Consider the following 56,486-nt stretch of genomic DNA (forward strand, 5'->3'; position numbering starts at 1 on the left):
TCAGGAAGTCAGAAGGGAGCGTGTCTGTACCAAGGAAGATGAATAAGGCTACGTGGGACAAAGATTATAGAGCAAAAGTTCTCTTTACATCAGCTTAACAAAGTACGTTCGCGCCCTTAGTTCTCAATTGAGTATACTCAAAGCGTAGGCGGTTTCAGCTCGGCTGTTACTAATGGTTACCGTTAAACAAGAATTGACGCAAAGAAAACCGAATTAAAAAAGCCAGCATCAATGTGCTGGCTTATTGCTATATCTGCGGCTTACGCAACTGGGATAGCCTTTGGTGTTGGAGTTATCGAATCACGGTAACTAAACCATAGGTAACTGGTCACCACTAGGAAGAACAGATAAGACAAAGCAAATATGAGCGGCGAGGAAATAAGGTTCGCGGCAACACCCACACTGACGCCCACTACAGTAATCGTCAATTTAGACAACATGCCACAAATCAATAGAAACAAAGCGAGCTGAGGGAAGCGCGTCGTTCGAAACGCAAACCAGTAACAACTGCCTACAGCAAGCGTTGCGATGGTTAACCCTAGTAAGAAAGAATGAAGATGATCAGCTGATGCCACACCAGCAGACAGTGATGCCATTAAGATTAAAACTATTTTCATAATCACACCTCGTTTCTAAGACGTTAAAATCATCTTTTCATAAATGAAAACTCATTTTGCGACCATTTTCTCAGTTAAACATAAAAATTCAAACAACATTTTTTAGGCTTTTTATCGCTATTTTTGAATCAATATGACTTGTAAAACAACGGTTAAAAGCTTGCTTTCTATAACTATGCAGTTTTATGGGTAATTTATCGAACTACGTCTAAAAACCGCCCTTTAAGTAACAAAATTGTAGCATATAAATTATTTTTCGCCCGATTGTGAAAATGCGACACCATCGATGAAACGTAGTGATCGGGACTAATTGTGTGACTGCAACCACTCTTCAACGATTCACTTGTCGAATCCGAACAACGTGTTTGTTAGGGTTGCGCGCAAATCACATCAGCAACAAAAACTCATGCCTTCGCAATACAGAATTAATCAAATTGTAAACATCGGTGACACGTTGCATCGCTGCGGATGCCCACCATACAAACTTGAAAAATACACTCAGTTTTACGCCAAGAACCAAGGCATTGATGTCATGGTGCAAGCGACTCCGACCACAGTGAATTATCAGTTTCCTGCTGATAACGACGCAGTGGTGATGAAGCGTCATCCGCCCGCGTCTATCAACCTAAGCTTGTTGGCTAATACCATCATCAAGATCAATCGCTCCAACGATGATCCTATTCCTGAGCCAACCCACTACCCTAAATGGGTTTCTGCACTTGCTAACATGGCAATACCGCCCGCGTACTTGATGCTGGTAGGTAGTACGATGGAAGCCGTCTATTTCGCGGTATTTCTTGGCCTCATGGTTTGGGGCACGCAACAAGTTTTGAAAGGCCGTCGCTCTATTGCGGTAGAGTTTATTGCTGCACTGTTAACTGGCATTTTAGTCGCGTGGTTTGCCAGCACTGGCCAACCCATACCAGTTTGGGCGCTCTGTATTGCCTCTATTATTCTGTTTGTCCCCGGGCTATCGATAGCCAACTCATTGGAGTGTCTCGCCTTTAACGATTTAGTCTCAGGGACGAGTTTATTAGGCCAAAGCGGTTTAACGCTGATCAAGCTGTTTGTCGGCATTGTGATGGGGCTCAATATTGGTGAGTCGATATGGGGGCAAGCGCAATCAGCCAATTATCTCAATGAGGTGCCCTTATGGCTGCACATTGGCGGGCTGTTCCTTATCTCTATTTCGATCGGCATCATTTTCAACGCGCGCGCGAAAGACATCCTACTCGGACTACCTGTAGCAGTATTAGGTATGTGGGGGCCATTTTATCTTGGTTTTGAGAGTGGCTGGGTAGTGGGCACTTGGGTAACCACGGTATTGATTACTTTATATGGTACTTGGCTAGCCAAGCGCCTTGGCTTAACTGGCTCTATTTACATCTTACAAGGCATCATCATTTTGGTACCAGGTAGTCGTGTATTGGTCAGTGCCAGTCAGTCCGTTTTTGAGCAATCCATTTTACCAATACCGAGCATTGGTTTATCGGCACTGTTTATGTTTGCTGCGATTGTTGCTGGGCAAATCACCGCTTACTCCATTTATTCGCCTAAAATTGAGCGATAAATAATTTATAAACGAGCTAGGCAACTGAGTTGATAGATAATATTAATCACCACCATAAATAATATAGTGCCCAACAAAAAAGAACCCTATTCAAAGGTGGCTTAATTAAGCGACTTTTGAATAGGGTTCTTTGCCCTTAAATTTCATTTTACGTTGATAACTGCCTTTGCCTTTTTTAGGTTTTACCACTCGTGTTTTAAACAATTTACTGGTGACAACCGCTTTCAAAGCGCAGTCTTGAATCTCCCCTCGCCCCAATTCAAGACTGCTTTGAAGCGAAAGGGACGAGCTTTCGCTCGCTTTTACTTTTCTTTTCATATTCTCAACCATTTAGAAATCTAAAAAATCTACTCTGTTGTTTTTACACACCAATATTCTGTCTTATTTGTCATTACTAACAGCATATAAATGTGACAATCGTTAGTTTACAAACATTAATCTTTAGTTGACCAATATTATCTCGCCGTAAAGTTCAAAATAATAGTAAATTTAGATTGATTTTTATTGACTTAACTTAACTTCGCTTTAGACTAATCGCTAGCTAGAAAACGGTTCTTGTCTAGATCGCCGTTTCGTTGGATTTCTCGTATCTCTACCGTAACGTCGTACGCAATAGCAATCTCCTTTTCCACGCTATCCGTGCCGTTATAGGCTTATTTACGATACATCAAGGAATTACACTATGTCTAACACTGTTACTGGTACAGTTAAATGGTTCAACGAAACTAAAGGTTTTGGTTTCATTCAACAAGAAAACGGCCCTGACGTTTTCGCACACTTCAGCGCTATCACTGGCGACGGTTTCCGTACTCTAACTGAAGGTCAAGCGGTAGAATTCAGCATTTCTCAAGGTCAAAAAGGCCCGCAAGCTGAAAACATCAAAGTTCTTTAATTAGACTTTAACGCATTCTATAGCCAGCTATTTAGCTGGCTATTTTTTTAGGTAATTATGGCTCTCAAACCCACTATATATAAGTTTCGTATTAGTTTGTCTAACACTAATAGCGACTACTACGACTCGTTACAGTGCACTATCGCACTGCACCCATCGGAAACGACTACACGTATGATGGCGCGTGTTTTGGCTTTCTGCCTCAATGCAAAGCCTGAACTCGAGTTCACTAAAGGTTTATCGAATATCGAAGAACCAGACCTGTGGCACAAAGCATTAGATGGCACCATCGAACACTGGATTGAAGTGGGTGAACCGTCACTTGATCGCGTTAAAAAGGCCACTCGCCTTGCTAAGCGCGTTGATATTTACGCTTTTAACAGCAAGAGCAATGTTTGGTGGTCACAGTCGCAGAACAAGATGTCGAGTTTCCCTGCTAACATCCACTGTTTTGAAAACGATAACCTTGAAGCGTTAGCTGCAAACATCGACCGCGGCATGGATCTTTCCGTTATGATTACTGGTAACAGCTTGTTCGTCGACGGCAACAACGGCTCTTACGAGATCACTTGGCAAACCCTGCAGAGCAATGACTAAGTTACAGCAGATTGTTGAACAAATTAGTGCTCACCAATGCAGTGCGATCAGCCACCATGAGTCATCTTGGCTTGCGTTCTATCAACAACACAATCCGTTGTTTGAAAAGGTATTAGCAACCAAACCGGAAACGGCCACGATTCAGCATTTGCTCGGTTTGACGACCAAAGTGCATATTGAAACCAGTGCGCGCGTTGAGTCTAACCAACAAGCCGCACAGGCGATGCGCCAAGCACTACAAGACAACGTTGCTGAGCACAGTCAGCGCTTTCATTACCAAGAGGGCGAACAGCTGCGATTTATCAGCCATTTATGGCTATATGTACAAGGTTACTTGGCAATGGACTTTAGTTTAGCCAATGACCACGCCGCACATACTGCGCAGTTACTCTCCAATATTGAAAGTGGCGATGCACAAACGTTTCGTACCGAGCTGATGGCGAGCTTTTATCAAGGAAAAGAGCAAGGGCAAGCTGACAATCACAGTGCTCAACCACAAGCCAATGGCTTACTTGGTTGGCTGTCACGGCTATTTAATCGATAAGCCTTTGAGTCAATGCGACTGATACTGAAATTGCTGCAATAAAAAACCGAGTAAGCTATCCGCCACTCGGTTTTTTGTATCCGCCAATTCTGGTTTTGCGCTATGCCTCGGTATAATCCGGTTTGGCGCGTAAAATGATCATTGCCCCTGCTTTTTCTTCTTCAGAACGAATCATTGGACTAACCTGAATCTCAAGCCATTCACTTTTGTCTCGGCTACTGAACTTTCTAATCAACGAAATACCACTGTATTCACTGCCGCATTCAATGGCTCGGTAAAGCCAGTTTGACGGGCAAGGTGTATCTTCTGATAAGTTATCAAATAGCAGCTCAAAGCTTTGCCCATACAGCACATTGGCGCTGACATTTAACCACTCGGTAGCGGCAGGGTTGCAGTAATCAATTTTGCCTTGATGATCGACAGTAAAGATAAAATCACTTATTGAGTAAAGCAGCAACTGGCTAAATTGGTGCTCTTGGTACAAGTTGTTATAGATGCTACTGAACTTCTCACTAAGATGACCTATCTCGCCATTATCCGCATGTTTAAACGGCTTTAGCTCTTCTGCGAGCATTGAGCCATCCACTTGGTTTAGCCAGTTAATCAGCTCTTTAATTGGGCGGGTAATGTGCTTACGAAGCAAAAATGTCATGACCAAAGGCAGCACCATCAACGCTACCAAAGAGGGTAACCACTCGTAAATTAGCTCCAGTACACCATCACTTTCGTAATGGGTTTTCACCGAAATATCGATGGGTAAGATGCCTTCTTTGTCATGGACAATTTGATAGTAACCAATCAGCTCATTCCCTTGCTGGGTCGCACTTACCGCTTTTAGCTGCCATTTATCTTGTCCGGTTAGGACAAAAACCGAGTTATCAGTCGCGGAAGAGGCCATAGTAAATTCGCGTCTCAAGATCTGAGAAATTTCGCTGGTCAAACTGGCGTTGAGCGCTTTTAACATCACCAATCGGCCATTGGCTTTCAAATCAGCACTATTGTCGGTAATAGGAGAACTCACATAGAGGTAAAGCTTTGAGTTAAAGTACAGTACGCCACTTTCAAAGCGCTCTAAACCATAATCAGGAACCGATGAAAACATCTCCCAAAGCTGGGCGTTCTCGTTGTTGGCTAGTTGGCTGACACCATACAATATTTCGTCATTGCCGCGTTGAATCATCGCACCATGAATACCAGTAACGATCAGCGAATCGAGATCCAAGTGCTGCTCTTTGTAAAGATCGGTTGGCGACTCTACAAACTGATAAGTGGTATCCCACTGGCTGTAATCTTTGGCAAGAGCTTGTAAATGGGAGACTTGAAACTTGACTAAGCTAATACCAAGCGCTGCTTGCTCTAGATTGTATTCTTTCTCGTTACGCAGACCTTCCGATCGAGCCACCATCAGCGAGAAAACTGACACCAAGCTCAACGTAATGATCATGGCGACAACAAATAACAGCAGTAGTCGTCTTTCTATTGAACCTTGCACGCATCACTTCCAACAACAGATATCGAATCTCGATTGTATAAGAAGCACCGCACGCCATCTGTTCTTTACAGAACACCAGATGTAAAAAAGGCTCTAGAAAAGAGCCTTGTGCTAATGAAAACCTTCAAGCGAACGATGGATTACAAGTAAGCGTGAGGGCCAAACACTTCGTAGTGAATACGCTCGCGCGCCACGCCTTTGTCTTCAAGCTGCTTCACAACAGATTCCATAAAGCCGATCGGCCCACACAGGTAAACCTCTGCTTGTTCCGTATCTAGCTCGACGGCACTTAAGTCCATCAAGCCATGTTGATCTTGATACCATACTTTATGCTGCCATTGGTGCGCTTCGATCCACTTCGCGGTTTCGTTAGCAAAGGTATGTTGTGGCTTAGATTCACATGCATATAAATAAGTAACGTCAGATTTGTTCAGCTCTGCCGCTTTCTGAGCCATTGCTTGAATTGGAGTGGCACCAACGCCAGCAGCAATCAACACCAATGGCTGCTCACTCGGAGAATAGAAAAAGTCACCCGCCGGTGGGTAAAGGTTCAAGGTTGAACCGACTTGTAACTCTTGATGTAAGTAATGGGAGACCAAGCCTAAATGCTGCTCGCCTTCACGTTTCACTGAAATACGGTAGCTTCGGCCATTTGGCACTTGAGATAGCGAATATTGACGAATCTCCACGTGTTCACCAAGCGACGGTTTAACTTCAACACCAAGATACTGACCTGGGTGATAATCTATCACCGCACCACCATCACTTGGCAGCAACTCAAAGCTGGTTACCTTTTCTGACTCTACTGTTTTCTCCGCAATGATGAACTCGCGACGCCCTTGCCAGCCGCCTTGTTGCTCAGCGCGCTCTTGATATAGCTGCCCTTCGCGTTGAATAAAAATATCCGCAAGGAACAAGTACGCAGCTGTCCATGCTTCTTCCACTTCTTGAGTGAACGCATCGGCTGCTAGTTCGCGCAGGGTTTCAATTAAATGATGGCCCACGATTTGGTAGTGCTCTGCCTTAATGTTGAAGCTAGTATGTTTATGAGCAATACGCTCTACCGCCTGTGACAAAGCTGCGAGGTTTTCGATATTTTTTGCGTACGCAGCAACCGCTTCAAACAGTGCGACACTTTGGCGGCCTGTTTGCTGATGAGTCATATTAAAAATATCTTTAAGTTCAGGATTGTGGCTGAACATGCGCTTATAGAAATGTTCCGTCAGCGCTGGGCCGGCATTCTCCAACAGTGGAATAGTACTTTTCACAACAGAAATGTGGTGGTCGTTGAGCATGAGAGTGTCTCTCCTAATTATTATATTGAGCTGTGCTCTTTTGAGCATCTTGGCTACAGCAGGAATAGTGCCAACATCAACAAACCAGTAACCAGCTACTTTTCAATACCTTACCAAGACAAAATAGGTCAATAAGACACGCTTTATTTCATGTCATAATGACACTAAAATAGTTAAATCACTCATTACCGATCATCGCTATGCAAGATATCTCCATTTCCACACTATTGGATATGACTGTTGGCCTCGCTAGTGGCCATAACGAGCACGAACGTTTCAACAAACTGGTTGATGCTATTCGTAAAGCCATTCAGTGTGATTGTGTTGCCCTGCTCAGCCTGCAAGGTGAAACGTTGGTGCCGCTGGCCGTGCAGGGCATGACGCGCGATACCTTAGGACGTCGTTTTAACATTGCCGACCACCCAAGGTTTGAGCAAATCTGCCAAGCAACATCAGCAGTAAAATTTGATGCCGATTGCCCACTGCCAGACCCATTTGATAGCTTGCTGCTTGACTATGACGGTGACCTACCAATGCACTCCTGTATGGGGTTACCGCTCATCTATGCAGACCAATTACTCGGAATATTGACCTTCGACAGTTTGTCGCCACAGATGTTTGATGCCATTCCTAATCGAAGTTTAGAAGCACTTTCCGCGATTGTCGCTTCGCACCTCAAGATCGCTTTGACTGTGTCTCAATTGGAACAGCAAGCCCAATACACACAGAAGAAACTGGAAGAGCTAAACCAACAATCATGGCAACGCGAAAGCAGCGAGATAATTGGCGAAAGCACAGCAATGCAGGAACTAAAATCAGACATTTCGGTGGTTTCCGCCTCAGATTTCACCATTTTGATTCATGGCGAAACTGGGGTTGGTAAAGAATTGGTCGCGCGCAGTATTCACCATCAATCTCACCGCAGTACCCAGCCTATGGTGTATGTGAACTGTGCGGCGATACCGGAAAACTTGGTAGAAAGTGAACTGTTCGGCCATGTAAAAGGCGCGTTTACAGGCGCAGATCGTTCAAGACTGGGTAAGTTCTCATTGGCCGATGGGGGTACGCTATTTTTAGATGAAATTGGCGAGTTGAGTTTATCTGCGCAAAGTAAACTACTACGCGCACTACAAAACAACGAGATTCAGCCTGTTGGGCAAGATAACGTACAAAGCATCAACGTGAGAGTGTTAGCTGCGACCAATCGCAATCTAAAACACGAAGTGGAAGCAGGCCGATTCCGTGCGGATCTTTACCACCGATTGAGCGTCTACCCTATTGAAGTACCGCCGCTGCGCGACCGCGGTGACGATGTCACATTACTCGCTGGCTACTTCTTGGAACAAGTCCGCAAGAAGCTTGGCATAGTGCAAATCAAGCTCGCGAGAGAAGCGCAAATTCAGCTGCCTCGCTTTGACTGGCCGGGTAACGTGCGCGAGTTGGAGCACGTGATCAATCGCGCGGCGTTAAAAGCTCGCGCCAATGCAGCGGGAAAATCGACCATTACCGTGCGCAGCCAAGACTTGAATCTTGGGCAAAGTGATACTCCACCAGCGATGCTCAAACCTGCCCTAGAACAGAGCGATGCGCTGCCGACGGTAACTAACTTACGTACCGCCACCGATGATTATCAACGTCAGATCATTATCGACTCGCTCAAACACGCCGATTTCAATTGGGCGGAAGCAGCGCGCAGTTTATCTGTCGATCGTGCGAACTTAGTTAGGCTAGCGAAGCGACTGGGCTTGAGTGTTACAAAACAGCATAAAATCGAGTTTTAATTGTTGTGCGGTGTTGCTTAGTTGTTACAATAAAAACAATCGCTTTAATTTGAGGTAGATAATGAAGTTTGTTCGTTGGTTTCTAGGCCGCATCATATTACTACTTAATTTCGTGTTTTCACCCCGCGGCATTAAGCGCTCTCCAGAGGCGCAGCAGCAAGTAGATAGCAAAGCGCAATCTCTCGCGCTTTATCAATTTGATGCTTGCCCTTTTTGTGTCAAAGTTCGCCGTGCGATGAAGCGCCAATCGGTCAATATCGAACTAAGAGACGCTAAAAACAACGCGACTCATCGCCAAGAGCTCGAACTTGGTGGAGGACGCATAAAAGTGCCGTGCTTAAGAATAGAATCTGAACAAGGCGTCGAATGGATGTATGAGTCATCCGATATCGTCGCTTACTTAGAAAAAGAGTTCGCCTAATGATTGCCCCTTACGTTCATCCGTAAGGGGCTTTTTGTTTGTTTCGCCATTAGACAAGGAAGTGCTATGACAGCGATACCACTCAACCTTCATAAGCTCAAAGCCATTGTGTTTGATTTAGACAACACCTTGGTAAGCTCCAACATGGATTTTCAGTGGTTACGCAACCAAATCGGCTGCCCATCAGAACAAGACGTGCTTGATTTCGCCGATAACCTCTCCTGCCTAAATCAACGGGCAGATGCGAAACAAAAGATATTGCAACATGAACTGGATGACGCCGAAAGCTCTCACCCAATGCCTGGTTGTGAGCACTTACTTAGCTTCATTGCCGATAACGCCTTATACACCGCGATCATTACGCGAAATTGCGCTCAAGCAGCCAAAGCCAAAGTCGATGCCAATGCCCTAGAAATCGAGCGCATCATCAGCCGAGAGCATTACGCGCCAAAACCCGCACCGGATGCATTACTGGCATTGGTGGATGAATGGCAAATCCTGCCTAATGAAATGCTATATGTCGGGGACTACCTATACGATTTACAAGCGGCGTACAACGCGCTAATGCCTTCGTGTTTGGTCACTCATGGCAGGCAAACTTCATTTTCAAACCATGCATCATTAGTAGTTGACCACCTCACTGATTTACGTCAACTACTTGAATTTCAAGCATCGAACAACTAAATAATGGTCATCGATAACTGTAGGAAGTAACCATAATGTCTAATAAAAAAAGGGTTCTCGTTCTATACGCTCACCCATCTCAGCATCGCTCTGAGGTCAACCAACCTCTGTTTGAAGCCGCGCAAACTATCGATGGCGTCACTACCGTCGATTTGTACCGAGAGTATCCAAGCTACAACATCAACATAGACCGTGAGCAACAACGCTTACTCGACCATGATGTGATCATTTTTCAATTCCCTCTTTATTGGTACTCGACGCCAGCCATGCTGAAAGAATGGCAAGATCTGGTGCTGGAATATGGCTTTGCTTACGGCAGCAAAGGCACCGCTTTGAAAGGCAAAGGGTTCTTATGCGCGTTAACCGCAGGTGGCCGAGCGGACGCATACCAAACCGAGGGCTATAACCATTTCACCATCCGCGAGCTATTACACCCGATTGAACAGATGGTGGCATTAACTGGCATGCGTTATATGGCGCCGCTGGCTCTATTTGGCGCGAGAACAGCCAAAGAGGATGGTCGTATCACACAACATGTTCAAAACTGGAAAAAGCTGCTGACGGCATTTGTTGATGACCAATTTGACTATAAACGCGCCTACGAAGTTGAAAAGCTTAATCCTTATCTCGACCAATTGATTAAAGGAGATAACGCATGACCAGTTACTTCTTACAAGCATTTATCTACTTAGTCGCGGCCGTTATCGCCGTTCCTATCGCTAAGCACCTTGGGCTAGGTTCAGTATTGGGCTACCTGATTGCCGGTGTGGTCATTGGCCCAATTATTGGCCTTGTCGGTGAAGAGACGACCACCATTCAGCACTTTGCTGAGTTTGGCGTGGTAATGATGCTGTTCTTGGTCGGTTTAGAGCTCGAGCCAAAAATGCTGTGGAACATGCGCAACCGTCTACTGGGTTTAGGCGGCTTGCAAGTTGGCTTGACGACCGCAGCAGTAATGGGGATTGCATTAGCGTTCAATCAAGTCTGGACCATCGCATTAGCCATTGGTTTGATTTTTGCGCTCTCCTCTACCGCTATCGTATTACAGACCTTCAACGAGAAAGGATTAAGCCGCACTGAGGGGGGACAAAACGCCTTCTCTGTTTTGCTGTTCCAAGATATTGCAGTCATTCCTATGCTGGCCTTTATCCCGTTATTGGCCTTGCCTGAACTCGTCGAAAAAGCGCAAAGCGCAGCTGCTAGCGCCGCACACCATCATGAAGAACTGAGCTTAGTGGCCGGCCTACCGGGCTGGGCTTATGCCTTAGTCATCATCGCATCGGTAGTTGGCCTAGTAGTTGGTGGTCACTTTTTAAGTCGCCCACTGTTTCGCTTTGTCGCCAGCTCTGGCTTAAGAGAAATTTTCACCGCAACTGCACTTATGTTGGTGGTCGGTATTGCGGCCCTAATGAGCCTGGTTGGCCTATCGCCAGCGCTCGGTACTTTCCTTGCGGGTGTGGTATTGGCCAACAGTGAATTCCGCCACGAGCTTGAGTCCAACATTGACCCATTCAAAGGGTTATTGCTCGGGCTATTTTTCATTACCGTTGGCGCGGGAATTAACTTCGGCATCCTATTTGGTGACTTCTTCTTAATTATCGGTCTCACGCTGGGTGTGATGATTTTGAAAGGTATCGTGTTGTACATCCTAGCGCTGATTTTCCGCATCAAAGGCAGCAATCGTTGGTTGTTTACCCTCAGCCTTGCCCAAGCTGGTGAATTTGGTTTTGTTCTGTTGAGCTTTACCACTCAGCAACATGTTATCCCACCAGAGATCGCACAAACCTTAGCACTGGTTGTAGCGCTGTCGATGTTCCTCACTCCGGGGCTATTTATCCTCTACGATAAGGTGATCTTGCCACGCTTCCAGCAAGCGTCTAATCAAGGCGAGGCGGATGAGATTGACGAGCAAGGTACGGTTATTATTGCGGGCATTGGTCGTTTTGGCCAAATCGTTAACCGCCTATTGGTTGCCAATGGCGTAAAAACAGTAGTGCTGGATCATCAGGCCGATCAAGTTAATATTGTTCGCCAAATCAATACTAAAGCTTACTTTGGTGATGCGACTCGTCCTGACCTCCTTCACACCGCAGGTATTGAAGAAGCGTCAATGATCGTGGTCGCGATGGATAACCGAGATACCACACTGGAGCTGGTCAAATACGTTAAACACACTTATCCGAAGGTTAAGATTCTCGCACGCGCCTTTGACCGCGGCGACGGTTACTTACTTCGCCAAGCAGGCGCAGACATTATTGAATCGGAAACCTATCACTCAGCACTAGAGCTTGGCTCCCATGCGCTGCGTGAACTAGGCCATCATCCATTCTTGGTTGAACAGCAGAAAACCAACTATAAAAAAGTGGAAGATAAGAAGTCTGATATGCTTTATCAAGCGTGGCTGGATGACTCAGAAGGCGAGCGTTTTGATAATAACTATCGCAAGCTATTCATGCACTTAGAAGAACAGATCAAGCTGGCGCTCACCACGGATAGAGCAGATAAACATAATAGTGATGAACGGGGTTGGACACCGCCACCAAAAGGGTACGCGGAGGATTTTGACGAGTAGACCTGCTCGAATATTACTCGCATTCACTCTGTGATCCGTTACACTATTAACAATTCCAATATGATTAGCCGAGGGTATCACTACCCTCGGCTTTGTTTTCTAAGCAAATAAGTTTCCATGACAAAAAATACTCCATCTTTAGCTAAGCAGTTGTTCAATATGACATGGCCAATGCTGTTTGGTGTGCTCTCTCTAATGAGTTTTCAGCTTGTAGATAGTGCCTTCATCGGTCAGCTTGGCGTTCTGCCGCTTGCGGTTCAGGGTTTCACTTTGCCGATTCAAATGGTGATCATTGGCCTGCAAGTTGGCTTAGGTATCGCGACAACAGCAGTAATAGCTAAAGCCATTGGCGCGAATCAAACTCGCTACGCACAGCAATTGGGCGGGCTTGTTATTGCTATGGGCTCGGTGGGTGTCGCACTATTTGGGGTATTGTTATACCTCATTCGCGAGCCTATTTTACTGCTGCTTAGTGCGCCTGAAAGCGTGCTACCGATTGTCGAAAGCTACTGGATTTATTGGCTAGTCAGCTCATGGACGGGAGCGCTACTCTACTTCTTATATAGCGTGTGTCGCGCTAATGGTAATACCATGTTGCCCGGAGCGATGATGATGATCACTAGCGTGCTTAACCTGATCCTTGATCCTATTTTCATCTTCACTTTCGATCTCGGTATTAATGGCGCAGCTATCGCAACCATTTTGGCATTTGGTATCGGTATTTTAATTGTCGCACCCAAAGTCACCGCAAAACAATGGATGAGCTTTGATTGGAGCGATCTCGACGTGGCAAAGAGTCTACGTTCTATCGGTAACATCATGGGGCCTGCGATGATCAGCCAATTGCTACCGCCGCTCTCTTCGATGCTAGCGACCAAACTGTTAGCGGGTTATGGCACAGCGGCCGTCGCAGCATGGGCACTTGGCTCTCGCTACGAGTTCTTTGCCATTGTCTCTGTACTTGCGCTCACTATGTCGATGCCACCGATGGTTGGCCGTATGCTCGGCGCGCAAAAGCTTGATGATATTCGTCACTTAGTCTCTATCGCCTGTAAATTTGTGCTTGGTTCGCAATTACTCATCGCGGCGATCACTTGGTTATCTAGCGACCTTCTTGCCACCGTGATGACCAGTGAACAGCAGGTAAAACAAATCCTAACTTGGCACTTGATGATTGTGCCGATGAGCTTAGGCCCACTCGGTATTTGTATGCTGATGGTGTCAATCAACAATGCGCTAGGCAAATCCTACACTGCGCTGACTATCTCAGCTTTGCGCTTGTTCGTGTTCTTTTTACCCTGTCTTTGGGTAGGTTCATGGCTAGGCGGCCTACAAGGGTTATTCTGGGGTGCATTAGCGGGTAATATTTTGGCTGGTTTGAGCGCATGGCTGATGTACCAACGCGCCTTTAAGCAGGTTGAACAAAGAATTGAAAACAATCAAACGAACTAACATAAGTTGCACATACCTTGCACAAAGTTTAAGCAATTGTTACTCTCAATATTCACTTTAAGGAATATTATTTATGTTTACCTACCAAATCAACGCTCTATGGCTCCTACTAGTTATGCCTCTTAGCCGGTAGGTAAACCTATGTCTGGCTACGAGATATGTAGCCAGACCATACATTTCACTCGTAGCCTTTAACCCTCAACAGGAAACGTGTGAATGGAAAAACCGTCTCAAACCACCACTTATCGCTACAGCTCAATATTTACCGATCACCAATTGGGAATTGTCTTTGCTTTGATTGGCTGTTTACTGTTCTCTCTAAAACCCATTTTGGTCAAACTCGCCTATCAACATGGTGCCGATGTCACTGCGATCATGACACTCCGAGCGGCCAGTTCACTCCCCGTTTACCTTATCACCCTAATTTGGCTCGCTAGACAAAGCAGCAACCGTGAGAAAATTAAGCAGTCAGGCATAAAAGCAGCCCTAATTGGTGTGCTTGGCTATTACGTGGCGAGCTTTCTCGATATTACTGCGCTTGAATACATTTCAGCCCAGTTAGAGCGTTTGCTTATCTTCTTGTTTCCCTCTTTTGTGGTGCTTATCAGTTGGATCGCTTTTGGCCAAAAGCCAAGTAAAACGGTCGTTGTTGCCACATTACTTGGCTATGGCGGAATCGCATTAATCATTAGTCACGATCTTAAAACCTTTGGCTCTGACGTCGGGGTAGGCGCGTTATTTGCGATCGGCTCCGCTTTGGTGTTCGCCATTTACTTAGTGGCAAGCAAGCCTCTCATAGGTCAACTTGGTAGCTCACTGTTTACCAGTATTGGAATGGGCAGCGCAGGTGTGGCGATTTTGATTCATCTGCTGATCAGTGACACTGACATATCGAATTGGTCAATCGAGCTTATTGGACTTGGCATTTTCCTAGGTGTTTTTTGCACTGTTTTGCCCTCTTATTTTGTTGCGGCGGCAATGGCGAGGCTTTCACCGACGGAGCTAAGCTTATCCAACAACATCGGCCCCGCAGTGACAGCCGTAGCTGCCGTTTTAGTGCTCGATGAAGTCTTCACGATTTGGCACGCATTGGGGATGATTTTGGTTATATTCTCAGTGGTTATGATTAATCGCACAAAAAACTAAGGTAGCTGACCAGAAAAGGCAGTATGATTTCGCGAACTATTATTGCGATATTCAACCTTAAATCGATTATATGACACCCAATCATCACCCAATTCAAGGGGCAAGCTGGATGCTCGGCGCTGGCTTGGCCTTTGCTATCGTTAACAGTTTGGCTCAAGTTGCCAGTATTAATTATGGCTTGTCATCAACCACCGTGGCATTAGTGCAATATGCCGTCGCTCTTGTGGTTATCTTGCCTTACCTCAAAACACTCGGCATTCGAAAATCACTCAAAACCCAACACCTTGGCTTGCACGTTTTCCGCGTGTTTTTATCGGTGATTGGTATTCAGCTTTGGTTGTGGGCTTTGGCTTACCCTGTGCCTATTTGGCAAGGCATCGCACTGCTAATGACCTCACCACTATTTGCCACAATTGGCTCAGGCTTATTTCTTAAAGAGAAAGTCGGTATCGCGCGTTGGGGAGCAACTCTAACAGGCTTTATTGGCGCCATGATCATCTTAGAGCCGTGGGCTGACGAATTTAACTGGGCCACTTTATTACCGGTTGGCGCCGCGTTCTTCTGGGCTTGTTACTCACTGATGGTGAAAAAGCTCTCCTCAGACGATTCGCCTTCAACCATGGTGGTTTACTTACTCATTCTGATCACGCCCTTTAATATTTTGCTCGCGCTACCAGACTGGCAAACACCAAGCGGCGCGTCGTTGTGGGGTATTTTACTGGCTGCTGGCGTGGCTACCGCTTTCGCTCAATGGGCAATCGTAAAAGCGTATTCGGTCGCGGATGCTTCATTTGTTCAGCCATTCGACCACGCGAAATTGCCTCTTAACGTTCTCGCAGGCTGGCTAGTATTCAGTTGGGTGCCGCCTGGTAGGCTATGGCTTGGAGCCATCATCATTATTGGCTCGGTCGCATTTATTACTCAATGGGAAAGTAAAAAAGCGCGCTCTGTGAAATAAAATGCGCATCCTTCCGTTCTTATTGTTTATACCAGCCTGACGAAAATGACGATTCAGATTGGTAATAACTTGGAAAATAAGTGATTCATTACTTAATCTGATAATAACGGAACGTTGCGGGGATAAGACTATGACAAAACCAATCAAAATTACGCTTTATCGTTGGGCAGGCAGTTGGGGACCTTTTAAGGTCAATATCCCTTGTGGTGAGTGCACACTGACTAAAGATATCCTACAAGATACCTTTGATAATGAGCTGGCCGATGTTCCTGTCGAGTTAGAAGTAAAAGATTGGTTATCCCATTGGTGGGAGCCTTTGAAGCTAGGTTCGTGGCATGCACCGATTCTCGTGGTTGAAGGCAAGGTAGTCAGCCAAGGGGAAGCGCTCAATCGTGGTGTTTTGGTTCAATCCGTTATCCAAGAGTGGACCAAGCGCGACACATTAAAAGGCAATATTGTCTACGGCAAAGCGACCTGCCCTTACTGCGTAAAAGCGAAAAAGATGCTCAACGATGCAGGGATCGATTTCGAGTACCACGACGTTGTGAAAGACAGCGCGGCGCTTTATCGTATGATCCCTGAGGTGAAGGCAATCATTGGGATGAAAACCCCTGTCACCGTGCCGCAAATTTGGCTTGATGGACAATACATCGGCGGCGCGGATAACTTGCAAGCATGGCTTGAAGAGAAAGGGGTCAACCAAGTACCTGATAACGTAGTTAACCTAGAAGCCAACAGCTGATACAAAAAAGCCCTAACCATTTGCTTAGGGCTTTTTTCAATCGCATCAATTACGAGCGCTTTGGCTGCTGGTAAGTTTTACCTGCCGCTTGATAGGTATCTTTACGCTTCACTTCAAACATCGCATCAAAGAACCAAGCAACGAATTTAATAACGTCGTCGCCTTCATTCATAACATGCTCAACAAACTCTTCTTGTTCGCCTTGCTCGTTAGTTAGCGTAGATACGTGATAAATGCGCTGCTCACCTTCAACTTCTGCCAAAGCAAACTGACCAGTAAGTGAATTTGCCGCTTCTGCGACTTCTTGATCTTCACTGCTTTTAAGAATCTCTAGCGCTTGTGGTAAAGCCGGTTGCTCACAAAGTTGCTTTACTAGCGTTTCAAACTGTTTGTGTTCCATGGACTGACCTTTTCTGGTTCACTCAAATTACTGGCGCGCATTGTACAACGAACTGCTTCAATTGAGGCAATAAATTACACACTCGGCTGTTGAGCATAGACGGCTGATCGGGTTGAAATTAAAACGCTCATCATGACGCTCGCGACTAACAGATAAAACAACCCTAACGAAAACTGAGTTTGAATCCAATTTTGCACTAAGTAGCCACCAAATATGCCCGATAGCCCCATCTGCACTGAACCAGACAACGCCGATACTGCACCTGCCTGTTTCTTATGTGGCTCTAACAGCATGCTGATCGAAATCGGAAAGGAAAGCCCTTGAGCAACGGTAAGCCAAGTAAATGCCCAAATCAGGTTAAACAAGCTCAATGGCAACAAAGTGAGCCAAGCGCCTGCCGCGCCGACGATCATTATCGCCGCGGCTAAAATATTCCTACGCGCCACATAACGGCTTAGTACGTTCATACTGACACTACCCACCATCAAACCCATTGATGGTACGATCATGAGCGTGCCGTATTCGGCCGCACTTAACCCTAACGTTTGCTGCAAGATAAATGGCAATACGGAAAGTGACACGAGCGCTGCCAAGTAACTCAGCCAGTTATAGCTCGCACTGGTAATGACTTGTTTGTTAACAATAAGCTCTAAATATTGCTGACCGACATTTTTCCAATTAAACCGTGACGGCGCGTAGGGCAATGTTTCAGGTAAAATTTTCAGGCCTAAGCAGAAAATGGCGACCAAATAGATCAGCACAAACACAAACACCGATTGCCAACCGAGTTGGAAAGTCAGCCAACCGCCTAATACCGGAGCAAAAATCGGCATAACTGACGCCGTCACTGAGATATACGAAAGGGCTTTGGTCAGATGTGCTCCATCATAACTATCACGTAACACACTACGGCCTAGCACCGACGCACTGCCAGAGCCTAACCCTTGCAACAAGCGTCCCGTAATCAACCCCACGAGTGAGGAACAAAATAGAACACAAATGAGCGTGCCGATTAAGTAGATACCTTGGCCAATAATAAAGACTGGCCGCCGACCGATGGCATCTGACAAAGGGCCGTAGAATAACTGAGACCCTCCAAACCCGACAAGGTAGAGTGTCACTAAGAGTTGAACGTCTGCTTGAGTTACGCTGAGTGATTGGCTGATCTGTGGCAAGGCGGGAAGATAAATGGCAACACCCACTTGACCAGTCGCTATGATCATCATCGCAAGCAATAACGGTGTTTTCCGAAAGGAAGTGTTTTGCTTGATTTTCATGCCATCCAGTTTAAATTGTACGCTAACAAATGATAATAGACTGGTGTGGAAACTGATTAATTCCTATCCGGAAGTAATTAAGGGGCAGAAATGGATTGGCAACAAAGCGTACAAAGTTACCTATTGGTGGTAGAAGAAGGCAGCTTCAACGGCGCCGCCCGCAGAATGAACACCACCAGCTCAGCCATTAGTAAGCGCATCCATTGGCTCGAAGAGCGAATTGGCGTTCAACTGTTAAAGCGCACCACTCGCTCCGTCACCCAAACAGAAGCTGGCGCCCTATTCTACCAACGTGCTCAAGTACACCTTGAAGGTTGGCAATCTATTGTTGATGAAACCCGCTCGGTGGATCAATCCCCGGCTGGCTGCCTAAAAATTGGGGCGACCTTAGCAGTCGGTTCAAAGTTTCTCGTCCAACATCTTGATGGATTTTTGCAGCTCTACCCTGACATCAGCATTAAGCTGATTACCACCACTCCGGGACAATTACCCGGCCTGAGCCTTGATCTATTTATCAGCCGTGAAATTGATCAGCTCAATTCTTTGAGCTTTAAAGCGACACGCTTGTTTGAACATAAAGCAGGCTTTTATGCATCCCCTAAATACCTAGAGCAATACGGCGAACCACAAACCACCGAGGAATTAACTCAGCACAATATGTTGAATTGGGGCGAATATCAGCAAAGAGAAATTAAGCTCTCTAAAGGTAAGCGTATTGTACTTTCGGGTAACTTTGCCACTACCAACCCTGAAGCTCTGTTTTATGCAGCGAAAAGCGGCATGGGTATTTTACTCACCAATGATGTGATGATTAAAGAAGATCTAAAACTTGGTCACCTCAAACGCATTTTGCCGGAGATTACTGCCGATGAGGCGACCGTTTATGCCTATTACCCTAAACTTGATTACCAAAATACCCGCACACAGCTATTTTTGGACTATCTTCGTAGCCGATTGACCGACTAATTTTGTTTAGGTAACAAGTTTACATTTGCAAACATATGCGACGTGTACCATATTTAACCATGCGAATTCTAAATTTTAAGTGACAAAGATCACTATCAATAGGGAGAACTCGTATGGCTAGGCTCAACACTCCGGTACAGATGATGGAATTCGATATTATCAACGATATCATCTCCCTTGATGGACCGGAATTACTTCACAAATTGACTTTAACACTGCATGAAAAGTTTGCTAGTCAATGTTCATGCATCGTTGAAATCGATACGATTAACAACACCGCACAAACCCTTTCATTTGCCTGTGGTAAAGAAATACAACAACAATTTAGCTACTCACTGGCAGACACACCTTGCGATGTGGTCAGAAAATCGAATCAAGCTTATTGTATCTATACTCACGATATTACTCAGCAGTTCCCGCGCGATACTTACCTACAAAACAACGATGTAGATGCCTATATTGGCGTGCCGTTGAAAAGTCGTAACGGTGATATTCTCGGTATTCTGCTCTCAACTTTTACTCACCCAATAGAAGAAAGTGCTGAGCTAATCTACCTGCATAAAATGTTGGCTAACCTTGCGATGCACTATCTTCGCTCTAAGTGGCTCTCCGCTCGTTCAGATAGCTTAGTCAACCAACTTAGCCACGAAGTGTCACACGATAATTTAACCGGTCTACACAACCGTGGTTATCTCTCAAATCAGCTTGAAAGGCTATCAGATACGCAATCAAAGCCCTTCACCCTTGCCTACATTGATATTGATGACTTCAAATCCATTAATGACTTATATGGAAACTACATTGGTGACCAAGTCATCAAATTCGTCGGTAAAACCGTTCAAGATGCGCTGCCTGACCACCAGCATGCCTATCGTATCGCCGGAGATGAGTTTGCCTTTATCACCTTCTCAAGCGACCCATTGACCATTTGCCAAAAAATCATTGCCAAACTCAACGAAGGTTATCAAGACTCGTCACACACCATCAAAATCAAAGTCAGCATTGGCCTAGCACGCAAAGCCGATCACCGACTTAGCGCAGACCAAATCATTTTGCATGCTTCACTAGCGCTAAAAGATTGTAAGCACAGTAATGAGAAGATAAAAAATTACGATACCCATTTGAGCAAACAATATCACCGACAAACCATGGTTATTGATGCACTGCGCAACGAGCTTGACCGAGGAAGTGCTATTGGTGGCGAAATATTCGTACTGCTGCAACCCATCGTCGATAGAGACAGCTACCAATGGGATCACTTTGAAATACTCGCCCGTTGGAAAAGCGAATCCTTGGGCACGATCTATCCCAATGAGTTTATTGAAGCGGCCGAGCAATCAGGGTTAATCGTTGAGTTGGGGGAAAGAATCGTTGAGCTTGCTTGCCAAGCAAAAAGGGAACTCGAAGCAGGGTTGGGCTATAAAGTGCACTTAAGCTTAAATTGCTCGGCTCATGAATTAGCAGACTCAGCTCGCTACATGAAGCACCTAACCTCAACCATCTCGGGTCATCGCTTTACACCGAATGAGTTTACCATCGAGCTTACTGAAACCGTGTTACTCTCGCAAACCAACGAAGCTCGCTACTTGCTAGATAAGCTACGTAATCAAGGATTTACTATTGCGCTGGATGATTTTGGTACTGGTTACTCAAGCCTAAAATACATTCACAACTATCCGATCGACTGCATTAAGATCGACGCGTCATTCATCGATAAACTGCTGTATAACGAAACATCGGAACTGTTGGTGTCGCTGATCATTCAACTGGCCAAGCAGCTAGGCGTGAAATTGGTAGCGGAAGGGGTAGAAAGCGAAGAAGTGCTACAAAAGCTTTATCAAATGGGTTGTACGCTGATTCAGGGCTACTATTTCTCACGCCCTGAAACGCCTTTGGCCATCATTAGCCATCACTCCAACATACAATCGACAATACGCAATGTAGGCAACGCTTAGTAAGGTGCCGTTAAAACGGCACCTCAATTTGCATCGACCAACTATCACTGGTTTCACTGTGCCATAGGTAATCTAAACGCATGCGAGGCTCGCCCGGTTTTTTATCACCGATACCGACACTAAATTGCACGCCATGACTCATCAAATACTCTTCGGTAGAAAGATCATTGCGCTCACGTTCGATCTCGTCTGGCATCCACACGCCAATACCAAAATAACTGTCTGAAACTTGCTGAGTCAGCATCGGGCTATTTTTAGATTTGAATACCCAATCAGACCAATACTTAGCCTTATCTGCTTTACGAGCTGGCGCTAGGTACTCTTTACCATTGATAACTTCATCCATCATCGAATCACCGGCATAGTACAGATAACACTCTGAGCTGTCGGAATCATACGAGTTCGATTGGAAATGGAATTCCGAGTTGTCCGATAAACAAGTCGCTTGGGCAGCAGCCGAAAACAGACCAAAAACAAGCCAAGTGCTATTTTTAGCCATAATCACCTCAGTAATCAGAGGCAGTGGTCAATCACCATACTGCACACTTGATGATAATTTAATTAATAATATTTATTGTCGGCCAGAATAGAGCAAACTTTAGGGGTGGTGAGATGATTAATTGGTAGATTTTGTTGTAAAGCGTGACGTATATCAGTGCTTCGTATGGCAACGGTTTCAGGGCATGCCATCACTGACCAACGGCGTACGATCTCATCAGATTTATAAAACTTACTAAAATTGAATAAGTTATCTGGTCCCATCACAAAAGTAAGCTCTGAATCAGGCCATTGTTGCTGCAATGCTTCCAACACGGAAAATGTCGTGACCGCTTGCTTGGTTTGTTGAAATAAAACTTCTTCTACTTGGCTGCGCGATACGTTATCCAAATCCATATCATCAATAAACGCATCGACAAGTTGAGTGCGCAGCGCATAATCCAACATTTGTTTTCCCCATGCATGGGAGATACTCGGTAACAGCAATACGTGATCAAAATGTTGTAGTGATTCAATAACGCTCTTATGGCCTAAGCTCGGTGGGTTAAACGCACTACCGAAAACGGCAATTTTAGACATGGGAAAACCTATTGAGAATGTCGCTATGTTTGAGATTAACGCCCCAAACTGTGTTGATTGAGGTATGATACTACGAATATCAATACAATTAATAACGCTTGCAGGAATAAAACTAATGGAACAGTTGATTCGCGATGAGATGCGCGTCCTACCATCGATTGACCCTCACTTTGAAATCACTCGTCGAGTTGATTTTATCAAACGTAAACTAACCGATTCAGGCTGCAAATCACTGGTACTTGGCATCAGTGGCGGCGTGGATTCGACCACTTGCGGTCGATTAGCTCAGTTAGCCGTTAACGAGTTAAACGAACAGCATGGTGGCGGTTACCAATTTATCGCAGTTCGCCTGCCTTACGGTGAACAACAAGACGAAGATGAAGCGCAATCTGCTTTGCAGTTCATCCAGCCGAGCCACTCTGTTTCCGTAAACATCAAACCAGGCGTTGATGGCATGCACGCGGCCTCTCATCTGGCATTAGAAGGCACAGACCTTCTGCCTACAGACAGTGCAAAAGTTGATTTTGTAAAAGGTAACGTAAAAGCGCGCGCGCGCATGGTTGCTCAATACGAAATCGCAGGTTACGTTGGCGGCCTAGTGTTGGGTACTGACCATTCCGCGGAAAACATTACTGGTTTCTACACTAAATTTGGTGATGGCGCATGTGATCTTGCACCGCTATTTGGCTTAAGCAAACGCCAAGTGCGCGAAGTGGCGGCAACGCTAGGCGCGCCTGAGCAACTAGTGAAAAAAGTACCAACAGCCGATCTTGAAGAGCTTGCACCACAAAAAGCCGATGAAGACGCGCTTGGCCTTACCTACGAACAGATTGATGATTTCTTAGAAGGCAAGCCTGTTTCACAGCAGGTAAGCGACCGCTTAGTGCATATATACACTATCACTCAGCATAAGCGTCAACCTATCCCGACGATTTACGACTAATCATCGTAAAACGAAAAAAGCTGCCTAAGGCAGCTTTTTTCATGTCTGTTTAATACAAACAGCGATTTACTCGTCGTCCACTTTAGGCGCAACTTTCTTCTTAGGAATAAAGACAGAATCACCCACAGCCACGTTTTGGTAGAAACCTTTATCGCGCTTCGCTGGCTTCTTCGCCACCTTCTTCGCTTGTGTCTTGGCCTTCTTGTTGCGGTAATCGTTGTTCTTGTTACGCATATCAGGCTTACGCGGTTTGATGCCTTTAAACTTACCTTTCAAACCCTCAAGCTCTGAGAAAGCCAGATCTTGTTGCAGGTAAGTCTCAACACGTTTGAAGCTATCCCAATCTTTCGGGCCAACCAGAGACACCGCATCACCCTTGTTACCAGCACGGCCAGTACGGCCTACACGGTGTACGTATTCTTCAGTGTGCTTAGGCATATCAAAGTTGATTACGTGAGTCACGTTAGCGATGTCTAGGCCGCGTGATGCCACATCCGTCGTCACAAGAATCTTAAATACCGCGCGCTCAAACTGGCTCATGATGGTATTACGCTGTGTTTGGTTTAAGTTACCACTCAACGCGACCGCTTTCAGTTTCAGCTCATTCAATTTGGCAGTTAGACGCTCGGTATCATCACGTGTTGCAGTGAAGATAATGACCTGACGGTACTCAGCTTCTTCTAATACACGTAAAAGAATCGCTTCTTTATGATCTAAGTGATCACACAGGTAGAACTTCTGAGTGATGTCTTTGTGCTCTTGGTTAGAAACACCCACAGCAATACGCTTAGGCTCGTTTTGCATCTCTGATGCAATGTCGTTCACTTCCGCATGATCAAGCGTTGCTGAGAACATCAACGTCTGACGACGGCGGTGTTTCGCGGCATTGTGAATACGACGTAACTCAGGCGCAAAGCCCAAATCAAGCATACGGTCTGCTTCATCCAGAACCAATGTTTCTAAACCGTCAAGGTAAAGAGATCGGTGCTCTAGGTGATCCGCTAGACGTCCTGGCGTTGCCACAATGAATTTAGGGTAGCGGCGCAGCGCTTTCACTTGGTCGTTGAAGTTTTCACCACCAACGATAAGGGTCGCATCGTAACTTAAGCCACCTAGCATAGTGCGCAGTTCACCATACACTTGCTTTGCCAACTCACGGGTAGGAGCAAGGATCAAACCACGCGGGTCTTTAGCAGAGAACGCTTTGGATTTTAGCGATTTATGCAACATAGGTAGAACAAATGCTAAAGTCTTACCTGAGCCTGTTTTTGATGATGCCAGCAGATCTTTTCCAGCAATAGCCACAGGAATGGCTTGTTGCTGAATGGTCGTCGGCTTCTTAAAATCAAAATGGTTCAAAGTCTTTAACAAGCGATTGTCTAAGCCTAAATCTTTAAATTGCAAAGTGTTCTCCAAAATGCTGAGTGTCGTTTCTAACGACGATGAAAATTAAACGCGTAATGATACCTCGAAACAGACCGATCTGGATAGAGATCACATAAAATAATCAACTAAAACCACACCGATTACTCCTTTCTCGCGAACAAAAATTCCACTCCCTCGCAATAAGCTGGCTAAATTCTTGGATTATTTTGACTTTTCCCTACTACTCGAATCAAACATTTAGAACTACAATTGATCTGCTATACCTCGTAAGGTGTAAAACAAAACTAAAACTTACCAATGCAAGGAGTTCAATCATGAACAAAATGGTTATCGCAGCTGCAGTGTCTTCAGTACTTATCCTAGCGGGTTGTGCTTCAGGCAATAACGAGGCAACAGAGGCAACAACTGCCAAGCTTGATGAACTAAGCAACCAAGTAAGCCAGCTTAGCCAAGACGTACAAGCTCTGAAATCAGAAGTAGGTAAATCTGGCGATGCAGCTATGTCAGCTCAAGAGGAAGCAGCACGCGCTAACGAACGTATCGACAACATTGCACAGTCGTACACTAAGTAATATCAGTGTGATGTAATTTAGGGCCTACGGGCCCTTTTTTGTGTCCAAAGTTCAGTCAATTCACTTAATTAATCATTTGATGAATATTTGGTTAATTATCTTTCTTTTCCTCGGCTTACAAATCAGTCTACCCTAAATAGGTAGCTTAATTATTCTTCGAACTTTGCCTATCTGCTTACGCTCGCAGTGAGTGATAGTGACAACAACGAAAACAGCCAGAGGTTTTCATCATGAAACGCATCTTTCTCGCCCTCACCTTCATCTCCATTTTAAGTGGCTGTAATTCCAATGAAACGGCCAAAGCCCTCGGCACATTAGAAAGAGATCGAGTCACGTTTACTGCCACTAGCAACGAGATTATTCGTGAGTTGCCCGTACTAGAAGGATCCGCTGTGACTCAAGGTCAAGTGTTGGTTAAGCTTGATAGCAAGAGCCAGCAAGCCATGTTAGCGCAAGCCATCGCCTCTCAAGCGAAAGCGGATGCCTACCTACTCAAGCTAACTAACGGTGAGCGACCTGAAGATATTGCTGCTGCTGCGGCACGAGTAAAACTGGCTGAAGCTCAGTTAACCGAGGCGCAGAAAAACTACCAACGAAAAGCTGAACTGGTGAATAAAAAACTTATCAGTCAATCAGAAAAAGATACCGCTTTGGCCGGCCGTGACTCAGCAAGGGCGGAGCTAGAATCTGCCAACGAAGAGTTTAGTAAACTAACGGCTGGTGCGCGCCCTGAAGATATCGAACAAGCTAAAGCGGAACTGGCCGCAGCGAAAGCAGAGATCTCCCTACAGCAACAAAAACTCGATGAGCTAACCATTGTCGCAACGCGCGACGGTATTTTAGACAACCTGCCATACAACTTAGGGGAACGAGTACCTACCAACGCGATTGTTGCGGTGGTTCAAGCGAGCCGCATTCCTTACGCCCGAGTGTATGTGCCTGCTACTTACCGGGTAAATTTTGTTCCGGGTAAAGCGGTCAAAGTGCATGTTGATGGTGTAGAGCAACCTTATAGCGGCACTGTGCGTTGGGTGGCCACTGAGCCTTCATTCACACCTTACTATGCCCTAACCGAAGAAGAGCGTTCGCGCTTGATGTATTTAGCCGAAGTCGATCTCGAGGATAGCGCCGTTAAATTGCCATCAGGAATCCCTGCTCAAGTTGATTTAGCAGGAGAATAGCCATGAGTGAGTACGCGATTACTGCGCAAAATGTGGTGAAAAAATTTGGTGACTTCACTGCTATCGAAGGCATTAACTTAAATGTACCCAAAGGCAGCATTTACGGATTTCTCGGCCCAAATGGCTGCGGTAAATCCACGACAATTCGAGTCCTGACTGGTCTACTTAGCCCAACCTCAGGCGATGTAGATGTACTGGGCTTGGAGATTCCGAAACAATCGGAATTACTGCGACTTAAAATAGGCTACATGACGCAGAAGTTCTCTTTGTACGATGATTTAACGGTCGAAGAAAACTTGCAATTCATCGGCCAGATTTTCGGTATGCCGACCAAACCGCTGCAACAACGCATCAACGAGCAACTGACCACCTACGGCCTTGACCAAAGACGCAAACAGCGCGTTGGTGGCATGAGTGGCGGCCAAAAGCAGCGTCTTTCACTAGCCGCCGCTACCATGCACAAACCAGAGCTATTGTTTTTGGATGAGCCGACCTCTGCCGTCGACCCTGAAAACCGCCGCGAATTTTGGGAGCAGCTGTTTGATTTAAGCGACCAAGGCACCACCATTTTAGTGACCACCCACTATATGGATGAAGCCGAGCGCTGCCATCGACTTGCAATAATGGAATCCGGCTTAATTCGTGCAGATGGTGAGCCAGAGCAGTTAATGGCCGATATGGGCGTTAACATTGTGGAAGTCAAAGCACCGCAACTTAGAGCGCTTAAAGAAAAGCTGTTAGCCAGACAAGAGATTCGCTCAGCCGCTCAACTTGGTATTCGACTACGCGTTTTGATTCGCGATCATGTTGATCAGCCTATCCAATGGTTATCTGAGCAGTTTCCTGAACTTGCCAATGCTGAAATGAACTTGGCCAGACCGAGCCTTGAAGATGTATTCGTTACCGTTACAGGGGAGGGCAGACAATGATCCGTTCAATCGCCCGTATGAAGGCAATCATGATTAAAGAGATTCGCCAACTCTCTCGAGATCGAATCACCTTTGGCATGGTTGTGATGATCCCTCTCATCCAATTACTGCTGTTTGGCTTCGCCATCAATACCGATGTTCGCGATATTCCTGTGGCGGTGGTCGATCAAAGCCAAAGTGCAGCAGGCCGTGTGATTACCGAATCCGTGCGAGTCACGCAGGTGGTCGAGATTACTCACCGTTTTGCAACCGCTCAACAGGCTGAACAAGCGATCCAGCAAGGTGAAGTGCGCGCCGCTTTGATTCTGCCGAAAGATCTCACTCAGCGTATGGTGCAAGGTGATGTGTTAGGCCAATGGATTGTCGATGGCTCAGACACCATGATCAGCAGCGCGATTATGTCTTTACAAAACATGCCGCTAACGGATTTCGATTTTGAAATAAAACCTAGCACACACAAAACCTTTGAAGTGGCACTATTCTACAACCCTAGCCAACGCTCGGCCGTCAACATTGTGCCCGGCTTACTCGGGGTTATACTGACCATGACGATGATCCTATTCACCAGTGCCGCCATTGTTAGAGAAAGAGAGCGAGGTAACTTAGAGCTATTAATCACCACCCCGATCCACTCGTTTGAGCTCATGGTGGCTAAAATCATCCCATATATTTTTGTTGGTTTGATTCAAGTGGCGATTATTCTCGGGTTAGGCCATTTCATTTTCGGCGTACCGATCAACGGCGCTCTAAGCCAAATTTTACTGGGTACGTTGCTGTTTATCGCCGCTAGCTTAACGCTTGGCTTGGTTATTTCCACCGTTGCGAGTACTCAACTGCAAGCAATGCAGATGACCGTATTCATCTTACTGCCTTCTATTTTACTGTCCGGATTTATGTTTCCTTATGAAGGGATGCCAATCGTTGCGCAGTGGATTGCCGAGGCCCTACCTGCTACACATTTTATGCGTTTGATTCGCGGGATTGTATTGCGCGGCGCAGACTTGATCGATTTGTGGCGTGACACCGCCTGGCTTGCCGCATTCACCGTACTTGGGTTACTGGTCGCCTCGAAGCGCTTTAAAAAGTCACTCGATTAATAGCCTATTTGGGTAACGACCATTCTATGATCCGACCCACTCGGCGCAGCTTGACTGTGCCGAGTGCATATTTTACGAGTGCCTTGTGTCGATTTAAGCCACAAATGATCAATCGCTACCATCGACCATGAAGGTGTATCTACTTGCTGAGCCCAAATTGGCCAACTTGCCACGGGTGCGGTTTGAAAACCAGAAAACAACCGAGTAAAGCGCACGCTGCGAGCAGAGAGATTAAAATCCCCCACCACCAGCACTTCATCATTCTCATATCCCTTTAATAGCGATTCTATCGTTGCAAGTATCGCATTTCTTCTATGCCATAACTCTTCATTCCGCGGTGATACTGGGTGAGCACTTACCAGCAGCAATGGGCTTTGTCTGCCCGCCTGCCAAGTAGTAAAAATTACATGCTGCTGATCGGGCGTGGTATAGACTGATCCTTGGTCTAACGGGAAGCGACTCAAGATCATTTGGCTTGACGGATAACCTACTCCCGGTTGACCACCATAATAATACGGATAGATGTCAGTCAGGGTTTGAAGCATCTCTCCCACCGACGGCGACACTTCCTGTAAAACCACCAAATCCGCAGGATGCTGAATTAAGTAAGTCATCAATTGGTTGAGGTTCGGATTAGAATAGAACAGGTTGTATTGAATGATGGTTAAAGGGTTATCGCACCGAGCAAACAGCTCACGACTTTGAACTGGCGAAAGCAGCAAAAAGCAGCTAACCAGTACAGCGCAAATCCCTGCTTTTAACCAATGCTTGATGAGCAACATAATGATGCACCAAAGGCTATACCCCACAACGAATAGCGCCGGATAACCCGTGATGTTTTCTACCCACCACACATTGTCATTAAGCGTAAAGTAACCCCACAGCATGGCAGGTAGCAATAAAAGCAACCAATGTAACCCCCGCATGATCTTTTTGCCGATAATCCACTCCTTCCTTTGCGCAAACCCTCTAAAGTATGGAACAAAGAGAGTGAAAGAGGAGGAAATTCACTTTTTTCGTCAGCACTTTTTATCTTTCAGATGACAGAGACTCCAAGGGTAACTTGACTAAAGTTTATGCGAACTTTAATGCTAAATGGTTATCGTATGTTGACCTTTATCCATTCAATTGGCTAAGCTTGGATTAACTCTTGACCATTGAAACATTGGACGTATTAGATGGGAAAACGCGGCTTTACGCTGATAGAAATGATAGTAACACTGATAATTGTGAGCATCCTTGGTGTATTCGCAGCCGAGCGATATCTCAATTTTACTCGCGACAGTCACCAAGCGAAAATTGAAGGCGCCGCTGCCGCGCTATCCAGTGCTATGGAGCTTGTGCGTACTCGGATCATTATTGATAACGCAGAGAACTCGGTAGACTACGAAGGTGAAACCATCACCCTTATCGAAGGCATGCCTCAAGCCAGCGCAGGCAGCATACGCGCCCTACTACACATCGAAGTACCTTCCAGTTGGACAAGACGCTGGACAACAACCCCCTGTGCCGAACCAAGTTACTGCATTCTCGGTAATATGTTTGCTGGCAAAAATGGTTTTATTGATGTGCCCGGCTACATTGACTCGGGCACTCGCGGAGAGAACCGCGTCGCCTACCTTTGGTCTACTGGCTATACCCTCAACGAAAATGGCTGCTTTGCTTATTACATTAACAACGCGTCAACTGGAGAAGTCATCACAGGTACGGTCACTGATGGTTGTTAATCGATACAAATTGCGGCAAAAATCAGCTCAAAAGGTCAATACACCCTAGCCAATAATTGCAATAATGGTTATAAAATCAGCGAATAATACTAAAATAAACAAATTTTGCAGCGATATGCTATAATCCTGCCCTGTTATAACAACAGCACTTGTTGCAGCTTGATCATTTCCCGAGAATCGGCTCAATTAACTCGCATGAGTCAGAGTTTAAAAACTACGCAGGGAACAAGCAAACTCAAATGTGAGAGCGCCTATTGGGCGCTCTATTCGTTATGACGGGAAGGAACTTTGTTTCATAGTGATAAGCACTTTCTGTTTAAGTAAAGGAGCCTAAATAGGTTCAGAAACTGCCGCTCGGCCATTACGCACAATACTCTATTCCACCCTCCTGAAAATGCTTGTTGTATTTGATGGTGGCGGACAAAAAGGAGCCTAACCCGCTCCTTTTACATTTTAGGGCTAAGGATAATAAGCGCATCAATACCACCGCTTAATGACGGCTCTAAAATCAGCCTAAGGCGCATTGAATATCACCTTTAGAGATTGTGAACACGAAGACGAGAAAAGTGACTATGGAGCAAAGGATTAACTCACTCTCAGTCATTACGGAGGATGAAGAGAAAAATAATAAGAGGCAATATGAATCATTTAATATCTGTAGGTGCTCTGGAATCATTTTTGATTGCCATTAGTGTGCTGTTTTTGGGGCATTTCATTAATGCCAAGCTACCGGTCTTAAAGAAGTTCAACATACCTGAGCCCATTGTTGGAGGCTTAATTGTTGCCTGCATCATTACAGCTCTGCATTTCAACGGCATCGACCTAGAATTCGATTTACCGTTACAAAACACTTTCATGCTGATGTTCTTCGCCACTGTCGGTTTAGCGGCCAATTACACTCAGCTCATTAAAGGGGGCGCGAAGGTTTTCATCTTCTTGGCCGTAGCCTCTTTCTATATCATCATTCAAAATGGCGTGGGAGTTTCTCTCGCAGCTGCTTTAGGATTAGACCCATTAATGGGCTTGATTGCTGGTTCCATAACGCTTTCCGGTGGTCACGGCACAGGCGCTGCATGGTCACAAACTTTCCAAGATGTGTATGGCCTCAACAATGTATTGGAAATCGCCATGGCATCGGCCACATTCGGCCTGATCATTGGCGGTATCATTGGTAGCCCTGTAGCGCAGCGTCTTGTAGAAAAAAACAACATTGAATCGGAATATGGTTGCGGTGGCCGCGATGCTAAAACCCATGAAAGATTTCCGGAGCTAGTGACTTACAACGAGTATGAAGAAGACAAGGTGACCGCTAAAAAAGTGGTCGAGAAGCTATTCTTCCTATTAATCTGTGTCACTGGTGCAAAATACGTTGAGCAATGGGTAAGTACTTACGACATCCAATGGTTAATGATCCCTGACTTCGTTTACGCCTTATTCATTGGTGTAATCATCACCAACTTTTTGGAAGTCACTAAGATTCGTAAGCTGGATGCTGAAACCATCGATATGTTGGGTACGGTATCACTGTCACTGTTCTTAGCCATGGCACTGATGAGCCTAAAACTTTGGAACATTTTTGACCTCGCAATCCCGTTCTTAGCGATTCTCGGTGTGCAGTCGGTTATTTTGGCCATCTTTACCTACTACGTGACGTTCCGAGTTATGGGTAATAACTATGATGCAGCGGTTATCGCCGGCGGTCACTGTGGCTTTGGTTTAGGCGCCACACCAACAGCGGTCATGAACATGGGCTCTATCGTTAACCGCTTTGGCCCATCGCCACAAGCGTTTATGGTTGTTCCTATTGTAGGCGCGTTCTTCATTGATATAGTCAACCTTATCATTCTACAAGGTTACATCTCCTTCCTAGGTTAAGTTAACCCTACAAGAACAACCCAACGGCCGCATTTACAATGCGGCCGTTTTTCTTCCTGTCATCACTTGACGACACAAGCGTGCACTTCTCTCTCGCAGTACGATGTACCAAACATAAAATTATCCACGTTACATTACGTTGTTGTTGATATGCGGCACACTTCACGCCAAAAGCAGGATAATATCGTTGAGTTGAGGTTCGTCTCCCCCCTATATTCAATACAAGACGTAACGAATAAGAGCGGTCAATATGGGACACAATCTAGACATTCAAAGTATCTATGTTCTAGTGAAAATGTATGAGTTAAGAAACGTAAAGCTGGTGGCAGACTCATTAGGCAAAACTTCGAGCGCCGTAAGTAAAATACTCGCTAAGCTCAAACTGCATTTCGAAGACCCATTGTTCATACAAACACGAAATGGGTTTGAACCAACCACGTTTACTGATACTAACATCGCCCACTTCGAACAAATATTGGCAACCTTCCATTCAATTCAGCACAGCGATTTCGATCCAAAGACACTAAAGCAAGAGATCATCATCTATGGCCACGCTTTAATGTGGGACAACTTCGGTGATGCCCTTTATCTAGCAATAAGAAAAGAAGCGCCTTTAGCCAAGATATCAATCCGTCAATGGAGCTTAGAAGCGCGCTCTCGTTTGGTTGAAGGCGAAAATTCCGTGGCATTCAATGTTTACGACGAAACGCTGCCACAGGTGATCATACAAAAACCGATTCTCGAAGTTTACCCTGCTTTTTATGTACGCGATGATCACCCTGCACAAACGTTTGAAGATTTGCTCGACTATCCTTTTATAGTAACGCGTAACCCAGGTTGGAATGAGGTTCGTTACCCGCTGCTAGAAAGGCTTAGCAGTTTGGGCCACAAAATCGTGCCAAATGTGGAAATCGAAAACACCCAAGCGATAGAAAACATCGTGCGCGACTCGGATCATTTTTCTTTCACTATGGCGCAGTTAACGCCTAAAGGCTGCAGAGTGATTGAACTGCCACGATTATCAGACATCAATTCTAACTGTGTGATGAGCTTTCATCGCGCCAAGCAAAATGACCCACAAAAAGACTGGTTGTATAAAACTGTCTACAAAGTACTGAGCGCAGGTTAACCGATTTATCTTTCTCATGTCATTGCGCTAACACTCCTCTAAAACTGGTTTTGTATCTTTACGGCTCAAGGGTAATTCATCCTTGAGCCGTTTTTTATTTATATTGAACCCATAAATTTTGTGATGCACTTCCAATAGATTTCCAGAATGGAAAGTATGCATTTCCTCGCAGCGTGATAAGAATCTCACTATTATTCATCGTGTAGGGCGGGATGACCCGCTAACCAAAATAAAAAATACGAGGCAACCATTATGAAAAACGCACTAATCATCGCTCTATCAGTTTTCTCTTTTTCAGCGTTCGCATCTGACACAGCTCAATCTAACAATGGCCTAAATGGTGATTTGATTCAGCAAGCAACAGCAGCAGGTATGACAACCGAACAAGCCGTGAAAGGTGTATCGGTAGGTGAAATTCAACAAGGTCCTGTTCTAGACCGTAAAGAGCACCGTCGTGGTGCAGAACATTAATCAGCGACGGTCAATATCGACTTCCCGCTAACAAACAAACCAATAGAAATAAAGACTGTTAAACAGCACAAAGGTAACCATTATGAAAAAAGTACTAATTATCGCTCTATCACTTGTTTCTGTATCAGCTTTTGCAGGTAACTCAGCGCAATCAAACAACGGCCTAAACGGTGACTTAATTCAAAAAGCAACCGCTGAAGGCATGACAACAGACCAAGCTGTACATGGCGTAGCAACTGGTGATTTCGAATTCCACTCTGTACTAGACCGTAAAGAAAACCGTCGCAGAGCGAGCCACTAATATATGCACTCCAGCACATCGACCACATCGCTCAAGGAGGAGCGAAGCTGGATAAATTTCACTCCCCTCTAACTCCCATCATCCATCACATACTTACTTTCAACAGATATCCTGCTGTTTGGAATCTCCCTGCACAGACACTTGAAGATTTGCTCGACTAGCCCTCTATTGTTACTCACTACTAGAAAGATTCTGTTACCTCCCAAAGATTGCAGACTGATTGAGCTACCTCGATTATCAGACATCAATTTTAACTGCATGCTGAACTTTCATCGCGCCAAGCAAAATGACCCGCAAAAAGGCCGGTTGTATAAAACTGTCTACAAAACACCGAGCACAAGTTAACCGATTTATCATTCTGATTTCATTGCACTAACACTTTTTTAAAACTGGGTTTGTATCTTTACCGCTCAAGGGTGATTCATCCTTGAGCCATTTTTTATTTGTATTGAACCAAGGAATTTTGTGACGAACCTCTAATAGATTTCCAAAATGGAAAGTATGCATTTCCTCGCAGTGTGACGAAAGTCGCACTATTATTAATCTTGTAGGGCGGGATGACCCGCTAACCAAAATAAAAAAACGAGGCAACCATTATGAAAAACGCACTAATCATCGCTCTATCAGTTTTCTCTTTTTCAGCTTTCGCAGCTCAATCAAACAACGGTCTAAACGGTGACCTAATTCAACAAGCAACCAACGCGGGTATGACGACAGAACAAGCAGTACAGGGTGTCGCTACGGGTGAGATTCAGCAAGGTGCAGTACTTCGTAACGCGAATCACTAATCCAAACCCAACTTCACTAACAACAGTAGACCAGATTAAAAAAGGTAAACCATTATGAAAAATGTACTCATCATCGCTCTATCAGTGTTCTCGGTTTCAGCCTTTGCGGCGAATTCAGCTCAATCGAACAACGGCCTAAACGGTGACCTAATCCAACAAGCAACTGCAGCTGGCATGACAACAGAACAAGCTGTGTACGGTGTTGCGACTGGCAAAATACAACAAGGTCCGATTGATCGCACTGCAAACCACTAACGTAAATATTCATTAATTAGAGTTCAAAACTGCTCAATAACGAAAAGGTAACAACGTTATGAAAAATGCATTCATCATCGCTCTATCGCTATTTTCTTTGTCAGCGTTCGCTTCAGACACTGCTCAATCTAACAATGGCCTGAATGGTGATTTGATTCAGCAAGCAACAGCAGCAGGTATGACAACCGAACAAGCCGTGAAAGGTGTATCGGTAGGTGAAATTCAACAAGGTCCTGTTCTAGACCGTAAAGAGCACCGTCGTGGTGCAGAACATTAATCAGCGACGGTCAATATCGACTTCCCGCTAACAAACAAACCAATAGAAATAAAGACTGTTAAACAGCACAAAGGTAACCATTATGAAAAAAGTACTAATTATCGCTCTATCACTTGTTTCTGTATCAGCTTTTGCAGGTAACTCAGCGCAATCAAACAACGGCCTAAACGGTGACTTAATTCAAAAAGCAACCGCTGAAGGCATGACAACAGACCAAGCTGTACATGGCGTAGCAACTGGTGATTTCGAATTCCACTCTGTACTAGACCGTAAAGAAAACCGTCGCAGAGCGAGCTACTAATATATGAACTCCGGCATTTACCATACCGCTCAGGGACGAGCGGAGCCGGACAAATTTAATTCTTCTCTGATTCCAACCACATATCACCCCTGCTCGTATATCTTGCTGTAATCCGATTATCTATTTCTCTCCCGCTGTGCTAGTATCTGCGACTTTTTGATCATCCTCACACTTTGTTATGCAAATAATTGAGGGAAATTCACATGCTTATACCTAAAGCCAATAACAGCAACAATAGGCTAATAATGGTACTGAGCACGAAAATAGCGAACCATACTATGTCAGATATGACTAACGCTGCTGACCACCCTTCAATGGGCGAGATCGATTATCATGCCGCCCATCCCCCGGAATCAAGCAAAGCTTGGTATCACCAACTTCAACTGACCAACCCTGTTTTTTGGTTAAGCGGCGGCTTCCTAGTCGGATTCGTTCTTCTTGCAATCACTGATGCATCTTCTCTTTCTTCTCTCGTAAACCAAGGTTTTGGCTTTGCCACTCACTGGTTTGGCGCTTTCTGGCAAGTTCTCTTGCTTCTAAACTTCTTGATTGGCCTTTGGCTTGCTTTCGGCAAAACGGGAGCAGTTCGCCTTGGCGCTATCTCCATGCCAGAAATGGACACCTTTAAATGGTTGTCTATCGTCTTATGTACTTTATTGGCTGGCGGCGGCGTATTTTGGGCGGCAGCTGAGCCTATTGCTCACTTTGTTTCGGCTCCACCTCTTTATGGCACTAGCGATGCACGCTCAATGGCCATCAATGCTTTATCTCAATCATTCATGCACTGGGGTTTCCTTGCATGGGCGATTTTGGGTGGCCTATCATCAATCGTGTTAATGCACCTGCATTACGATAAAGGCTTATCTCTTCAACCTCGCACTTTGCTCTACCCAATTTTTGGTGACAAAGCGATCAACGGCTGGATCGGTAATATTGCTGATGCTGCAAGTATTATTGCTGTTGCAGCTGGCACCATCGGCCCTATTGGCTTCTTGGGTTTACAAATTAGCTACGCACTAAGTGAGCTATTCGCTATTCCTGATACCTTTGTTACCCAGTGCGCTGTAGTCCTATTTGCTATTGCAATGTACACCTTGTCTGCCTTAAGTGGTGTCAGCAAAGGCATTCAAATCATCAGTCGCTACAATATTCTGCTTTCGGTTGGTTTAATCGGTTTTATTCTGATTTTCGGCCCAACCAGTTTCATCATTGATGGCTACTTGCAAGGTGTCGCACAAATGGTCGATAACTTTGTACCAATGGCTCTCTACCGTGGCGATAAGAACTGGCTAGATTGGTGGACAGTCTTCTTCTGGGGTTGGTTCCTTGGCTACGGCCCTATGATGGCAATTTTTATTGCGCGCATTTCTCGTGGCCGTACCATCCGCCAGCTTATTTTTGCTATTAGCATTGTTGCCCCGCTTGTCACTTGTTTCTGGTTTAGCATCGTTGGCGGCTCTGGTCTTGCCTTTGAGCTTGCCGAACCTGGCACAATCTCAGCGGCGTTTGAAGGTTTTAACCTACCAGGAGTGCTGCTAGCAATTACTGGACAACTGCCTTACCCAATGTTGATTTCAATCTTGTTTTTGATTTTGACGACGACTTTCATCGTCACTACGGGTGACTCAATGACTTACACCATCAGTGTGGTTCTTACTGGTTCAACTCAGCCTAACGGTATGATTCGCAGCTTTTGGGGTGTATTAATGGGTGTGGTTGCAATCGCACTAATTTCAATGGGTTCTGGTGGTATTTCTGCTCTGCAATCATTCATCGTAGTGACAGCAGTACCTGTCTCACTGATTTTGTTGCCAACATTATGGAAAGCGCCAAAAGTGGCCCATGCAATGGCCAAGCAACAAGGTGTTATATAGTTAGCGCTATTGCTTTGCTTGGTGTGATTGATATCTCAGATAGTGCCAAAATGGAAATGTCGAGTTTCCTCTACTTGCGACGAGGTTCTCGGTATTCTTAGTTACGAAAAGGCAGCAATGACCTGCCATAACTAAACAAAGAAAGGTTCCATTATGAAAAAAGTACTAGTTATCGCTCTATCTGTATTCTCTGTTTCAGCTTTTGCTGGTGCACAAGCAAACAATGGCTCTAACGGTGACTTGATTCAAAAAGCATCACAAGCAGGTGTACCTATGGCACAAGCTTCTCAAATGGTGACTAAGAACCAAATTCATCAAGGTATGACACCAGACCAAATGCTTGAAGCTTATCAACATCAAGTAGCCCAATAAATTGTTCCGCTCATGGATGAGCGTTCAACCTCTACTCTATATCAAACCGATTCTTCTCTTCTTGGCTATCTATCCGAATCATCACCGCATCCGGTCGCCAATATTCAAACTCACAATCCATTAAATCACCAAACTGATTGTAATTAACTCGGCAGATCTTAAGCACTGCTTGTCCCTGTGCGAGATTAAGCGCCTTGGCGACATGAGCCGGCGCCGATGTTGGAATCACTTCAAATCGCGAACGCGAGGTCAAATAGCCAAAACGCGTTTGATAAATCCCAGTCAGTGACTGCGTCAAATCCTGCTGCAAAATATCAATAAACAAATCCGCTTTTAAACAGTTCTCGACAAACAGAACTGCGCGACCATCGATATATCTTAATCTTTCAATGATATGGATTGGCGTAAACCCATCGACTTGTAGCGCCTGTGCGACATCACCGTTGGCTAGTTCGCTGCGCACATCAATGAGTTGGGTTTGAGCAATTCGGTTTTGTTCGCGCATCATTTGATGAAAGTGACTACGTGACAGTGGATTGTATTCAATTCGCTGCGGCGAGACGTACCAACCTCGACGCTCTTCTCGATAAAGCAAACCTTCGGTAGCCAAAGAAACTAAGGCGTCTTTAATGGTAATGCGGGTGGTCATAAATAGCTCACTCAGTTCTCTTTCTGAAGGCAGTTTATCGCCTTCATTAATAATCCCTGATTCAATTTGTTGCTTGAGTGCCGTTTTGATACGGCCGAGTTGTGTCTGTGGTTGGCTCAAAATTTCTGATCTAGTCCATGTGTCATTACTTTCACTGTAAAAACCCCACATCACAGAAATATGACAGGCTATGCATTTCTGCTTTTGCCATAAATCCGTCATCTAGATCACGCAAAACTGCCATATAAGTGCCTAAAAACTGTCAAATAAGTTGCGATAAAGCGTCACATTGCCTGCTTAGGATTAAAAAGTGAACTTACTGACCTAGTCCAAAAGGATAGAGACAATGAAAACACCAATCGCGCACAAACTAATGGTTGCAACCTCTTTAGTCGCGACATCATTTTCCGCTTCAATCATGGCCAAAGACGCCAACCTTGAAACTCTGATTCAAGCCGCTAAAAAAGAAGGCCAAGTCTACAGTGTCGGCATGCCTGATAGCTGGGCAAACTGGAAAGACACATGGGCAGACCTTAAAGCTAATTACGGTCTTAACCATCAAGATACGGATATGAGCTCTGCACAAGAGATTGCCAAGTTTGAAGCCGAGAAGAACAACGCAACCGCAGATATTGGTGATGTCGGTTTTGCTTTCGCGCGCGTTGCTGTGAAGAAAGGCGTAACTCAAGCCTACAAGCCAAGCACTTGGGATGAGATCCCAACTTGGGCAAAAGACCAAGATGGCCACTGGGCACTTGCTTACACAGGGACTATCGCTTTCATTTCCAACAATAACTTGGTTAAACAGCCACCAAAATCTTGGCAAGACATTTTAGACGGTGATTATAAAGTGACCGTGGGTGATGTGGGCGTGGCAGCGCAAGCTAACAATGCCGTGTTAGCAGCGGCATTTGCCAATGGCGGTGATGAATCAAACTTAAAACCAGCACTGAAATACTTCTCTAAACTGGCGAAACAAGGCCGCTTATCGTTTACTGACCCAAACATCGCCAATCTTGAAAAAGGTGAAGTAGAAGTCGCCATCATGTGGGATTTCAACGCGCTAAACTACCGAGATAAAATTGACCGTGAACGCTTTAGCGTGAGCATTCCACAAGATGGTTCCATCATTTCTGGTTACACCACCATCATCAACAAATACGCGAAAAACCCGAACTCAGCCAAACTGGCTCGTGAATACATCTTCAGCGACCAAGGCCAAATTAACCTAGCTGAAGGTTATGCTCGCCCAATTCGCTCAAGCATTACCCTTCCTGCATCTGTACAAGCAAAGCTGCTTCCAAATGAGCAATACCAAAATGTTCACCCGGTTAGCGATTTCAAAGCTTGGGAAAAATCAGCGCGTAAGTTACCACGCCAATGGCAAGAAAACGTGCTTATCCACCAGCAGTAATAACTCCGTACAGGTGTAACATGAGTAACAAGGTCATCCTAGTCGTACTTGATGGCCTCAACTATCAGGTAGCCCAGCATTGCATGGGCTACCTAAATGCATTAGTTGAGGAGCAAAGAGCGACGCTATACCCCATTCAAAGCGCATTGCCCTCGATGTCTCGCCCTCTGTACGAGTGCATTCTCACTGGCATGACGCCCGCACAAAGTGGCATCGTCAACAATGACATTGTGCGCCTATCTCAACATGATTCGATTTTTAGTCTCGCGAAACAGCAAGGTAAAACTACCGCGGCCGCGGCTTACCATTGGGTGAGCGAGCTATACAACCGAGCGCCGTATCACGCAGTCAGAGATAGATTTACCCACGATGAAACCTGCAATATTCAACATGGTTGTTTCTATCATTGGGATCACTACCCCGATGAAGCGCTGTTTCTCGATGCTGAGCACTTGCGCTTGTCTCATCGTCCAGATTTCTTGCTAATTCACCCAATGAATATCGATGATACGGGTCACAAGCATGGGCTGGATTCTGCGCAATATCGTAACAGTGCTCGCCACGCCGACATTATTCTTTCCAACTACATCGACACATGGCTAGACGATGGTTATCAAATCATGGTGACCAGCGATCACGGTATGAATAATGACCGCTCCCACGGCGGTACATTAGAAGAGGAGCGCCAAGTGCCGTTGTTTGTGATTGGAGAGCACTTCTCACACCAAGCGACCTCGGTACGACAAACAGAACTGTGCGGCGCGGTTTGCCAACTTCTTGGCCTAAGCCACGCTAAGCCGTGGCCAAAAGAGCTTTTATCACTATGAGTCAAACCATCATGACATCCGCATCCATCGGTTCTTCCGCATCGGCTTCTCGGCCTAAGCGCGTGAAGTTTACACGTTTAAAACCCGCACTCTGGTTGCTGCCCTTTGCCATTGTGTTCTATTTGTTCCAGCTCGCGCCTATGGTTTGGGTGGTCAACAATAGCTTTATTTACGAACAACAATGGTCATTGGAAAACTATCTCGAAATATTTGATTCAAGCTTCATGCTGCAAGGCTTTAGCAATAGCCTTTGGTTAGCATTTTGGTCAAGTGTGGTGGGCCTGCTAATCGCGACTTTGTTGGTGTCTTCATTGCGAAGAATCGACAGCAAAATCCGTGATGGCGTAATTGCTTTTACCAATATGAGCAGCAACTTTTCTGGCGTACCACTCGCCTTTGCCTTCATCATCATCCTTGGTGTCAATGGTGCGGTCACTCTGCTACTCAAACAATATGGCCTGATTGAAGACTTCAACCTCTATGGCAAATGGGGGCTGTTGACCATTTATATCTACTTCCAGATTCCTTTGGCCGTACTACTGCTCTACCCCGCCTTTGATGCGCTCAATGACGATTGGCAATCAGCAGCAGCGCTACTTGGCGCTAAGACTTGGCAATACTGGGCAAAAGTTGCGCTTCCGGTACTTTCACCAGCACTACTTGGCACTTTCATCATCTTGATTGCCAACGCAATTGGAGCTTATGCCAGCGTTTATGCTCTCACCTCAGGCAACTACAACGTTGTGACAGTACGTATCGCAAGCTTAGTGTCTGGCGACCTATTCCTAGAGCCAAACTTAGCCGCAGCTATTTCTGTCATCTTAATGGCGATATTGGCGTTTATTACCATGGTTAACCAATGGCTGATTAGCAAAAGTTACGCAGGAAGCAAAAATGTCAAACAGTAACCTTTCCTCACTCTCATCAACTCAACCTAATGGCCTATTTGATAAAGTGGTGGTCTATTCCATAGTGGGGCTGATGTTGATACCTATCGTAGCCACTCTGGTTTACTCGTTTTCTTCAAGTTGGGGGGCAACCATACTGCCCGATGGCTTCACCCTAGATTGGTACCAACAATTACTGACCGATCCAAGATTCCTCGCGGCATTTGGCCGATCGATGTTCATTTGTATCGCAGCACTGACACTCAGCGTTGTTCTAGTTCTCCCTGCGATTTTTGTGGTGTTCTATTACTTCCCTAAGCTGAATAAGCTAATGAACTTACTCATCTTATTGCCGTTTGCCGTGCCTCCTGTAGTGTCTTCGGTCGGTTTGCTACAACTCTACGCCGATAGCCAATGGCAACTAGTTGGCACGCCATGGATACTAATTGGCACCTACTTCACCATTGCGCTGCCATTTATGTACCGCGCCATTGCCAACAGCTTTGAAGCGATCAATTTGCATGATCTGATGGATGCAGCCCATCTTCTTGGCGCGAGTACCATAAAGGCATTTTGGTTGATCGTTCTACCGAACCTTCGTAAAGGGTTACTGGCCTCGCTGTTTTTATCGTTTTCGTTTCTATTAGGTGAGTTTGTGTTCGCCAATATCTTGGTCGGCACTCGCTACGAAACACTGCAAATTTACCTATACAACATGCGTCAAACTAGCGGCCACTTTACGTCAGCATTAGTGATGACTTACTTCCTATTTATCTTCCTGTGTACATGGCTAGCAAGCCGATACGCGCGAGCCAAATAATTAAAAAGTGAAATGACTATGAGTTATGTATCTGTAAATCAACTCACCAAGCGCTTTGGCGACAATACGGTGTTTGAAAACATCGAATTTTCAATCGAAAAAGGCGAGTTCATTACCTTGCTTGGCCCAAGTGGTTGCGGTAAATCAACACTGCTTCGCAGCCTAGCTGGCCTGAATCCTGTGGATGATGGCCAAATTTGGGTCAATGGTGAAGAAATTACCCACCAAGTTCCGCAGCAACGCGGGATCGGCATGGTGTTTCAATCTTATGCGCTGTTTCCAAATCTGAGTGTGTCTGACAACATCGCTTTTGGCCTAAAGATGAAAAGCATGGGCAAAGCGGAAATAGAACGCCAAGTTAATCGAGTGATTGAATTAGTCGAACTAAAAGGTAAAGAGCAACAATACCCGCATCAACTCTCTGGCGGCCAACGACAACGGGTCGCGCTAGCAAGAGCATTGGTGGTCAAACCGCGCATTCTATTGCTGGATGAGCCTCTTTCCGCTTTGGATGCCAAAATTCGTAAACACCTGCGCCAACAGATTCGTGATATTCAAACCGAGATGAATCTCACCACCGTTTTCGTCACCCACGATCAAGAAGAAGCGATGATCATGTCTGATCGTATTTTCTTGATGAACAGAGGTGAAATCGTACAGGCTGGCTCACCAGAGCAAATCTACACCCAACCCGCCAATGAGTTTGTGGCCGGGTTTATGGGGCATTACAACCTGATCGATGCCGATAGTGCGCACGCACTATTTAACGTGACGACACCACATAAAGTCGCAATAAGACCGGAATCCATCTACGTTCAAGAGCCCGGTCGTCAATATGGCTCACATATTTCAGCGCCTCAGCGCGGTACGATTAAACGCCATCAATTACTGGGTAATGTCATCCGCTATCAAGTAGAAGTAGCGCAAAATGAGCTCACGGTCGATTTACTTAACCGTTCTTCAGAACGACTGATGCCCGTCGGAAGCGAACTAAACTTATTGTTTAACCTTAACGAAATGCAACCAGTGAGAGCCTAATATGCCAAAGCCTCTTTACGTATTTGACCTAGACGAAACACTGATTGATGGCGACTGCGCCATGATTTGGAATCAGTTTTTAGTGGCAAAGGGCTATGTGGATGACCCAGAATTCTTAGAAAAAGATGCTTGGCTGATGGCGCAATATGCTCAAGGTGAGCTCGATATGCAGCAATACCTAAGTTTTGCCATGCAGCCATTAGCCAACTTGAGTAAAAGCGAAGTGGACGACTTAGTGATTGAATGTGTCGATACCCAAATTTTACCTTTGGTGTTTCCCCAAGCCGCTAAGCTGATCCAGCAGCTTAAACATGACGACATCGACATGATCGTTGTTTCAGCTAGCGTTAGTTTCTTGGTTCATCAAGTCGCATTGGCGCTCGGTATTTCTCAAGCGCTAGGTATTGATTTAGAAGTAAACAATGGCTCCTATACCCACTCTATTTTGGGAGTGCCTAGTTATCGAGAGGGTAAAGTGACTCGGCTCAATCAGTGGCTCAAGCAGCAACCAAAAGACTACGGGAATATTCACTTCTTTACCGATTCGATTAATGATTTGCCGATGTGTGAAGCCGCAGACTTTACCTATCTGGTTAATCCTTGCCCGCAATTAAGGTCGATTGGTCAAAAACCCAACTGGGTGAGGCTCCATTGGAACCGAAGCAGCGATTGGTAACACGCTGTTTTCAAATTTGGAATTTATCTTTGTAAAAATGTTAATTAATTATTGTTAAATATAATGTTAACGTGAAGCCCGTTGGTAACACTGATATAAAGTCATTCTAAAGATCGCGGATACTTTTTAACGGTTAGATAAGGATATTGCCAACATCTCCAAGTTTAACAATGTCTAATTGTTGCCCTTATTTCACCCATGAGATCGCTTATCTCATGGGTGCTTTTTTACCCTCGCTACGTTCTGCTAGTTGGCTATTGCTCTACTTGCCTTAAAGCAACTACTCAACAAAATAACCCACCACACCCCAGTGGCCTCGGTTATCTCTTAAGATAAGCGTTTCTTTGGTCGCAAGCTTGGTTTCAAAATCGGTTCGGTAAGTGATAAACAAATAGTCTCCTGAAGGAGCGCTTGGCAAATCTGCATGAACTTGTTTATCAACTAGCTCACGCGATACCTTCTCACCCAGTGGGTTACGAGCCTTTTCAACTGCCGCTAACCACTCTTCTTCGCTAATCTGGCTCTGAAAAAACTCGTCACTTTTACGCCAACTTACTGCATATTCGCCGCTATCGACGATCGTCAGCCAAGCGTCAGCAACTTGCTCGACTCTATTACTGCTAGCAGCAACGCTAGCAGCCCAACAAGATAACAATAATGTTAATATTCTTAGCATGTTATTCCCTTCATCCGCGCCAAAAGACGGACTCATTCTGCGCCAAAGAGACGCAAATAACATGGCTTCTTTAAGGGATTAAATTGAAAGTCTCGAAACTAAGAAATCATTCATCGAAACCAAAATCTTTCGACTTGGCTAAACTGTCGACGCTTGAAGTTAGCAGTAAAAAAGACCATCACAACCATAGGTAAGTACCAAACCAAGACGTTAACGAGAAGTAAGTTCGCTTGCACGGAAAGCAGGCTCTGACGACCAAATGCGCCACTTTCGATGAAATGAATCACAGCTGGAATAGCGTAATAAGCAAAACCTAAAAACGTCCCGAAGATTAAGTACTCGGCATAATGGTTAAGACTGCTGATAACTGACAATAGCATGCTGACGATCAGCGAAAACACTATGGCCAAAAACAGAGCTTGGATAAAATTAATCAACAAAGCGGTGTCAAAAAAGCCCCATTGAAGTAAGAAGGCTTTCACATTGGGAAGTTGGCTAAACAAGCCGATGATCGTTTCACTAGAATGCTTAACAAACCAATCACTAAAATACACCGCATCGTAGGCCAAAAATAGCGAGACTCCGATAATTAACGTGATGATTTTAGCCAAAAAGCGAACCATACAATCCCTCTATTTAATGCAGACTCGTTCAATGTGAATATTGTCACTAAGCCTGATTTTTAACCAATAGCCAAGTTGAATAATTTAATTTGAGAGCCTTGCCAATATTTATCGACTTGATTGAGACATAGATTCGATAACCTTAATTTCTAGACCCTCTCTATCACAGTAGTTCATAGACACACATCTCCCGACCCAAACACAAGATCTGCTGAGATTTTATGTTTGCTAACCCATTCCCATTTCTCAATAATTAATATTAATTAACTAGCATATAAAACCATGCTTATATAACCTAAGATATTGATAAATCATAACTTCAGGCGTTACTTTGAAATTAACCAAACTGGCAAAAATCTCGATTGGCTGCCTTAGCCTCATCACAATCACTCTATTGATACTGGGTGGATTGGTGCTCAACCAAACAATTATGATTGTTGACTCAAGTGAATTAGATCAACTCTCTAATAAGCAAAATCCACCAAGCGCTTTGATTCTGACACTTCAAAAAGATGAACTTGCCTTAGTCTATGGAGACAAAAACGTTTATCAAACTGGCACCCATTTCATCCCAAACGAGTTAATACGGCTCTACAATAAAAGCCCACAGAAAGTGAGCTTGAGAGACAGGCCTGTCTACATTAAAAGCAAAGAAAAACAAGTTTTCGCACTTAACTTAACCGTTGGTTATCAACTTATCGAATCAGAAATTCCGTTTGTCGCTGAAACCTCCGTCATGCCTCACCGAATCTGGCACAAAGCGTCAAACGAAAGCCAAGATCTATTTGCACGCTACTTGGTTCGAGAAGTATTAGCGAATCAACCACAGCAAATCTGCACAGAGTTAAAACAAGAGTTAACAAAGGAAATAAGAGAATTCGGCTACCAATTAACAGATTTCGTATTGGAAGATGTGCGACGCGGATTCTTTCCTGATTCAACGTCTTCTTTTACTCCTATTGATGACATTATTCTAATTAAGCAAGGGTGCTAAATTTAATGCTGGGCGACTGATATGCGTTCTCTTCTGCCGCGAAAGTAACGCCAAATGGTGAGAACTACTACATCTGTCATATTAACCACCAATTTGGTTGCGTATGATAACGCACTGAATAATTTTATAAAAACCAACAAGTACTATGAAAAGCCTCATTGCTGCTCTCATCACCTTTAGTTTTGTGCCACATGCCATCGCAGAGTCTGAGCCCATCGATCGATTTGCAGAAAAACAGACAAGCCATGTACTGGAAGAAGTGTATGGCGATTTAGATAGAGATGGCATTGATGAAAAAGTGGTCATCTTAGATTCTGGCTTAATGGGTGATTTCGGCACGCTGCGGTCGATTCTTATCTACAAAAATACTGACGATGGCTGGCAACTGATGCACTACAGCGACAAAGCCGTATTGCCAAGCCTACATGGCGGAATAATGGGCGACCCGTTTAACGGACTGTCGATTGAACGAGGTGCATTGGTCATTCGTCATTTTGGCGGTTCAATGCAAAAATGGAATTATGTACACCGCTTTAGACTCGAAGAAAATCAGTGGCGTTTAATTGGCGCAACCATTAACTACGGGATCTTACAGTGTGAATACTTTGAGTTTGATTACAACTTGCTGACAGGTAATGCGATTTACAAAGACGTATTAACTGGCTGCCGAGAAGGTGAAGAGGCCTCGACCAAACGTACCCAACTCCATATCGACAAGCCTACACAGCACAACATGGATAGCTTTTATCCAGGCGGCAACGAAATCTATCTGCCGAAATTAGATAAAACGATTTATTACTAACCCCAAAGGATTGACCATGCCCACTCTTGAATCAAAACCCACTCTTGCTGATTTTCAACGCTATGTTAGCGAACTCGAAGTTGAGCGAGGCTTCTCAGATCAGCCCGTCAAAGACAAGTGTGTTTTGCTTGGTGAAGAAGTTGGCGAGCTGTTCAAGGCAGTCAGAAAAGCAGAAGGCATTGCTATCGACCCTAACTCTAAGTTTGGTGATATTGGTGATGAGCTATCGGATATCTTTATCTATTTATGCTCGATAGCCAATCGCTACAGCATCGACTTAGAACAAGCGTTTATCAGCAAGGAAGAGAAGAACAAAAAGAGAACATGGCGTTAGACATTAATTTACCCAAGCTCTTGCTGTGAACTCCGCCTGTTAATCCAGGTAATTATTTGAAAGAATGGCGTCACTGACTTCATGCTTTCAAGCAAATAAACATAATCTAGGACGAACTACATGAAGTTATTTTGGTGGAACTTAAACAATAGAGAAAAAGCGAAACGCTCTTTCATACTTGCTCCCTTTTTTCTCACGTTTGCACTCTTACCTAATGAAATTGCACCATTCCCTCCCTATAGCTTAATCGTTGCAATTGGTGCCGCGTTATTGATGGTTGGTCAAGGGTTCTACTACAAGCATAAAGCAGATAAAGAAGTCCACAAATAACGCTGTTTCTAAGCAGCCAACGTTGTGAGTAGCCTGCTTAGAAACAGAAGTATTAGGAAAAATTAGTGGATCATTTTAGAAATAGCATTCAGGAGGAAGCTTGAGTTCAAATTGGCAGCCTAAGGCATGGATTGCGATATTATTAGGTGTATTTCTGCACGCGTTCACTTTCCTGTATCTCAACAGAGCGAAACTGTTTTGGGGTTATTTCATTCTCATTAGTATCGTTTCATTAGTTGATTGGAAACTCCAAACCCCAATCGTGCTGATATTTTCTCTGATTTGCCCAGTTCATGCATATTTTGTCGCTAAGAAGTCTCAACCCAATGTATCACGACGCTGGTTCTCCAAATGGTGGGGGATTGTTGCCATTTACGTCGCGTTTATTCTCGCTATTGTTACGTTCCGAGCATTTTTGTACGAACCTTATATCGCTCCATCATCGTCAATGGCTCCGACAATTAAGCCAAATACCCACATCGTAGTGAGTAAGCTGGGCTTTGGTACCTATCAAACCTATGGAGTGACTCTTTTAGATAAAGAAATTGCTTCACCTGACTTAATGGTTAGAGGAAAAGTCTACGCCTTTTATCCCCCTAATATTGAAGTGCCTTACGTCAAAAGACTCATCGCTTTGCCCGGCGATACTATTACTGTTCAAGGCCAATCTATCACTTTAAACGGCCAACAGCTTCAAACAGAATTACTGTCGCACAGCGATGCTATTTCGTTGTACCAACAAGTGATTGGCGATCAAACGTTCTCCATTCAACAACTAAACGCACGTTCACCGAAAAACATGGCGAACTTTGTTGTTCCAGAAAATCATTACTTCTTTATGGGTGACAACCGAGATAACTCCGTCGATAGCCGGTACTGGGGTTCAGTACCTAGTAATCACATTATCGGCGAAGTCGTTTATATCTTGGGTGATTAAGGCGTGTAGACCTTTTGAGCTAAGAATTCCTATCGAGAAATGCTTGAGTAATGGCTTGGTATAGGCCGTCGGTCGTAAGAGACAGATCGATATGTTCCGCCAAAGCGGTATGCACTTCAGCACGAATGTCATTGGGCTGGTTAGATAATTGATTGCACAATCTTACCGGCTCAACCAATTTGTTCGAATCACCGCGAATGATGATACATGCTTGTGATAGTACAACTTTACCGCCTTCTTTTTTGAGCAGCACTCGCTGAGCAGTGCCAACCACTTTGCGCCCCTCAATATTCAGGTTGTAGTCGCCATCGCAATAAGAGCCTTCTGTAACATGTACATCTACTGCTACCCCTAAACGGGCAAAGAACAAACTCAGCCTACCACACAAGTCCAAATAGGCTTGTTTGATATCGTAAGGCTGCCCATCTGGCCAATGATAGATATGCGAGAGATTAATAATACCTTCAAGCTGCGGCACAGGCGCACCACCCGTCTTTCTCGCCGATAACAACCACTCACTGCGGTTCAAAGTGTTTTCTAACTCTGATGTGTGTGGCCATTTCCGCCCTGATGGCAGTACCAAGGTTGGCTGTTTTGCCTGCCAAAGCAACAACACTTGTTCAAGCTCACCTTGCTGAACCTGCTCGATAAGCTGACGCTCTTTTTCAAACACATCCGTCACATCAATGCTTTTATAACGAACCAGTTTATTCTTCGCTGACATCCTAGCCTCTCTTCTCAACCGCGCACTTTAAATCTAACACTGGGTAATTCGCCTACCAAGTGATTGTCTTCATTTGAGTTATTTTCGCCAATCAGATCAGGTTTGTGATGGATCAAAACGTTTGCGTAGCTTCATCTCTACACTCTCGCAGTGATAAAAATAAGAATAACAACCGCTGGACACTTGAGCTTGCTAACAAATTTTATCTCGTCGTGACTGCAACGACACAACATACGCAACTTAGGAGCAAACAATGATTGAGGTAGACCTATCTACTACTATCGCTGACGTAACATTTGATGGATATATAATGAATGCGTCAGGGCCAAAATGTACGACATTCCAAGAGCTTGAAGCTATAGGCAACTCTCAATCTTCTGCGATCGTGACCAAATCTTGCACCAAAGAATTTCGCGAAGGAAACGTAGAACCACGCTACGCAGATCTTCCTCATGGTTCGATCCAATCTATGGGCTTACCTAACTTGGGCTACCAAGCCTATATCGACATGATCCCAGATCTGAAAAAGTTCAACAAACCTGTGATTGTCAGTGTTTCAGGGCTTAGCCTTGCTGACAACCTTGAAATGGTCAAAGCATTTCAAAACACAGATGCGGATATGATCGAAGTAAACTTCTCTTGCCCGAATATTCAAGGTAAACCACAAGTTGCTTACGACTTTGAGCAAACAGAGAATGCCCTAAAACAGCTTAGAGCGATTTGTGACAAACCAATGGGCATCAAACTTGCGCCTTATTTTGATATGTCACACACCACAGCCGTTGCAAACATCATCAAACAGTATCCGGTTGAGTTTATTACCACCATCAACTCACTAGGTAACACTTTAGTGATCGACCCAATTACCGAAGCGCCTGTCATTAAGCCAAAAGGCGGCTTTGGTGGCCTATGCGGTGAATACGTCAAACCTGTTGGTTTAGCTAACGTGCGCGCATTTCGAGAGTTACTACCGGAAAGCACTAAAGTGATTGGTGTGGGTGGTATCAACACCGGAACCGATGCCTTTGAGTACCTTTTAGCGGGCGCAGATGCGGTGCAAATTGCGACGACATTTGAGCAGCAAGGCACACCGGCTTTTGCTCGTATTGAGACGGAATTGAAGCAGCTAATGCAATCGAAAGGCTACACTAAGCTAGACGACGCTAAAGGCAAACTTAAGCAGCTTTAACGCCCTAGCCAATCGACTCAGTCAAAAAGGGGCGCTCACTGCGCCCCTTTGTTCTGCTTAACTAAAAAATCCTAATCAAAAATTATAACTTAAAGTTTTCCATCCGCGCCTTTAGGCCATGCGCCAAGCTGCTGATTTCTTGGCACGCGATTGCGGTTTGCGATGCCCCCTCAGACATCTCTACCGATGACGAATTAATAAGCTCTACGCTGCGATTAAGTTCTTCAGACACAGAGTTTTGCTCACTACACGCTGTCGCAATTTGGGTACTACGCTGAGCGATATCATCCACCGAATGTTCGATGGCGTTGATTTGGTTGCCCGCATCATTAACCTGCTCAACACACTGCGCAATGCCCTGCTGACAATCACGGCTCGATGCACCCATTTTGTTGGTGTTCTCTTGTAACTGATTGACGATTTCAACAATTTGCGACGTCGATTCTTGGGTGCGCTGCGCTAGTGAACGAACCTCATCTGCTACCACAGCAAAGCCTCGTCCTTGTTCACCCGCACGTGCCGCTTCAATAGCTGCGTTCAGTGCTAGTAAATTGGTTTGTTCTGCAATACCTCGAATCACATCAACAACAACGTTAATGTTGTTCGAGCTCGACTCCAACTCTTGCGCTAAATCGTCTGAATTTTGAATCGTCATCGACACGCGCTCAATAACCGCGATAGTTTGTTGAAGAGTTTCAGTTCCTTGCTTAGCCACCTCTGTCGCCGAGTAAGCCGACGTCGCTCCGACTTCGGTATTTTGCGCGACTTCCGCAACCGCGGCCTGCATCTCTGTCATCGCAGAAGCCACAGAACTTAACTCAGATTGTTGATTCTGCATGCCTGATGCAGTTTGAGATGAAATGGCGCTCACCTCTTCCACAGCGGCCGTAAGCTGAATGGTGGAATCGCTAATCTCAGACACTAAGGAATGCAAATTGGTCTGCATACCCACCAGTTCACGCAACAGCGTACCCAACTCATCTTTGGTTAGCTCTTTTTCATCAATTGAATTGTTAAGATGGCCTTTCGCAATCATCGAAGCAAATTCCAATGCGCGATTGATTGGGCGGCAGATAACTCGAGATAAAAGGATCGAGGATAATACGATCACAACAATAATGATCAGTGAGCCAACACCCGCGCTGTACTGTGTAGACGATGCTTCACTTTGCACTTCTTGGCCAATTTGTTTCACCAACTCATCATTGAGTGCCAAAGTGTCATCCAAGCTAGTCAGTGCCTTACTGTAAGTGCCAAAGCTCGATAGCACGACCTGGTTAGCGCTGTCAGCATCCCCTTTCGCCAGCAATTGGTTATAGGTGCTAGTTTCAGCAATATATTGATTCCAAGTCTCTTTGAAAATACTGAAAGAACGTTTTTCAGCAGCGGTCAAATCTAGCCCTTCATAGGCTGAAATCCCGTTGGCCACATCTGTACGCCACTGATCGAGGTCTTGTAGCCATTGACCAATTTTGGGGTTATTTGCATTCGGCAGCAAAGAAAATTCATCTTTACGTACCTTAGTAATATCCACTTGGATACCTTTCAAAATCGATACTGACGGTAAACTTTTATCCGTCAATGTCGCAATATTGCCATTCAGTGAAGACAGGCTAGTCACTAGCAATATTGAAATGCCCGCGAACACGATAAACACCACCAGATAACTGAGCGCTATCTTCTTCACGACACTTAAGTCTTTTATATTCATATAAATCCCCAACTCATTGTTCTGTCTCTCTATGGAACCAATCAACAACAAAAATGTTATGCAGCAAAAATAAAAAGGGCAGTACGGTAAAAATTTAAAACCGCACTCGGAACTGTAACTAACCATTCACAGATCAGTTATTAATTCATGCCAAAAGTGTTAACTCAATCATCAATAAAATATAGCTCGGATAAAAGAAGTCGTGACGTAAGCAAACAACACACAATTAAAATTGATCGGGTTGATTTTTGTACACGTAAGCATGTGAGCAGTTCGCGAGATAAATAAGGAATTACCATGTTTAAAAAAATGACGGCCACAATAACGATAGTGCTTACCGCTTGCCTCATCTCTGCTAGTGCTTATGCCAATCATCACGGTATGAAAAAAGACATTGTCGATGTGGCAGCAGAAAATGGCTCTTTCAACACCTTGGTTGCGGCCGTGAAAGCCGCAGGTTTAGTTGAAACGTTGAAAGGGCAAGGCCCATTCACTGTCTTTGCTCCAACCGATGAAGCCTTCGCTAAATTGCCCGAAGGAACCGTCGAAATGCTGTTGAAGCCAGAAAACAAAGACAAGCTTGTCGCCGTGCTTTCGTACCATGTCGTACCAGGCAAAGCCATGGCAGCTGATGTGGTTACCATTGATAACGCGACCACAGTACTTGGCCAAGATGTAATGGTGAAGTTGGTGGATGACAAAGTGATGATCAACGACGCAACGGTGATCGCCGCAGATGTAAAAGCCAGCAACGGTGTGATTCATGTGATTGATACTGTGCTACTACCAAAATAGTCAGATTCACATCGCAGTAACAGGGGCAGTGGACACTGCCCTGTTTGGAGGTAACAAATGAAGAATGTGCTTATCATTGGCGGCAGTGGCGGTATCGGATCAGCCATCGTGGCGAGATATGCGGCGCTGCAACCTAGTTGGAAAATAACCGCTACCTTTAACAATCACTCGCCAACTATTCACTATCCAAACGTACAATGGATCAAGCTGGATGCCACCAAAGAACAGCAAGTGAGTGCGCTTGCCAAGAACATCAGCCATGTCGACGTTCTCATCAATGCAATTGGACTATTGCATACTCAAACTCATCAACCAGAAAAATCCGTCGCCAATTTTGAACCCGACTTTTTCTTTCACAACGTACACATGAATACTCTGCCTAGTTTGTTATTAGCTAAGCATTTTATGTCAGCATTAAAATCCAAAACGCCATCTCACTTTTTGGCGCTTTCAGCAAAAATTGGCAGTATTGAAGATAATCGGTTAGGCGGCTGGATAAGCTATCGCAGTTCGAAAGCGGCACTTAACATGGCGTTAAAGACCATAAGCATAGAATGGCGTTATAAGCTGCCTAATTGCTGCGTGCTCGCTTTTCATCCGGGTACAACAGACACTTCACTCTCAAAACCATTTCAATCACGGCTCAAAACCGGTCAACTACTCGAACCCAGTTTTGTTGCTCAATCCATCATAGATTCAATTGAGCGAACTACGGCCGAGGATTCAGGCTCTTTCTTTATCTATTCGGGAGAAAAGCTCAGCTGGTAGCTTAGCCATTACTCCCTATGCTCGACAAAGATAAGCTGCGACGTGTCAAAGCCTCGCTCCTTAGACATGTTTTTGAAGCGTTCTATAACCTTGGCATCCACGTTTGGCTGGCAAGCTAATAGCCACAGGTAATCGTTATTTGGGCCGGAAACAAACGCGTATTGATAGCCTGATTTTTCTAATTCAAACACGATGTAAGAGCCATAAAACGGGCCAAAAAACGACACTTTCAGATAACCCTTATCTGACTCCTCTACAAAATAAGCTTTACCTTCGGCTTGCTTCCACTCGCCCGTTTCAGCATTGTATCCTCGATTAATAACCTGAACACCGCCATCTTCACGCAGCTGATATTCCGCCGTAACATCGCTTAGACCGCGCTCAAAAGAGTGATCCAATCGCGCGACTTCATACCAAGTACCTAAATAACGTTCTAGTTCAAAGTCATTGACGGGCGTGACATCTTGGGGCATTCCTAGACAACCAGAGAGCAATACACTGATTAACGCTACCAGACGCATTTTCATTTTTTCCATTGGCTAACTCCTTTATCAGCATACAAAAAGTGTAAGACAAATCAGAGTACTCAACACAGTAATTAGCCTTAGCCAAACATCATGACACCAGCGAGAACTATCATCACCAGTATCGCAATCAGAGAGGTTTTATCCCATAAATAATAAACAGGATAAATTGATGTCAGAAGGCTCTTTAAAGGCCCATTTTCTAGACGCTTAAACGCTTGATCTTCCATAAAACTCGACATGCCAATCCAAACTCCGCGAATTGGGCTCCACGTTAAGATAGACGCAGACCTTGGATAATACACTTCATTGTCCGTAGCTTTAAAAACACCACATACAACTAAGAAAAGCGTAAAGAAGAACATGGTAGGAATAACCACCCATGCAAAGACAATTAAAAATGACAAAACGACAAAATGATCCACGCAAAGACCTGCAACAATAATGATGATGTAAATACCATAAATTTGAATACGCAGAATATCGCTTTTTTAATTACACAAACATATTAACTTACTGAATAAACGAAAAAAGCGGCGTATTGTCAAACGCCGCTTTTTTTCACCGATTCAATTTAAGTTACAAAGTGCGACTGCGGCTCGGAAGGAAGATTTCCGCCAACATGCAACGCACACTGCCACCACCAATAGATTCAATAGTCTCCACATTAAAAGACAATAGCTTACCGTGGCTCGACAACTGATTACGCTGCGTAGGCGTAAAAGCGTCAAAAGCACTTTGCGACATGGCTATCACCTTTTGGCCATTAATCGTTTCCAGTTGAAGTACATTGCCGCACATCGCATTCATTTGCTCCAAGCTAATAGAAATAATCTGCTTATCTTTCGCCAGAGATTTAAGCACAAAAGAGCGTTCAAACTGCGGAATAAGTTCATCACAAATAACACAAAACCGCTCACCAATCGCCATCATGACATTGGTATGGTAGATCGGGTTGCCTGAAGGTAAAGCGGTTTGAAATGACACCACGCGCCGATAATCTATAAGCTCAGCATACTCTTCCAATACAGCACGATCACAACGCTGAGACAACGCCGCATATAGGGTTTTGTTGACATGATCAGCCACCACGACGCCTGTGCTTTCAAGATAGGCCTGCTGCTTAATATTAGGCTGTAAATCTTGTATCTGTTCGACCTGTCGGCCCGATGCTTCTAACGTACAAACTAACTCATCAGTACGAACTTCTTGTTGACGATTTTCACACGCCATTGGGAAGGTAAATAATTGGCCGTCAGAAGTGGTACTAAACCAGTTATTCGGAAATACCGCATCAGGTGTTGCCGTTGCCGAGGGCAAATAATCCAGTTCAATCACCTGCACACCTTCGGCACGCAAACCTGAAACCATCAATTGGTACTCAGACATAGCGCGTTGCCTAATTTGCTGCGTAGAGAGGTCTACAACATGCTGAAATTCATTGTCTTGAGCCGTTTGTGGGTTATAACCAAACTCTTTTGGCGGTACCATAACCACACAATTAGCATTTTGTTTATTGGATAATGTAGGCGGTGACTTAAGTCGGGTTTGCATATCGTACATCAGTACAAACTCCTTTATTGTTCTATCTGTAGAAGATTGTAAACATAATGTTAATCGACATTTTACTGAGTTAATTGTTAATTAACTCGGTAATCCATAAATATTCCTGTCAAAAACCAATTTCACAGTAAGGTTTATTGTCAGCCATACCTTTAATAATAATTACCTGCATAATATTCATAACAATGAATAATGAAATGTTGTTCGGTGGTTACAATTCACACAACAAAGAGATACCATAAGCATCTCGCCACTCATCTAGGACGATTCCTCACAACAAATCGTCATT

The 56,486-nt window shown here is 44.8% G+C and carries 63 protein-coding genes; 45 read left to right on the top strand and 18 right to left on the bottom strand.

Features of this window, described 5'->3' with window-relative positions; all coding sequences use genetic code 11:
* Positions 1-260 precede the first annotated feature (260 nt).
* Entirely contained in the window at positions 261-617 is a 357-nt protein-coding gene (locus MU515_RS12020; protein WP_260260669.1) for an NADH:ubiquinone oxidoreductase, read from the bottom strand.
* Between the two features lie 406 nt (positions 618-1,023).
* On the opposite strand from MU515_RS12020, the gene MU515_RS12025 reads away from it, so the two are divergent.
* Positions 1,024-2,187: a threonine/serine exporter family protein gene (locus MU515_RS12025; protein WP_260260670.1), complete on the top strand. Its 1,164-nt coding sequence runs from the start codon at positions 1,024-1,026 to the stop codon at positions 2,185-2,187.
* Positions 2,188-2,292: 105 nt separating this feature from the next.
* On the opposite strand, the gene arfA is transcribed toward MU515_RS12025, so the two are convergent.
* Positions 2,293-2,505: an alternative ribosome rescue factor ArfA gene (gene arfA, locus MU515_RS12030; RefSeq protein ID WP_260260671.1), complete on the bottom strand. Its 213-nt coding sequence runs from the start codon at positions 2,503-2,505 to the stop codon at positions 2,293-2,295.
* A 364-nt stretch (positions 2,506-2,869) separates the two neighbouring features.
* Between arfA and MU515_RS12035 the strand changes: the two genes are divergently transcribed.
* Genes MU515_RS12035 through MU515_RS12045 form a run of 3 tightly spaced genes read left to right on the top strand, consistent with a single transcriptional unit; the run spans position 2,870 to position 4,220 of the window.
* Positions 2,870-3,079: a cold-shock protein gene (locus MU515_RS12035; protein ID WP_260260672.1), complete on the top strand. Its 210-nt coding sequence runs from the start codon at positions 2,870-2,872 to the stop codon at positions 3,077-3,079.
* Between the two features lie 57 nt (positions 3,080-3,136).
* A complete protein-coding gene (locus tag MU515_RS12040) occupies positions 3,137-3,676 on the top strand; it encodes a YaeQ family protein (RefSeq protein ID WP_260260673.1) in 540 nt (179 codons plus the stop codon).
* Entirely contained in the window at positions 3,669-4,220 is a 552-nt protein-coding gene (locus MU515_RS12045; protein WP_260260674.1) for a hypothetical protein, read from the top strand. Before MU515_RS12040 ends, MU515_RS12045 begins: the two co-directional genes overlap by 8 nt.
* 100 nt (positions 4,221-4,320) lie before the next feature.
* Here MU515_RS12045 and MU515_RS12050 read toward each other — a convergent pair whose 3' ends face one another.
* Both MU515_RS12050 and hmpA read right to left on the bottom strand, forming a co-directional pair.
* Positions 4,321-5,712, bottom strand: a complete 1,392-nt coding sequence (locus tag MU515_RS12050; RefSeq protein WP_260260675.1) for a CHASE4 domain-containing protein — start codon at positions 5,710-5,712, stop codon at positions 4,321-4,323.
* Between the two features lie 140 nt (positions 5,713-5,852).
* A complete protein-coding gene (gene hmpA / locus MU515_RS12055; protein WP_432816143.1) occupies positions 5,853-7,007 on the bottom strand; it encodes an NO-inducible flavohemoprotein in 1,155 nt (384 codons plus the stop codon).
* 200 nt (positions 7,008-7,207) lie between these two features.
* On the opposite strand from hmpA, the gene norR reads away from it, so the two are divergent.
* The 9 genes from norR (at position 7,208) to MU515_RS12100 (ending at position 16,763) form a co-directional block, all read left to right on the top strand.
* Complete coding sequence (norR, locus tag MU515_RS12060; protein ID WP_260260677.1) at positions 7,208-8,788, top strand: nitric oxide reductase transcriptional regulator NorR; 1,581 nt, start codon at positions 7,208-7,210, stop codon at positions 8,786-8,788.
* 61 nt (positions 8,789-8,849) lie between these two features.
* Positions 8,850-9,209: a glutaredoxin family protein gene (locus tag MU515_RS12065; RefSeq protein ID WP_260260678.1), complete on the top strand. Its 360-nt coding sequence runs from the start codon at positions 8,850-8,852 to the stop codon at positions 9,207-9,209.
* A gap of 66 nt (positions 9,210-9,275) precedes the next feature.
* Positions 9,276-9,893, top strand: coding sequence for an HAD family hydrolase (locus MU515_RS12070; RefSeq protein WP_260260679.1), 618 nt, complete (start codon positions 9,276-9,278; stop codon positions 9,891-9,893).
* Between the two features lie 35 nt (positions 9,894-9,928).
* Positions 9,929-10,552, top strand: coding sequence for an NAD(P)H-dependent oxidoreductase (locus MU515_RS12075; RefSeq protein WP_260260680.1), 624 nt, complete (start codon positions 9,929-9,931; stop codon positions 10,550-10,552).
* Positions 10,549-12,465 (top strand): monovalent cation:proton antiporter-2 (CPA2) family protein, encoded by a 1,917-nt coding sequence (locus tag MU515_RS12080; protein ID WP_260260681.1) that lies wholly within the window; start codon positions 10,549-10,551, stop codon positions 12,463-12,465. The genes MU515_RS12075 and MU515_RS12080 overlap by 4 nt, the downstream gene beginning before the upstream one ends.
* Positions 12,466-12,582: 117 nt before the next feature.
* A complete protein-coding gene (locus MU515_RS12085) occupies positions 12,583-13,917 on the top strand; it encodes an MATE family efflux transporter (protein ID WP_260260682.1) in 1,335 nt (444 codons plus the stop codon).
* 216 nt (positions 13,918-14,133) lie between these two features.
* On the top strand, positions 14,134-15,063 hold the full coding sequence (locus tag MU515_RS12090) for a DMT family transporter (protein WP_260260683.1): 930 nt from the start codon (positions 14,134-14,136) through the stop codon (positions 15,061-15,063).
* Positions 15,064-15,133: 70 nt separating this feature from the next.
* On the top strand, positions 15,134-16,021 hold the full coding sequence (locus MU515_RS12095; protein ID WP_260260684.1) for a DMT family transporter: 888 nt from the start codon (positions 15,134-15,136) through the stop codon (positions 16,019-16,021).
* 130 nt (positions 16,022-16,151) lie between these two features.
* On the top strand, positions 16,152-16,763 hold the full coding sequence (locus tag MU515_RS12100) for a glutaredoxin domain-containing protein (protein WP_260260685.1): 612 nt from the start codon (positions 16,152-16,154) through the stop codon (positions 16,761-16,763).
* Positions 16,764-16,812: 49 nt separating this feature from the next.
* Here MU515_RS12100 and MU515_RS12105 read toward each other — a convergent pair whose 3' ends face one another.
* The gene (locus MU515_RS12105) at positions 16,813-17,163 is read right to left on the bottom strand and encodes a hypothetical protein (RefSeq protein WP_260260686.1); all 351 of its coding nucleotides are present in this window, start codon (positions 17,161-17,163) and stop codon (positions 16,813-16,815) included.
* A gap of 74 nt (positions 17,164-17,237) precedes the next feature.
* Positions 17,238-18,440 carry a multidrug effflux MFS transporter gene (locus MU515_RS12110; protein WP_260260687.1) on the bottom strand — a complete coding sequence of 401 codons (1,203 nt, stop codon included), beginning with the start codon at positions 18,438-18,440 and terminating at the stop codon, positions 17,238-17,240.
* A 90-nt stretch (positions 18,441-18,530) separates the two neighbouring features.
* Here MU515_RS12110 and MU515_RS12115 point away from each other — a divergent pair, with 90 nt between their 5' ends.
* The gene (locus tag MU515_RS12115; protein ID WP_260260688.1) at positions 18,531-19,406 is read left to right on the top strand and encodes a LysR family transcriptional regulator; all 876 of its coding nucleotides are present in this window, start codon (positions 18,531-18,533) and stop codon (positions 19,404-19,406) included.
* A gap of 113 nt (positions 19,407-19,519) precedes the next feature.
* The gene (locus MU515_RS12120) at positions 19,520-21,361 is read left to right on the top strand and encodes a putative bifunctional diguanylate cyclase/phosphodiesterase (protein WP_260260689.1); all 1,842 of its coding nucleotides are present in this window, start codon (positions 19,520-19,522) and stop codon (positions 21,359-21,361) included.
* 10 nt (positions 21,362-21,371) lie between these two features.
* On the opposite strand, the gene MU515_RS12125 is transcribed toward MU515_RS12120, so the two are convergent.
* Both MU515_RS12125 and MU515_RS12130 read right to left on the bottom strand, forming a co-directional pair.
* Positions 21,372-21,860, bottom strand: a complete 489-nt coding sequence (locus tag MU515_RS12125) for a hypothetical protein (protein ID WP_260260690.1) — start codon at positions 21,858-21,860, stop codon at positions 21,372-21,374.
* A gap of 62 nt (positions 21,861-21,922) precedes the next feature.
* Entirely contained in the window at positions 21,923-22,438 is a 516-nt protein-coding gene (locus tag MU515_RS12130) for a nicotinate-nicotinamide nucleotide adenylyltransferase (RefSeq protein WP_260260691.1), read from the bottom strand.
* Positions 22,439-22,553: 115 nt separating this feature from the next.
* Between MU515_RS12130 and nadE the strand changes: the two genes are divergently transcribed.
* Positions 22,554-23,381, top strand: a complete 828-nt coding sequence (gene nadE / locus MU515_RS12135) for an NAD(+) synthase (protein ID WP_260260692.1) — start codon at positions 22,554-22,556, stop codon at positions 23,379-23,381.
* A 66-nt stretch (positions 23,382-23,447) separates the two neighbouring features.
* Here the strand turns inward: nadE and MU515_RS12140 are convergent, their stop codons facing one another.
* Positions 23,448-24,797, bottom strand: a complete 1,350-nt coding sequence (locus tag MU515_RS12140) for a DEAD/DEAH box helicase (RefSeq protein ID WP_260260693.1) — start codon at positions 24,795-24,797, stop codon at positions 23,448-23,450.
* A 284-nt stretch (positions 24,798-25,081) separates the two neighbouring features.
* Here MU515_RS12140 and MU515_RS12145 point away from each other — a divergent pair, with 284 nt between their 5' ends.
* From MU515_RS12145 to MU515_RS12160, 4 genes are all read left to right on the top strand, one after another.
* On the top strand, positions 25,082-25,339 hold the full coding sequence (locus tag MU515_RS12145; RefSeq protein WP_260260694.1) for an Lpp/OprI family alanine-zipper lipoprotein: 258 nt from the start codon (positions 25,082-25,084) through the stop codon (positions 25,337-25,339).
* A gap of 230 nt (positions 25,340-25,569) precedes the next feature.
* Positions 25,570-26,520, top strand: a complete 951-nt coding sequence (locus MU515_RS12150) for an HlyD family secretion protein (protein ID WP_260260695.1) — start codon at positions 25,570-25,572, stop codon at positions 26,518-26,520.
* Positions 26,521-26,522: 2 nt separating this feature from the next.
* Positions 26,523-27,449 carry an ABC transporter ATP-binding protein gene (locus MU515_RS12155; RefSeq protein WP_260260696.1) on the top strand — a complete coding sequence of 309 codons (927 nt, stop codon included), beginning with the start codon at positions 26,523-26,525 and terminating at the stop codon, positions 27,447-27,449.
* Complete coding sequence (locus MU515_RS12160; RefSeq protein ID WP_260260697.1) at positions 27,446-28,546, top strand: ABC transporter permease; 1,101 nt, start codon at positions 27,446-27,448, stop codon at positions 28,544-28,546. The genes MU515_RS12155 and MU515_RS12160 overlap by 4 nt, the downstream gene beginning before the upstream one ends.
* Here the strand turns inward: MU515_RS12160 and MU515_RS12165 are convergent.
* Positions 28,543-29,454 carry an endonuclease/exonuclease/phosphatase family protein gene (locus MU515_RS12165; RefSeq protein WP_349775447.1) on the bottom strand — a complete coding sequence of 304 codons (912 nt, stop codon included), beginning with the start codon at positions 29,452-29,454 and terminating at the stop codon, positions 28,543-28,545. The genes MU515_RS12160 and MU515_RS12165 overlap by 4 nt on opposite strands.
* A 270-nt stretch (positions 29,455-29,724) precedes the next feature.
* Here MU515_RS12165 and MU515_RS12170 point away from each other — a divergent pair, with 270 nt between their 5' ends.
* From MU515_RS12170 to MU515_RS12220, 11 genes are all read left to right on the top strand, one after another.
* Positions 29,725-30,273 carry a type II secretion system protein gene (locus MU515_RS12170; RefSeq protein ID WP_260260699.1) on the top strand — a complete coding sequence of 183 codons (549 nt, stop codon included), beginning with the start codon at positions 29,725-29,727 and terminating at the stop codon, positions 30,271-30,273.
* 639 nt (positions 30,274-30,912) lie between these two features.
* Positions 30,913-32,148, top strand: a complete 1,236-nt coding sequence (gltS, locus tag MU515_RS12175; protein WP_260260700.1) for a sodium/glutamate symporter — start codon at positions 30,913-30,915, stop codon at positions 32,146-32,148.
* Between the two features lie 250 nt (positions 32,149-32,398).
* Complete coding sequence (locus tag MU515_RS12180) at positions 32,399-33,277, top strand: LysR family transcriptional regulator (protein ID WP_260260701.1); 879 nt, start codon at positions 32,399-32,401, stop codon at positions 33,275-33,277.
* A 252-nt stretch (positions 33,278-33,529) separates the two neighbouring features.
* Entirely contained in the window at positions 33,530-33,748 is a 219-nt protein-coding gene (locus tag MU515_RS12185; RefSeq protein ID WP_260260702.1) for a hypothetical protein, read from the top strand.
* An 82-nt stretch (positions 33,749-33,830) separates the two neighbouring features.
* Positions 33,831-34,049, top strand: a complete 219-nt coding sequence (locus tag MU515_RS12190; RefSeq protein WP_260260703.1) for a hypothetical protein — start codon at positions 33,831-33,833, stop codon at positions 34,047-34,049.
* 596 nt (positions 34,050-34,645) lie between these two features.
* Positions 34,646-34,837, top strand: a complete 192-nt coding sequence (locus MU515_RS12195) for a hypothetical protein (protein WP_260260704.1) — start codon at positions 34,646-34,648, stop codon at positions 34,835-34,837.
* Between the two features lie 54 nt (positions 34,838-34,891).
* Positions 34,892-35,092, top strand: coding sequence for a hypothetical protein (locus MU515_RS12200; RefSeq protein ID WP_260260705.1), 201 nt, complete (start codon positions 34,892-34,894; stop codon positions 35,090-35,092).
* A gap of 58 nt (positions 35,093-35,150) precedes the next feature.
* Positions 35,151-35,369 (top strand): hypothetical protein, encoded by a 219-nt coding sequence (locus MU515_RS12205; protein ID WP_260260706.1) that lies wholly within the window; start codon positions 35,151-35,153, stop codon positions 35,367-35,369.
* 82 nt (positions 35,370-35,451) lie between these two features.
* The gene (locus MU515_RS12210) at positions 35,452-35,670 is read left to right on the top strand and encodes a hypothetical protein (protein WP_260260707.1); all 219 of its coding nucleotides are present in this window, start codon (positions 35,452-35,454) and stop codon (positions 35,668-35,670) included.
* A gap of 278 nt (positions 35,671-35,948) precedes the next feature.
* Complete coding sequence (locus MU515_RS12215; RefSeq protein ID WP_260260708.1) at positions 35,949-37,544, top strand: BCCT family transporter; 1,596 nt, start codon at positions 35,949-35,951, stop codon at positions 37,542-37,544.
* A gap of 153 nt (positions 37,545-37,697) precedes the next feature.
* The gene (locus tag MU515_RS12220; RefSeq protein WP_260260709.1) at positions 37,698-37,916 is read left to right on the top strand and encodes a hypothetical protein; all 219 of its coding nucleotides are present in this window, start codon (positions 37,698-37,700) and stop codon (positions 37,914-37,916) included.
* Positions 37,917-37,947: 31 nt separating this feature from the next.
* Here the strand turns inward: MU515_RS12220 and MU515_RS12225 are convergent, their stop codons facing one another.
* The gene (locus tag MU515_RS12225; RefSeq protein WP_260260710.1) at positions 37,948-38,685 is read right to left on the bottom strand and encodes a GntR family transcriptional regulator; all 738 of its coding nucleotides are present in this window, start codon (positions 38,683-38,685) and stop codon (positions 37,948-37,950) included.
* Between the two features lie 253 nt (positions 38,686-38,938).
* On the opposite strand from MU515_RS12225, the gene MU515_RS12230 reads away from it, so the two are divergent.
* The 6 genes from MU515_RS12230 to MU515_RS12255 are packed head-to-tail and all read left to right on the top strand — an operon-like array spanning position 38,939 to position 44,227.
* On the top strand, positions 38,939-39,979 hold the full coding sequence (locus MU515_RS12230) for an ABC transporter substrate-binding protein (RefSeq protein ID WP_260260793.1): 1,041 nt from the start codon (positions 38,939-38,941) through the stop codon (positions 39,977-39,979).
* A gap of 20 nt (positions 39,980-39,999) precedes the next feature.
* Positions 40,000-40,806: an alkaline phosphatase family protein gene (locus tag MU515_RS12235; RefSeq protein WP_260260711.1), complete on the top strand. Its 807-nt coding sequence runs from the start codon at positions 40,000-40,002 to the stop codon at positions 40,804-40,806.
* The gene (locus MU515_RS12240) at positions 40,803-41,714 is read left to right on the top strand and encodes an ABC transporter permease (RefSeq protein ID WP_260260712.1); all 912 of its coding nucleotides are present in this window, start codon (positions 40,803-40,805) and stop codon (positions 41,712-41,714) included. The genes MU515_RS12235 and MU515_RS12240 overlap by 4 nt, the downstream gene beginning before the upstream one ends.
* Positions 41,701-42,513: an ABC transporter permease gene (locus MU515_RS12245; RefSeq protein WP_432816144.1), complete on the top strand. Its 813-nt coding sequence runs from the start codon at positions 41,701-41,703 to the stop codon at positions 42,511-42,513. The genes MU515_RS12240 and MU515_RS12245 overlap by 14 nt, the downstream gene beginning before the upstream one ends.
* 18 nt (positions 42,514-42,531) lie before the next feature.
* On the top strand, positions 42,532-43,551 hold the full coding sequence (locus tag MU515_RS12250; protein WP_260260713.1) for an ABC transporter ATP-binding protein: 1,020 nt from the start codon (positions 42,532-42,534) through the stop codon (positions 43,549-43,551).
* A 1-nt stretch (position 43,552) separates the two neighbouring features.
* Positions 43,553-44,227, top strand: a complete 675-nt coding sequence (locus MU515_RS12255) for an HAD family hydrolase (protein ID WP_260260714.1) — start codon at positions 43,553-43,555, stop codon at positions 44,225-44,227.
* Positions 44,228-44,507: 280 nt separating this feature from the next.
* On the opposite strand, the gene MU515_RS12260 is transcribed toward MU515_RS12255, so the two are convergent.
* Both MU515_RS12260 and MU515_RS12265 read right to left on the bottom strand, forming a co-directional pair.
* Complete coding sequence (locus tag MU515_RS12260; protein ID WP_260260715.1) at positions 44,508-44,903, bottom strand: DUF4019 domain-containing protein; 396 nt, start codon at positions 44,901-44,903, stop codon at positions 44,508-44,510.
* A 110-nt stretch (positions 44,904-45,013) separates the two neighbouring features.
* Entirely contained in the window at positions 45,014-45,526 is a 513-nt protein-coding gene (locus tag MU515_RS12265) for a hypothetical protein (RefSeq protein ID WP_260260716.1), read from the bottom strand.
* A gap of 331 nt (positions 45,527-45,857) precedes the next feature.
* Here MU515_RS12265 and MU515_RS12270 point away from each other — a divergent pair, with 331 nt between their 5' ends.
* The 5 genes from MU515_RS12270 (at position 45,858) to lepB (ending at position 48,923) form a co-directional block, all read left to right on the top strand.
* A complete protein-coding gene (locus MU515_RS12270) occupies positions 45,858-46,520 on the top strand; it encodes an SPFH domain-containing protein (RefSeq protein WP_260260717.1) in 663 nt (220 codons plus the stop codon).
* A 145-nt stretch (positions 46,521-46,665) separates the two neighbouring features.
* Positions 46,666-47,322: a hypothetical protein gene (locus tag MU515_RS12275; RefSeq protein WP_260260718.1), complete on the top strand. Its 657-nt coding sequence runs from the start codon at positions 46,666-46,668 to the stop codon at positions 47,320-47,322.
* Positions 47,323-47,338: 16 nt separating this feature from the next.
* Positions 47,339-47,656, top strand: a complete 318-nt coding sequence (locus MU515_RS12280; protein ID WP_260260719.1) for a MazG nucleotide pyrophosphohydrolase domain-containing protein — start codon at positions 47,339-47,341, stop codon at positions 47,654-47,656.
* A gap of 120 nt (positions 47,657-47,776) precedes the next feature.
* Complete coding sequence (locus tag MU515_RS12285; protein ID WP_260260720.1) at positions 47,777-47,986, top strand: hypothetical protein; 210 nt, start codon at positions 47,777-47,779, stop codon at positions 47,984-47,986.
* A 100-nt stretch (positions 47,987-48,086) separates the two neighbouring features.
* Positions 48,087-48,923 (top strand): signal peptidase I, encoded by an 837-nt coding sequence (gene lepB / locus MU515_RS12290; RefSeq protein ID WP_260260721.1) that lies wholly within the window; start codon positions 48,087-48,089, stop codon positions 48,921-48,923.
* Between the two features lie 19 nt (positions 48,924-48,942).
* Here lepB and MU515_RS12295 read toward each other — a convergent pair whose 3' ends face one another.
* Positions 48,943-49,647 (bottom strand): lipoate--protein ligase family protein, encoded by a 705-nt coding sequence (locus MU515_RS12295; protein WP_260260722.1) that lies wholly within the window; start codon positions 49,645-49,647, stop codon positions 48,943-48,945.
* Positions 49,648-49,900: 253 nt separating this feature from the next.
* Here MU515_RS12295 and MU515_RS12300 point away from each other — a divergent pair, with 253 nt between their 5' ends.
* Positions 49,901-50,836 carry a dihydroorotate oxidase gene (locus MU515_RS12300; RefSeq protein ID WP_260260723.1) on the top strand — a complete coding sequence of 312 codons (936 nt, stop codon included), beginning with the start codon at positions 49,901-49,903 and terminating at the stop codon, positions 50,834-50,836.
* Between the two features lie 82 nt (positions 50,837-50,918).
* On the opposite strand, the gene MU515_RS12305 is transcribed toward MU515_RS12300, so the two are convergent.
* A complete protein-coding gene (locus MU515_RS12305) occupies positions 50,919-52,547 on the bottom strand; it encodes a methyl-accepting chemotaxis protein (protein ID WP_260260724.1) in 1,629 nt (542 codons plus the stop codon).
* Between the two features lie 309 nt (positions 52,548-52,856).
* On the opposite strand from MU515_RS12305, the gene MU515_RS12310 reads away from it, so the two are divergent.
* Both MU515_RS12310 and MU515_RS12315 read left to right on the top strand, forming a co-directional pair.
* On the top strand, positions 52,857-53,342 hold the full coding sequence (locus MU515_RS12310; RefSeq protein WP_432816147.1) for a fasciclin domain-containing protein: 486 nt from the start codon (positions 52,857-52,859) through the stop codon (positions 53,340-53,342).
* 57 nt (positions 53,343-53,399) lie between these two features.
* On the top strand, positions 53,400-54,110 hold the full coding sequence (locus tag MU515_RS12315; protein WP_260260726.1) for an SDR family NAD(P)-dependent oxidoreductase: 711 nt from the start codon (positions 53,400-53,402) through the stop codon (positions 54,108-54,110).
* Positions 54,111-54,118: 8 nt separating this feature from the next.
* On the opposite strand, the gene MU515_RS12320 is transcribed toward MU515_RS12315, so the two are convergent.
* The 3 genes from MU515_RS12320 to MU515_RS12330 form a co-directional block, all read right to left on the bottom strand.
* Entirely contained in the window at positions 54,119-54,637 is a 519-nt protein-coding gene (locus tag MU515_RS12320) for a lipocalin family protein (protein ID WP_260260795.1), read from the bottom strand.
* A 77-nt stretch (positions 54,638-54,714) separates the two neighbouring features.
* Positions 54,715-55,059, bottom strand: a complete 345-nt coding sequence (locus MU515_RS12325; RefSeq protein ID WP_260260727.1) for a hypothetical protein — start codon at positions 55,057-55,059, stop codon at positions 54,715-54,717.
* 154 nt (positions 55,060-55,213) lie between these two features.
* Positions 55,214-56,197 carry an arginine deiminase-related protein gene (locus MU515_RS12330; protein WP_260260728.1) on the bottom strand — a complete coding sequence of 328 codons (984 nt, stop codon included), beginning with the start codon at positions 56,195-56,197 and terminating at the stop codon, positions 55,214-55,216.
* Positions 56,198-56,486 lie beyond the last annotated feature (289 nt).

Source organism: Vibrio intestinalis, assembly GCF_025195085.2.
GTDB lineage: Bacteria > Pseudomonadota > Gammaproteobacteria > Enterobacterales > Vibrionaceae > Vibrio > Vibrio intestinalis.

What these genes read in the sequence shown, in the direction of transcription:
- norR (WP_260260677.1), top strand. Translation starts at nt 7,208, where the DNA reads ATGCAAGATATCTCCATTTCCACACTATTGGATATGACTGTTGGCCTC.
- MU515_RS12320 (WP_260260795.1), bottom strand. Translation starts at nt 54,637, where the DNA reads ATGAAAATGCGTCTGGTAGCGTTAATCAGTGTATTGCTCTCTGGTTGT.
- MU515_RS12040 (WP_260260673.1), top strand. Translation starts at nt 3,137, where the DNA reads ATGGCTCTCAAACCCACTATATATAAGTTTCGTATTAGTTTGTCTAAC.
- MU515_RS12155 (WP_260260696.1), top strand. Translation starts at nt 26,523, where the DNA reads ATGAGTGAGTACGCGATTACTGCGCAAAATGTGGTGAAAAAATTTGGT.
- MU515_RS12075 (WP_260260680.1), top strand. Translation starts at nt 9,929, where the DNA reads ATGTCTAATAAAAAAAGGGTTCTCGTTCTATACGCTCACCCATCTCAG.
- MU515_RS12235 (WP_260260711.1), top strand. Translation starts at nt 40,000, where the DNA reads ATGAGTAACAAGGTCATCCTAGTCGTACTTGATGGCCTCAACTATCAG.
- MU515_RS12310 (WP_432816147.1), top strand. Translation starts at nt 52,857, where the DNA reads ATGACGGCCACAATAACGATAGTGCTTACCGCTTGCCTCATCTCTGCT.
- nadE (WP_260260692.1), top strand. Translation starts at nt 22,554, where the DNA reads ATGGAACAGTTGATTCGCGATGAGATGCGCGTCCTACCATCGATTGAC.
- MU515_RS12105 (WP_260260686.1), bottom strand. Translation starts at nt 17,163, where the DNA reads ATGGAACACAAACAGTTTGAAACGCTAGTAAAGCAACTTTGTGAGCAA.
- MU515_RS12170 (WP_260260699.1), top strand. Translation starts at nt 29,725, where the DNA reads ATGGGAAAACGCGGCTTTACGCTGATAGAAATGATAGTAACACTGATA.
- MU515_RS12095 (WP_260260684.1), top strand. Translation starts at nt 15,134, where the DNA reads ATGACACCCAATCATCACCCAATTCAAGGGGCAAGCTGGATGCTCGGC.
- MU515_RS12260 (WP_260260715.1), bottom strand. Translation starts at nt 44,903, where the DNA reads ATGCTAAGAATATTAACATTATTGTTATCTTGTTGGGCTGCTAGCGTT.
- MU515_RS12280 (WP_260260719.1), top strand. Translation starts at nt 47,339, where the DNA reads ATGCCCACTCTTGAATCAAAACCCACTCTTGCTGATTTTCAACGCTAT.
- MU515_RS12085 (WP_260260682.1), top strand. Translation starts at nt 12,583, where the DNA reads ATGACAAAAAATACTCCATCTTTAGCTAAGCAGTTGTTCAATATGACA.
- MU515_RS12295 (WP_260260722.1), bottom strand. Translation starts at nt 49,647, where the DNA reads ATGTCAGCGAAGAATAAACTGGTTCGTTATAAAAGCATTGATGTGACG.
- MU515_RS12110 (WP_260260687.1), bottom strand. Translation starts at nt 18,440, where the DNA reads ATGAAAATCAAGCAAAACACTTCCTTTCGGAAAACACCGTTATTGCTT.
- MU515_RS12145 (WP_260260694.1), top strand. Translation starts at nt 25,082, where the DNA reads ATGAACAAAATGGTTATCGCAGCTGCAGTGTCTTCAGTACTTATCCTA.
- MU515_RS12070 (WP_260260679.1), top strand. Translation starts at nt 9,276, where the DNA reads ATGACAGCGATACCACTCAACCTTCATAAGCTCAAAGCCATTGTGTTT.
- MU515_RS12065 (WP_260260678.1), top strand. Translation starts at nt 8,850, where the DNA reads ATGAAGTTTGTTCGTTGGTTTCTAGGCCGCATCATATTACTACTTAAT.
- gltS (WP_260260700.1), top strand. Translation starts at nt 30,913, where the DNA reads ATGAATCATTTAATATCTGTAGGTGCTCTGGAATCATTTTTGATTGCC.
- MU515_RS12035 (WP_260260672.1), top strand. Translation starts at nt 2,870, where the DNA reads ATGTCTAACACTGTTACTGGTACAGTTAAATGGTTCAACGAAACTAAA.
- MU515_RS12125 (WP_260260690.1), bottom strand. Translation starts at nt 21,860, where the DNA reads ATGGCTAAAAATAGCACTTGGCTTGTTTTTGGTCTGTTTTCGGCTGCT.
- MU515_RS12100 (WP_260260685.1), top strand. Translation starts at nt 16,152, where the DNA reads ATGACAAAACCAATCAAAATTACGCTTTATCGTTGGGCAGGCAGTTGG.
- MU515_RS12245 (WP_432816144.1), top strand. Translation starts at nt 41,701, where the DNA reads ATGTCAAACAGTAACCTTTCCTCACTCTCATCAACTCAACCTAATGGC.
- MU515_RS12195 (WP_260260704.1), top strand. Translation starts at nt 34,646, where the DNA reads ATGAAAAACGCACTAATCATCGCTCTATCAGTTTTCTCTTTTTCAGCT.
- arfA (WP_260260671.1), bottom strand. Translation starts at nt 2,505, where the DNA reads ATGAAAAGAAAAGTAAAAGCGAGCGAAAGCTCGTCCCTTTCGCTTCAA.
- MU515_RS12025 (WP_260260670.1), top strand. Translation starts at nt 1,024, where the DNA reads ATGCCTTCGCAATACAGAATTAATCAAATTGTAAACATCGGTGACACG.
- MU515_RS12080 (WP_260260681.1), top strand. Translation starts at nt 10,549, where the DNA reads ATGACCAGTTACTTCTTACAAGCATTTATCTACTTAGTCGCGGCCGTT.
- MU515_RS12185 (WP_260260702.1), top strand. Translation starts at nt 33,530, where the DNA reads ATGAAAAACGCACTAATCATCGCTCTATCAGTTTTCTCTTTTTCAGCG.
- MU515_RS12045 (WP_260260674.1), top strand. Translation starts at nt 3,669, where the DNA reads ATGACTAAGTTACAGCAGATTGTTGAACAAATTAGTGCTCACCAATGC.
- MU515_RS12240 (WP_260260712.1), top strand. Translation starts at nt 40,803, where the DNA reads ATGAGTCAAACCATCATGACATCCGCATCCATCGGTTCTTCCGCATCG.
- MU515_RS12160 (WP_260260697.1), top strand. Translation starts at nt 27,446, where the DNA reads ATGATCCGTTCAATCGCCCGTATGAAGGCAATCATGATTAAAGAGATT.
- MU515_RS12120 (WP_260260689.1), top strand. Translation starts at nt 19,520, where the DNA reads ATGGCTAGGCTCAACACTCCGGTACAGATGATGGAATTCGATATTATC.
- MU515_RS12265 (WP_260260716.1), bottom strand. Translation starts at nt 45,526, where the DNA reads ATGGTTCGCTTTTTGGCTAAAATCATCACGTTAATTATCGGAGTCTCG.
- MU515_RS12090 (WP_260260683.1), top strand. Translation starts at nt 14,134, where the DNA reads ATGGAAAAACCGTCTCAAACCACCACTTATCGCTACAGCTCAATATTT.
- MU515_RS12215 (WP_260260708.1), top strand. Translation starts at nt 35,949, where the DNA reads ATGTCAGATATGACTAACGCTGCTGACCACCCTTCAATGGGCGAGATC.
- MU515_RS12190 (WP_260260703.1), top strand. Translation starts at nt 33,831, where the DNA reads ATGAAAAAAGTACTAATTATCGCTCTATCACTTGTTTCTGTATCAGCT.
- MU515_RS12180 (WP_260260701.1), top strand. Translation starts at nt 32,399, where the DNA reads ATGGGACACAATCTAGACATTCAAAGTATCTATGTTCTAGTGAAAATG.
- MU515_RS12115 (WP_260260688.1), top strand. Translation starts at nt 18,531, where the DNA reads ATGGATTGGCAACAAAGCGTACAAAGTTACCTATTGGTGGTAGAAGAA.
- MU515_RS12230 (WP_260260793.1), top strand. Translation starts at nt 38,939, where the DNA reads ATGGTTGCAACCTCTTTAGTCGCGACATCATTTTCCGCTTCAATCATG.
- MU515_RS12250 (WP_260260713.1), top strand. Translation starts at nt 42,532, where the DNA reads ATGAGTTATGTATCTGTAAATCAACTCACCAAGCGCTTTGGCGACAAT.
- MU515_RS12210 (WP_260260707.1), top strand. Translation starts at nt 35,452, where the DNA reads ATGAAAAAAGTACTAATTATCGCTCTATCACTTGTTTCTGTATCAGCT.
- MU515_RS12020 (WP_260260669.1), bottom strand. Translation starts at nt 617, where the DNA reads ATGAAAATAGTTTTAATCTTAATGGCATCACTGTCTGCTGGTGTGGCA.
- MU515_RS12330 (WP_260260728.1), bottom strand. Translation starts at nt 56,197, where the DNA reads ATGTACGATATGCAAACCCGACTTAAGTCACCGCCTACATTATCCAAT.
- MU515_RS12255 (WP_260260714.1), top strand. Translation starts at nt 43,553, where the DNA reads ATGCCAAAGCCTCTTTACGTATTTGACCTAGACGAAACACTGATTGAT.
- MU515_RS12150 (WP_260260695.1), top strand. Translation starts at nt 25,570, where the DNA reads ATGAAACGCATCTTTCTCGCCCTCACCTTCATCTCCATTTTAAGTGGC.
- MU515_RS12315 (WP_260260726.1), top strand. Translation starts at nt 53,400, where the DNA reads ATGAAGAATGTGCTTATCATTGGCGGCAGTGGCGGTATCGGATCAGCC.
- MU515_RS12220 (WP_260260709.1), top strand. Translation starts at nt 37,698, where the DNA reads ATGAAAAAAGTACTAGTTATCGCTCTATCTGTATTCTCTGTTTCAGCT.
- MU515_RS12305 (WP_260260724.1), bottom strand. Translation starts at nt 52,547, where the DNA reads ATGAATATAAAAGACTTAAGTGTCGTGAAGAAGATAGCGCTCAGTTAT.
- MU515_RS12285 (WP_260260720.1), top strand. Translation starts at nt 47,777, where the DNA reads ATGAAGTTATTTTGGTGGAACTTAAACAATAGAGAAAAAGCGAAACGC.
- MU515_RS12200 (WP_260260705.1), top strand. Translation starts at nt 34,892, where the DNA reads ATGAAAAATGTACTCATCATCGCTCTATCAGTGTTCTCGGTTTCAGCC.
- MU515_RS12275 (WP_260260718.1), top strand. Translation starts at nt 46,666, where the DNA reads ATGAAAAGCCTCATTGCTGCTCTCATCACCTTTAGTTTTGTGCCACAT.
- hmpA (WP_432816143.1), bottom strand. Translation starts at nt 7,007, where the DNA reads ATGCTCAACGACCACCACATTTCTGTTGTGAAAAGTACTATTCCACTG.
- MU515_RS12300 (WP_260260723.1), top strand. Translation starts at nt 49,901, where the DNA reads ATGATTGAGGTAGACCTATCTACTACTATCGCTGACGTAACATTTGAT.
- MU515_RS12130 (WP_260260691.1), bottom strand. Translation starts at nt 22,438, where the DNA reads ATGTCTAAAATTGCCGTTTTCGGTAGTGCGTTTAACCCACCGAGCTTA.
- MU515_RS12205 (WP_260260706.1), top strand. Translation starts at nt 35,151, where the DNA reads ATGAAAAATGCATTCATCATCGCTCTATCGCTATTTTCTTTGTCAGCG.